We start from the raw sequence: 57,290 nt of genomic DNA, 5'->3' as shown, positions 1-57,290 counted from the left end.
CTTGCTGTGGAGTATCCGATCATGATGGCGGGTGGGCAAGTGACCATTCCGGTAGAAATTCAGATTCGCACATTGGGAATGAATTTTTGGGCGACAATTGAGCACTCGCTGAATTATAAATACGAGGGAATTATCCCATCCGATATACGGCAAAGATTGTTCGAGGCTGCCAAGGCGTCCTACAAGCTGGACAGCGAAATGAACAACATCCGGGATGAGATTAAAGACGCCCAAGCAGAATTTACGAAAAAAGAAGTGCCGATGGAATCATTATTATCGTTGGTGGAGCTGGATCTCGACGTCGATGCGGCAATGGACGAAGGAAGTATGAATGAGAGGACTGGAGAAGAGAATGACAAGCGTTAATTGGCTGGAAGAAACAAATAAACGCAAGGACGAACTGATTGCGACAACACAACAATTTTTGCAGATTAAAAGCGTTTTGGACCCTGAGACAGCCAGAGAAGGTGCCCCTTTTGGAGAAGGGATTCGGGAAGCGCTTGACTTTGCGCTAGACGTCTGTGAAAAAGCAGGCATGACAACCAAAGACGTCCGCGGCTATGCAGGGCACGCTGAATTCGGGCAGGGCGAGGAATTGATCGGCATTCTGAGCCATGTCGATGTCGTACCGGAAGGCGATGGCTGGAGTACGCCACCGTATGCAGCAGAGATCGTGGATGGACGCATGGTGGCCCGTGGTGCAATTGATGACAAGGGACCAACGATGGCTGCCATTTTCGCAGCGAAGATCGTGATGGAGCTGGGATTGCCGCTGTCGAAGCGCGTGCGCTTTATTTTCGGTACGGATGAAGAATCGAGTTGGCAGTGTGTGAACACGTATTTTGAAACGGAAGAAATGCCGACGATGGGCTTTACGCCAGATGCAGACTTCCCGCTGATCTATGCGGAAAAAGGCTTGACTGATCTGTCTTTACGTCAGACGCTTGCTTCCTTCCAAAGCCTTGGAATGCCTGCTGCGGAAAATGTGGAGGCAAAGCTCGTTTCTTTACAAGCTGGCTTGCGGATGAACATGGTTCCAGACAAGGCTGTAGCAACGCTTGCGCCAATCGGCTTGAATAGTGAGGCGATTGCACAAAGTTATCGCCAGCACTTGGAAGCGACTGGTTTGAAAGGCAAAGTGGAGGAGCAGGACGGTCTCGTAGTGCTGCACATGGAGGGCGTCTCGGTTCACGGAATGGACCCGAGCAAAGGCGTCAACGCGGGTACCGAGCTCATTCACTTTTTGCTCTCCTTGTCCTTGGATGAACGCGGAGCTGTATTTGTAGGCTTGGCTGATCGTTATTTGCACAAGCAGCATTACGGTGAAGCGCTCGGCATCTCCCATGATGATGAAGAAATGGGTGCGCTCACACTGAACACAGGTGTGATCGAGTATGACGAAAAGCAGGATGCGCTTTTCCGTCTGAATATCCGCTACCCACATTCTGTTGCCTTCGAAAAATGGTCGGCCGTTCTTGCTGAACGATTCAGTGAAGGGGCATTTACACTCGAAGTAGCTGAGCATCTGACACCACACCGCGTCGACCCGAATCATCCTTTGGTGACGACACTGCAACGCGTGTATACGGAACAAACAGGCGAAGAAGCTGGCATCATTGCAATTGGCGGCGCTACCTACGGCCGTTCGTTGGATGTTGGGGTAGCATTCGGACCGCTGTTCCCAGGGCGTCCTGACAGCGCCCACCAGCGAGATGAATATATTTTCGTGGATGATCTGATCAAAGCGACAGCGATTTACGCGCAAGCGATCTATGAATTGGCGAAATAGGAATAGCAAACGGCTGGGCATAAGTGCCAGCCGTTTTTATTTTGGCTGAATCAGAAAGAGACAAAAATCTTTGCAAATGCTGGAAGTCAGTACTATAATGCAAATTAACGATTGATCGATTAATCATTCATTAGCAAGGAGACTGTACACCATGCCACTTTCAGAAGAACAAGTGCTAAAAATGAAGCAAAAGCGGGAAACGATTCTCCAGCAGGCAGTTCTTTTGTTTGCCGAGCACGGCTATGACGATACCACCATTGCAAAAGTCGCGAAGGCATCCGGAGTGAGCTTTGGCAGTGTTTTCACGTACTTTGAAAACAAGGATCAGCTCTTTCATGCAGCCGTCACCGAGCCATTGCAGGAGCATTCGGTCAAACTGCTTGACTTTGATCCCCAAGCATCTGAGCCATTACTGGAATTGGAGAGAATGGTGACCAATCACATCAAGAGCTTCGCTACGTTCGATTCGTACTTGCGTCTGGTCGTACAAGTAGTCGGCTACTACAATCGTTTCGCGCATTCTTTTGCTGAGCTAGATGCGTTTCACAATACCTTTCGTACGAAAATTGCCGAGCTCTTGATCAATGGACAAGAGAAAGGACTCTTGCATGTCCAAGATCCCAAATACGTGGCGACAGCGTACATGAGTCTGTTAATTGGTCTTCGTGTGAATTTGACGGATGGGCCGCAAAGCAACATGTGGGAAAAATTCGTTCCGGTTGCCATCCAGCTTTTTGGACCGAAGAATCGCTAGTACTCTCCATCGGTCTTTTTTTGAATTACAAATGATTGATTAATCAATCGTTAAAGGAGAGAGGAGTGGTCACGATGAGTTTTTGGAAGTTCGACAGCAACATCCAGATTAGACTGATGTTACAATTTTTGACGACGATGGCGAGCATGACTGTGACACCGTACTTGATTGTTTTTTTCTCCAAGCAATTGGGGACGGTTGTAACGGGTTTTATGTTTTTAGGTGTGATGGCAGCGAGTGTCGCAGGCTCTTTTGCAGGGGGATATGTTGCGGACAGGATCGGGCGAAAAAAAGTGATCGTTGCATGTGAGGCGGTCATTTTCCTCAGCTTTCTTGGTGTGGCCTTCGTTAACTCGCCTTGGCTCCAGTTGCCCTATGTGACATTTATTTTGTTTCTGTTTCATAACTTTTGTTTGGGGGCGTCGGGGCCTGCTTACCAAGCACTCGTCATTGATGTGAGTCAGCCCGAGAATCGGAGAGCGATTTTTACGGCTTCCTATTGGTTGAATAATCTGGCGGTAGCGATAGGCGGATTGGTGGGTGCTTTTTTGTTCGATGAGCATTATTTTGCGCTATTTCTCGGTGTGGCTGTAAGCATCGCGATTTCGCTCGCCATGACGATCCTGTTTATCAAGGAAACGTATGTGCCAGAAAAACGTGCATGCTCGGCGTCTGGCAAGCAAAGACAAAAAGATTCGAGTTTTATGGCAGATGTCCTGGGAGCTTATCAATCAGTGCTCAAGCACCGGATTTTTCTGCTGTTTACCATAGCGAATTTGCTCATTATTGCTGTAGAGGAGCAATTGACCAATGTCATCGGCCTTCGTTTAGTGAAAGAAATCCCAGAGCCTGAGCAGTTATTTCCGTTTTTTGGCATCCAGGTGGATGGGATGAATTTGTTAGGTCTATTAAAAACAGAAAACACGTTGCTGGTTGTTTGCTTGACGGTTCTGATCTCCTACGTGGTGAAGAGCTTGAGAGATAGGGCGGTGCTCCTGTCAGGTCTTGTCCTGTATTTTTGCGGGTATGCGTGGATTAGCTTCAGCAGTTCTCCTGCTGTCCTGCTCATTGCCATGTTCTTCGCGACTCTGGGTGAAGTGATGCACATCCCGGTAAAACAAGCGTTACTCGCCAATATGGTGCCAGATCATGCGCGGAGTACGTATATGGCTGTACATTCTCTGTTTAGTATTGTGGGGGTGAGCAGTGCAGGTGTGTTTATTCTTGTCAGTGCGTGGGTTCCCAACGTTGCGATCACCGGAATGTTTGCAGGGATGGGACTGATTTGTCTTGTGCTCTTTCATCGGATTACGAAGGCCACCCAATCAAATGCGACAGCATGAAGAAGTACTCGAGCGCATTCAGGATATTTGTTGGGGAAACAATAACAAATAGAGGTAGGCAAACAAAACGGGAATACGTCAGTATCGCAAAGGAGATAAAGGATGGACGATCTCACGAAAATGGTCAAGGATTTGACGGAAACGGACGGAGTACCTGGGCACGAGCACGAAGTCAGGGTGAAGATGGAGGAGTACTTACAGCCTCTCAGCGACGAGTTGGTAAAGGATCGGCTGGGTGGGGTTCTCGGGAAGAAGACGGGTTCAGTAAACGGACCAAAAATTTTGCTCGCGGGACATTTGGATGAAGTAGGCTTCATGGTGACGAATATCACGCCAAAAGGGTACTTGCGTTTTATCCAGCTTGGCGGATGGTGGACGCACAATATGCTCTCACATCGTGTGAAGGTCAAGACACGCAAAGGTGAGTATCTCGGGCTCATTGGTTCGAAGGCACCGCATGCGCTGGAAAAAGAAGAGCGGGAAAAAGTCATGAAGCTCAAGGAGCTGTACATTGACATCGGGGCGAAAGATGAAGCAGATGCGAAGGAAATGGGTGTTCGCCCTGGTGATTGGATTGTCCCTGACAGTGATTTTACGACGATGCGCGACGGAGAGCTGTGGGTCGCAAAGGCGCTTGATAATCGGGCGGGGTGTGCGCTGGCAATCGAGGTGCTGAAACAATTGCAGACGGAAGAGCATCCTAATGTGGTATACGCCGGTGCAACCGTGCAGGAAGAAGTTGGGACCCGGGGTGCTGGCACAGTAGCGAGGCTGGTAGAACCGGATATTGCTTTTGCTGTCGATGTTGGACTCGCATATGACACGCCTGGAAATGAATCGTATCCGATGACCTGCAATGTGGGGGACGGTCCGCTCGTCATGTTATTTGATGCCACGATGATTCCTCATACCGGATTGCGCGATCTCGTATTCGACACAGCAGAGAAGCTCGGTATCAATGTACAGGTGGATGCCCTCGCAGGAGGCGGAACAGATGCAGCGAAATTCCATATAAGCGGCATTGGCTGCCCGTCGATTGTTGTCGGCTTTGCGACACGATATATTCACAGCCATAATGCGATTATGTCAAAACGTGATTTCGAGCAGGCTGCCCAGTTGCTTACATCTGTCATCAAGAAGCTCGATAAGGAAACGGTTCAACAACTGCTCGATAGATGAGCGAAACCCTCTCCATGCATGTATGATTGCGATGGAGAGGGTTATTCGTTTTGTTACTTGTTCTGCTCGGGGAGGTCTACCTTTATTTCCAGACCCTTAATAAACTGATCGTCTGTGACTGTTTCCGCAGAATGATCTTTTACGACGAAAGGCTTGATGATGAAATACTTCGGCTGTCCTTGTGCAGTAGCATAGCGGGCGTCAAATGTGAGCGTGTTATCCTTAACCTCTCCTTCTCCGTGGAGGGATGTCAGTTGACGACCTTGGTCGTCAAACAGGGCAGCTCTGATGAACTGATCTGATGTCTTGCCATCCAGTTTGAACGAATACAACAAGCGCGTCGTCACTGGTGTCACATTGACCTCGGATACTTCGAAAGAAATCCCATCGTTTGATTGAATAGCATTCGGTTTAAGCCGGAGGGTGTCGTTCGTCGCTTTTTGGAAGGGAATGTCCAGCTTGAAGGCTTGATCAATTCCAGCAAGCTTAACAACCACTTCCGCTTGGAAAGATTCTGGAATCATGCTCGTTGAATTGTGGTCAGGTGTCTTCAAAATTTCTTCGAAGATAAGATAGTTTGGGTGTGATTCGCCCGCTGTGTAGAAAAAACTACCGCCAGTTACCAAACTACTTGGGTCATCTTGACCTTTTCCATTGATGGTAAAAGTGACATTTTCGATAGCGTCACTGAGTTTGACAACCTCTTTTCCCGTATCAAACATACCGTCCTTCAGGTTTGGAGCCGTTACGCTGAGCAGATAGACAGCACGTGTTCCGTCGAAGACCGTCTCCGTTACCTCGAGCTTCATGTCCTGGTGAGAAATACTCCTGTTTACCTTGGAAGAAAGACCTTGTTCGCCTGCGGCACGTAAGCCGAGGTCCGCTTCGATGAAGCTAAAGAGACTGCCGACGAATGGGATCTCCTTAATGGATTGCGCCATGACCGGCGAGATAAATCCGGAGGTGAATACAGTTGCACCTAGAATGACTGCGGCGGCCGCAACATAGGGTGCTTTGCGTAATCGCTGGACTTTTCGTTCACGAGACATTTCTAGGAGAGAGGCGTATGTTTCATCCAGTCGAGCCCGTACCAATGGTGACATCGTCGCATCCTTTGTACGTTTGTACTCTTTTAGTTCGAAATCAAATTTAGATTGATCCATAATGTATCTTCCCTTCCCGAAAGGTGTTTAATTTTTCCATCAAGTTGTTCCGTGCTCGACTAAGCCGCATTTTTGCGGCACTCTCCGAAATTTCCAGTATCTCTGCTACTTGTCGTAAAGGCAGGTCTTCAAAATAGTGAAGCACAATAACAAGGCGCTGCTGCTCATCCAATCTTTCAACGGCGTCCCGCAGGTCAATAAGTTCGTCTTTATGTGAGAGTGATAGTTGGATAGGGAATTCATCCAGTAGAACGTTACGGGAGCGATTTGCTAGTATCTTATTGCATTCATTGATCAAAATTCGGAACATCCATGTTTTGAAAAAATGGGGCTCACGAAGTGAATGCAGAGATTTATAAGCCTTCAAAATGGTTTCCTGGAGAGCATCCGCAATATCTTCCTCTTTTTTCAGGATGGATTTAGCCGTATGGTACAAGGAGCTCTCAACGTGTTTGACAACAGCGATAAAAGCTTCACGATCTCCTTGCTTTGCCAGGAGAACCTGTTCTCTTAGATCCACCTTTTTCACTCCTTTCTGTGTTGGTTGTTCACATTGACAGTAATTAGATCAGCGAAATCGCTACATGGTCACATGATGTCAGCAAAAATTTCAGTTAGGCTTGCTTTGTTGTCGCAAGTCTCGAAGAAAAATACCCGGGAGTTGAACGGTTTAGTTGTTTTTTCGAAAGGACTCCTTTAGTATAGGTAGGATAGGATTTCGCAAGGGCAACAACCTGCCTAGGATGAATGTTGATTGATGAGAGCCGGATTTATCGCATCCACTGTCCATGCAGTCATGGTGTGGCGAATCGGATCGTTTGTGAAAGGAAGTGGAAGTTATGGCAAAATCGTTTGCGTCTTTTGGTTTTCGTCCGGAGCTGATGCAAGGGATTCAAGACCTGTATTATAAAGAACCAACACAAATTCAAGAGGAAGCCATTCCTCTCATTATGGAAGGCAAGGATCTAATCGGACAAGCTCAGACAGGTACGGGTAAAACAGCTGCATTCATGCTGCCGATCCTCAACGCATTGGAAGAGGGAAAACGCGACATTCAAGCGCTCATCCTCACTCCGACGCGTGAGCTTTCCATTCAGATTGCAAAAGAAGTAGAAAAGCTGGGCAAACACCTGAATGTGAATGTACTCTCTCTGCACGGTGGAACGGATATTGACAAACAACTGAGCAAGCTGAAAGAAACGGTTCATGTTGTTGTAGGTACACCAGGACGTGTACTGGATCATATGAAGCGCGGATCGCTTCACTTCGGACGAATCTCTACACTCGTGCTGGATGAAGCCGATAAAATGATGGAAATGGGCTTCTTGGAGGATGTGGAGCAAGTCATCGTCCACACGCCTTCTCAACGTCAGGTGCTGTTGTTCTCGGCTACGATGCCTGATCTGGTAAAAAGACTGGCGCACCGCTTCATGAAGCAGCCACCGCATATCAAAATCGAGGGCAAGCAAAAAACAGTTGAGCGCATTGAGCAATTTTACTATGTAGTCAACCAGAGCGATAAGACGGACGCTCTCGTCGATGTGCTGGAGCAAGAGCAGCCGTTCTTGACTATTGTGTTTGCCAATACCCAAGTACGTGTGCAACAGCTTACGGCTCGCTTGCAAGAAAATGGCCTCTCGGCGAAAGCCTTGTACGGTGATTTATCTCAAAACAAGCGGGAACAATTGATGAAGCAATTCCGTGAGATACGTTTCCAATACTTGATCGCAACAGATATCGCTGCGCGTGGACTCGATGTAGAAGGTGTAACACATGTCATCAACTACGATTTGCCGAATGACGTGGACAGCTACATTCACCGCGTCGGTCGTACTGGTCGTGCGGGACAAAAAGGAAAAGCGATCTCCCTCATTTCTCCTCGTCAGAAAAACTTGATGGCTCGTTTTGCCAAAGCGACGAAGGCTTCGATCGAAGAAAGAATTTTGCAGGCAGGACGCCATCTGGATGCCGGACGCCGTCAGCGCGCAGAAGAACGGGAAGCTCATTTCGTTGAGCTGCGAGCGCAACAGGTGAAGGAGCAGCAGAAGGAAAAAGACAAAGAGTTCTCTCCTGTACGTGAAGCCTTGAAGAAAAAGACGAAGGTAAAGCCAGGCTACAAAAAGAAAATGGCGCGTGAGCTGGGAGAACTGCAAACGCAGTACGAGAAAAACCGCAAGAAGGCTGAAGCGATTGCAGCACGCAAAGCGGGTAAATCTGCGAAGCCTGCCGATACGAAAAAAGCAGGAAAAGGTGGAGCCGCTCGCTCTGCGAAGGGTGGAAGGCCGTTTAGTCAATCTGCCGGGAAATCAAAAGGAAGATAAGAAATAAAGAGGCTGCCCAGATTCGAAAAGGATCTGGGCATTTTTTTGTAGAAACGCCTTTGTTTTATGAAAGGAAGTTATTGACTTTATACTCGACTAGAAGGTTTATACTCAGATCGAAGTAATGAGAGAGAAGGTGTGGAATTGTTCAAAATCAGCGAGTTTTCCCGACTGAGTCGAATTCCGTTGCAAACGTTGCGCTATTATGATCAGATTGGGATTCTAAAACCAGCAAAAATCGATGATGCGACCGGGTACCGATATTACTGTGCCGAACAGCTTTTGCAGATCAATCGAATTGTCATCTTCAAAGAATTGGGGTTCTCATTGCAGCAGATTGCGCAATTGCTTCATGAGAATATACCAGCCGAACAAATTCGGGGCATGCTGAGGCTCAAAGAAAATGAAATCCAATCTCTGTTGGAGACGGAAATGTCGAAGCTTGCCCGTATTAAAGAACGGGTGCAGCTTGTTGAACGGGAGGGAAGGATCGAAAAGGAGCATGAGGTCGTTCTGAAGCAGGTAGATGGCATGCACTTGATTTCCTATTCAGCATTGGGTGCTGCTGAAGATATTCCTTGGCTGTTTCAAATATTCGACAGTTTGCTTGATGCCAGCCTGAAATCATCCTTGACTGGTCCCCAAACAGTGCTATGGAAGGAAACCGGAACGAAGGACCAGCTTTTCGAATTTGGGGTGGGTTATGCCATTAAAACAGAATCTGTCAAACTGCCCGAGCAAATGGAACGAAGCGTCTTGCCTGCCGAGACAATGGCTACGCTACTATTCCGTTCGGATTCGATCTTTAAAGAATCAGCTTGCCTGGATCTGGCTACGTGGATTGAACAGCATGGTTACTGTATTCGAAGCGAGCAGCCCGGCAGAGAAATCTACGTTCCCTTATCAGAAGAACCTGGAGTTGAGCTCATAGAAATCCAGATTCCAATTGAACCAAGGGGGCAAAGTGAGCATGGGAAATAAATGGGTTGTCTATATTCTCGCTTTGGCAGTTTTCCTCATTGGGACGGTGGAGTATCTGATAAGCGGCATCATTCAAATGGTGGCCGCTGATCTGGGGGTCACGACGTCGTCTGCCGGATTGCTTGTTACTGCATTTGCCCTTTCTGCGGCAGTAGGGGCTCCCATTGTCATCGCTGTCACGATCCATCTTGACCGAAAAAAATTATTACTCATGATGCTTGGTATTTTTATTTTGAGCAACTGGTTGGTCTATGTGAGTCCTTCATTTGAGATGATGCTGGTTACACGCGTGATCCAAGGACTCAGTGGAGGCGTTGCTACAGTTGTTGCGATGGCGGTATCTACACGGCTAGTTGAAGAAGGCAATCGTGGAAGAGCAATCGGCATCATTTTGATGGGATTGAGCAGCTCGCTTGTACTTGGCCTCCCGGTTGGCACTTTTTTAAGTGAAGTGATTGGCTGGAGGCTGCTGTTTATTTTTATTGGACTACTGAGCTTGGTTCCGCTGCTTGTCATTTATAAAAAAGTCCCGCTTATAAAAGCGCAGGAGGCTGTAACACCGCGAGCACAACTGGCTGTTCTAAAAAATAAAAGGATTCTGGCAGCAGTTGTTATCACGCTGTTGTACATCGGTGCTTATTCCACATTGTTTACCTATATTGCGCCTTTCCTGCTAACCAAGGCAGAACTCTCGGCATCCGAGATTTCTGGGATTCTGTTTCTCGCAGGCATTTGCAGTTTTATGGGGTCAAAAATGGGGGGAGTTATCGCAGATCGCAAGGGGCCGAAATTTACGATTAATTTAGGACTCTCCTTTCAGGCAAGTATGCTGCTTTTGCTTTCGGTCATGGATGGAGTGATAACTGCTCATATCGTGATCATCATGCTATGGATGCTCGCCACATGGGCAACATCTCCGGCCCAACAGCTCTATCTGGTTACGCAGGTGCCCCGTTCGCCGGATATCGCGCTTAGCATCAATACATCCTTTATTCAATTTGGCTTCGCTTTGGGATCATGGGTTGGGGGACTGGTGATCAGCCACTCCTCTGTGGAGCATCTAGGCTGGTACGGATTTGTTATTGCGTTGCTGTCGTTGTTGCTCGCGATCCGTTTGTTTACTTTAAAGAAGGAGCAGCTATCAGCGTAGGAAGATGGCGTATGATGTCTTCTCGTCTCTCGCGGCAGCATGATTTTAGGAAAACGCCCCAGGATCAATCGTGTGACAGAAAAAATAAAAGATAAACTGCGTCAATTCTTTAAAAAATACGGTGTTGGTGCCAAACTCCTTTTTGTTCTAAAGAAATTGATATAATCATGATGAAAAGGAGGAGCACCACTATGGATCGGATTGACGAACAAATCCTCCACTTATTGCGGGAAAATGCCCGAATCACCAGCTCAGACATTCCATGAAAGAGGAGATGTGAGCCTCGTGGCGATCGGGGGACTGTCTCTGCTGTTACAAATCCATTGGGTCAAACAGTTGGTTTTGATTATGGGAGCCCTGATTTTGACCTGGTTCGGGATTCAAACCTTGCGTGCCATGAAAGGAAGAGGAGTACATGAACAAGCACCAGTCCAGCATGCTCCATCGGGTCGAAGCAGCTTTTGGTACGGCGTACTTCTGACACTCGCGAATCCTTTGACCGTTCTGTTTTGGGCGGGAGTATTTGGCTCACTATTGGCATCTGGCACTTTTGTTCATTCAAAAGAGTTGTTCTTGTTTGCGACAGGCTGTCTGCTATCGACTTTATTGTTCCTGGGGCTGGTAGCTTTGTTGGCCGCGTATTTGGCTCGATTTTTTCGCCCGGTTTGGCTCAACGTGTTTCATGGGCTCAGTGGAGTCTTTCTAATTGGGTTTGCGATTGTCCTTCTGCAAAAAGCGGTTTGAGGCTCTATACTGGCTTTTTTGAAGGAGTTCGGATTGACGGCATCGAATTTTAATAGAACACAGGAATTGCGATAGAAATAGTGTTTTCCTCCCATGTGATTTGGGTAATAGATAGGAAGATAGAACCCTTTCTTGTAAAAGTACCATAGTACAGGGTGTGAGGAGAACCAGTGATGACGACGGATACGTGCTTGAAATGCGGCAGTCCGATGGGCCGGGGAGAGTACAGTTGCCAGGTTTGCGGAGAAAACGAAATACAAGACTACCAGATGATTCGCAATTACGTGAGAACGTATCCGAATTCGAATGCGATGCAAATTGCCAACGCAACAGGGATATCTGTTTCAAAAATATTGCGTTATATTAGAAATGGCTCTTTGACCGTTGTAGACAATCCGTCCCGCAGAGGGAGATCATAAGAAAAAGAGAAAAGCCCACAAGCAGTCACGATGCATCTCGTGTAGCCTTGTGAGCTTTTTTTATTTTTGATGCAAAACTACAACCAGCGTAGACCCTTAGGATAATGATTTTTGAGTTGCCCCTCAGATTGCTTGCCCCAACCGATGGAGAATCCATCTACAGTAACCAGCGTCCAGCCGCTATCACCGTCACGCGTGAGCGCTTCTCCTTTTAAGTATCGCAACATTTCAGGATCGTCTGCGCCATAGGAAGCGACACGGGCTGCCTCCGCAGGAGAGAGGGCGAGTGCCAAGGCGTGAGCAGGTTCAAATCTGTTCTTTTTTACGGTTCCTAGGTGCAGACCGACGCGAGCGACCTTGAGCTTGTCCCAGTCGAGCTCGGGAGCAGGTGAGTAGTAGAGCTGCTCGCCGAACAAAAGAAAAGCTGATTCATCATCGAATGGTTGGGAGAGCGCCGGGAGCGCTTCGTCCGCGAACGTACGCCAGGCTGCCAGGGCTTCTTTTCGACCTGCCGGAGCCGATTTTGCCGCACGCTTTTCTTTACGCTTTCCGGAAGGTTCATGAACTTCAGCGGTCTCACTCTTTTGCAGCTTGGCGAGGTAATGCCCCTCTCCCTGGAGACGATGCGGCCACAATCTGGCTGTCTGGGTGAGCTGCTCGTTTTGCGGCGACGCCCACTCGGGTTGACCAGCAGAAAAGCAATCTGCATGTGGCAGCGGAACGATTTCAAATTCCGGGTGACTTCCCAGGAAGTTAACCAGTGACTGCTCATTTTCTAATGGAGCAAATGTGCAGGTGGAGTAGACCAACGTCCCGCCTGGCTTCAGCATAGCAGCGGCCGCCTCGAGAATATCGCCTTGCATGACATGGCATTCGGTTACTTTTGCAGGGCTCCAGTCTTCGATTGCTTCGGGTAGCTTGCGGAACATTCCTTCGCCAGAGCATGGAGCGTCTACTAGAATTCGGTCAAAAAACTGGGGGAATCGCTCCTGTAAGCGTTCAGGCGTTTCATTGGTCACGACGGCATTGGTCACGCCGCAGCGCTCCAGATTTTCTGACAAGGCTTTTGCCCGAACAGGATGGATTTCGTTTGCTACGAGCATTCCTTGTCCACGCAAAAACGCTGCAAGCTGCGTCGATTTCCCCCCTGGCGCTGCACACAGGTCGAGGATTCGCTCACCAGGTTGTGCGCCGAGTGCTTCGGCAGCGGACATCGCGCTTGGCTCCTGCAAATAGTACATGCCAGCGGAGTGAAAAGGATGCTTGCCGGGACGATCTGGTTCTTTGTAGCGAAAACCGTTTTCGCACCAAGGGACTGCTTCCAGAGAAAACGGCGAGATTTTCAAAAAATCATCACGACCGACCTTCAACGGATTGACCCGCAAGCCGTGTGTCACAGGCTGATCATACGAGGAAACGAATGCCTCATAATCGTGTCCAAGCATGGTTTGCATGCGCTCGGTAAATGTTGTTGGTAAATTTTTTGTCATAACAGCCTCCGATGTCAGATTTTGGCCCCATGTGAAAGGAAAAGATAGAATCATGGCGAATCATAGAGAATGAGGTGAGAGCATTATGGAAGGATCCCGTGCAAAACGCTACCGCTCCCGGCGGAGGAATGACTCGGAAGTAAGCCGGTTTTGGATCATGGGGTTGCTGTTCTCACTGCTGGTGCTCGCTTTTGAATTCTTTATCGAAATACCCGCCGACGCAGATTGGCTGATCGATATGGAGATGGCTTTGTTTTCTGCCAGCTTTACGTTGCTTGCCTTTTATCTGCTCGGACTTACCTTTGCCTTTTCACGCCACCAAAAGGCAGGGAAGATCAATCACCAAATCATCATCTATGTATGGTTGGGTGCGATCTTGTTTCACTTGTTCCTGCTCATCAGCAATTTGTCCAATCAGCATGTGTACAAAGCAGGGATCATTCTGTTTTTAGGACCATTGTTTTTAACTGTCTACCATTTTATCACGTACTTGGCCGCTTTGCGCGAGGAGCGTGAGGAGCAGGAGGCAGCTACGACAGCTACGCTCGAGCGTACGGCCTACCAGATGATTCTGGAGGGTGGGCGTGTATACAGCGAGCTGAATCGCCTGAAAACAGAATATCCAGAAGTGGAGCAAATGCTTCGTGCCAACGATTTTCACGATAAACTGGAGCGCTATGCTTTGGAAATGCAGCAGTATTTGCAGGCGAAGCAATTTGAGCGTAAAGACGTGGAGCTCTTGGAGGGTCACTATTATTTCTTGGAAAACTTGCTGAGCTTGGCGAAACAACATCCGGGAATAATCGAGTCCCGCGTATATAGCCGCCGAGGTGACAATTGATGGGTACAAAGGAGAGGGAAGCGGATGTTTTGGAAAAAAGACAAAGGCCTGGCAGAAAAAGAGACAGCAGCGACGACAGTGGCAACTCCCACGACCACAATGGCAGGACAGCAAGACGCTTGGAAACATGAGCTTCGCGGTATTTACGAACACTTGGGTGCGATCTTCACTTCGAACCAAGCGATGAACGCCGAATCCGAGCAAATGGTGCGCTTGGTGACGAGAATGAAGCGTGTCGTAGATAATATCCAGGTCATTAACGAGCGGGATGATGAATCTGCGAGCCAACTGTCGGATCGAGGAGAGCGCCTGACAGACATCTGCAAACAATCGGTAGCGCGTGCAGATGAAGGCAAAAAGGCTATGACGGACGTTGTGGAAGTCATGAGCCTGCTCGACAAAGAATCGGTCCATACGTCCAAATCCATGAGCCGCTTGGAAGAGCGCTCTTCGGAAATTACGAGTATCGTCAAGGTGATCAGCGACATTGCCAATCAGACCAACCTTCTCGCCCTGAATGCAGCGATAGAAGCGGCACGTGCGGGTGAACAAGGCCGAGGCTTTGCTGTTGTAGCGGATGAGGTACGGAAACTGGCCGAGATGACAGCGAATTCGACCAAGACGATTGCAGAATTGATCGGCAAGATTCAGGAAGAAACAAAAGAAGCGTTGTCCAACAGTGAAAAAAGCAGCAGTGCGATCAAAGACGGACTTTCTATCAGCAAGGATGCTGCGGAGAAGACGGATCAGATCGTGAATGCTTTCCAGGCCCTGAACGTCGAAGTGTCAGGTGTGATGGAAATCATCGCGCACCAAAAGCGATTTGCTGACGATGTGTCCCAGCAGGTAAGGGATGCAAAGGGCTTGCTGGACGAGCTGAATGAAGGCTTGACCAAACACGTGAGGGACGCCAACGCGGTAGAGCAAATACTCGCGACGAGCGTAAAGGATGTCAAAAAGTTATTGTGATCATAAGGAAAAAGAATCAGGAGTCCGTATCCAAGCGATGCGGACTTTTTGGTATTTGTTCCCTTTCTTTCACTAATTATTTACATGTTTTCGTTTGACTATTCGAAATGGAGTACTATAATCAAAGTAGGATTCTCCATATCTTTCCTTTTTTCGACAAAATCCTACCAGCATTCGCTATGAATGGGCAAACCCATTGAAAATTGGGGACGCAAAGCCACGGGCCTAATGTACACGTTACGATGGCAGCCGGGTTGCCGACTAGCAGTGTATTTTGCTGTTTTAGTTTTACGGCTCCTTTCATGCGAAAGGGGCCTATTACCTTTACAAAAGGGAGAGGTTAAAGCATGTCAATCCTTCAAACACTGGACAAGCAGTACATTAATGGGGAGTGGCGCGACGGACTGGGCGCGAAGACATTGCAAGATATCAACCCTTACAACGGGGAAGTCATCGCAGAATTCAAAATGGCAAATCTGGAGGATATCGACGCGGCTTACAAGGCGGCAGCCAACGCGAAAAAAGAGTGGGATGAAGTGAATGCCTATACCAAATCCCGAATGTTGGAGCGAGCTGTTCACTATATCGAAGAGAATGAAGAAGAAATCATTCAGATCATCATACGTGAATTGGGTGGAACCCGATTAAAGGCGTTTTTTGAGATCGGGCTTGTGAAGGATATTATTCGCGAAGCGGCTACGTTCCCGGTGCGCATGGAAGGAAAAATTCTTCCTTCTCCCGTAGACGGAAAAGAAAATCGCTTGTATCGGATTCCCGCAGGCGTTGTCGGTGTCATCAGTCCGTTCAACTTCCCGTTCTATCTGTCGATGAAGTCTGTAGCTCCAGCTCTTGGTGCGGGCAACGGTGTCGTCCTTAAACCGCATGAGCACACGCCAATCACGGGTGGGACGCTCATCGCGAAAATTTTTGAAGAAGTAGGTCTGCCAAAAGGCTTGATCAACGTTGTTGTGACGGATATTGCGGAAATTGGCGATGGTTTTGTCTCCCACCCGATTCCGCGCATCCTTTCGTTTACAGGCTCTAGCCAAGTAGGAAGCCATATCGCGCAAGTGGCAGCGAAGCATTTCAAAAAGGCGATTTTGGAGCTGGGCGGCAATAGTGCACTGATCGTTTTGGAGGATGCGGATCTCCAGTATGCCGTTAATGCAGCGGTATTCAGCCGCTTTACCCACCAAGGCCAGATTTGCATGTCGGCTAACAGGGTTCTGGTTCACCAAGATGTATACGATAAATTCCTCGATCTGTATGTGGAAAAAGTATCTGGACTCAAGGTAGGCGACCCAAATGATCCTGACACGGTAATCGGTCCACTCATCAATCAACGGCAAGTCGCCAACCTGATGGCAACGATTGATGAGGCGATACGGGAAGGAGCCGTTCCTGCATTGAAAGGGGAAGTAAAGGGCAACCTGGTCGAGCCGATCGTTTTGACAGGAGTGACCACAGACATGTCGATTGCTTCTAAAGAGCTGTTTGGTCCGGCTGTTTGCATTATGTCGTTTACTTCGGAGGAAGAAGCGATTCGCATGGCAAACGAGACACCATTTGGATTGTCCGGGGCGATTCATACACGCGATCTGGAGAGAGGTGCCCAGATGGCCAAACGAATTGAGACCGGCATGATTCACATCAACGATGGAACGATCAATGACGAGCCAATCGTGGCGTTTGGCGGTGAAAAGCACTCTGGGTTGGGACGTTTGAACGGTCAATGGAGCTTAGAAGAGTTTACTACGCTGAAATGGATATCGGTTCAGCACAAGCAACGCCAATTTCCGTATTAATGCCAGCAAAATATAGAGGTGAAGTGGGTCATGAACGGTTACGTAGAATGGAACGAAACAGAAGCTTCCGAAGAGGGGAAAAACGCAGAGCTGCTCGAGGCGTTCATCAAGGTTGCCCCCTATTTAAATGATTTGCTCTCCGATGACATTACCATTGGGGTCTATGACACGGAAAAGCTATTGTGCAATGTGCCTGCCCAAACATTTGCACTGCAAGTCAAGCCGGGTGATCCACTCCAGGAAGGAGATGTGATCACCAACGCGATTCGAAAAAACACCAAGCAGGCGATGATGGTCCCCAAGGAATTATTTGGTTTCCCTCTCGTCGCACGGGCAATCCCTCTGCATGATCACACGGGAAAAGTCATCGGTGGTGTCGGCATCGGTTCCAGCATGGAGCGAGCCAATGAGCTGTATGAAATTGCCGCAAATCTCTCGAGCGTCGTCGAGCAGGTCAGTGCCACCACACATGAGATGGCTGTGCAGATCGGGAATTTAAACGAGCAAATGAAGGCAATCTCAGAGCAAGCCAATGATGTGAGCCAAAGTACGACTGAGATCGAGCAAATCACGCTCGCCGTGAAAAAAATCGCTGATCAAAGTAACATTTTGGGACTGAATGCGAGCATTGAGGCTGCGCGAGTAGGAGATGCAGGGCGAGGGTTCGCTGTCGTTGCGAATGAAGTTCGCAATATGGCGACGGATTCACGGGCGAACGCGGACAAAATCAAGCAAACCACAGATTCCATCCGGGATTTGATAACCCTGCTGCAAAATTCGATTGAATTGATTAATCAAACCATGGAAAGTCAGGCAGCCGCTACGGAGGAAATTTCTGCGACGATGGTCGAAGTGAGCGACAATACGCAAAAGCTGGCAGGGCTTGCCCAAGAAGTGTTTGAAATAAAGTAAGCCTATACATGTAACAAAATTCCCCTCTCAGGAGTCTAACTTTAGAGAGGGGAATTTTTCCTTTAGTTCATTTGGATGGTAGGTAGCGATTGCTCCAGCATATAGCGGTACACCGGGACTTCATCGCCCTTTTCAACGGGCAAGAAGTTAAACGTGACGTAGCTGTCTACCGATTCCGGTTCCAAGGCCAATGCTATGAAGTTGGCATTTGGCTGGGCCATGCTGAACACGTAGCTACCCGCAGGAAAGGTTTTCGTTGTTTCTGTTACATTTGCAGTCACTTGGTTGGTGAAATGCCCATTCTCGTAAATCGTATTCACCTTGTTTTCCAAAATGGTGTAGCTTTCTACCACTATGGTCGTTTCTTTTGATAGCTTGCTTACTGAAACACCGAGCAGTTCCAGCTTGGCTGCGACTTCATGGTAGCCAGGAGGCATGAGATAAGCAGTGGGGCGCTCGCGTTCGAGTACGGGATAGGCATCCGTGGAGCTTACCCAGTCGATGGGGGTAGGCACTTTTTTTGCGGTGGCTAGATCGACCACATCGAGAGTTTGACCCGGTACTCGCTTATTCTCACTCAGGATGACGAGTCTGTCGTTGTCGTTTGCCTTTTTGCCTTTTTCCGTGATTTCTGCCCGTGCCTGCGTGACGGCGGACTTGATTGCTTTGGCGTTGGCCGCTGTTGATTGGATGACAGCAGCGTGAGTCATGGCCTGACTGTATACACGGCGCTCAAAATCGGCGCGTCCAATGCCGATTCCGCGTGTTTCCACCAAAAACGTCAACGTGTTTTTCAATCCCAAGGCATTGCGTCCGATTCTCGTCTCTGTGCTGCCTTCTGTTGCGGTCACTTTTCCGTCCTTGCCTTTTGCCAGCGTATAGTATGCGTGATGAGAAAGTTGCTCCTTGTCGAGAGCTTTTTGAACGTCAGCCAAGAGCAGGTTGTCTGACATTTTGCGCAGGTTGGCGGGGATATTTAAGTTTTTCGCAGAGGAGATCAGAACATCGTAGGAAGAGATCGCGCCTTTTTCCCCAACATCGCGAAGCTGGCTGGAAGAGACACCGTATTCGTGGGCGTCAAGCACCACATCAGGTTGATAGGCATTGAGGGCTTGGTGCACTGCTTGCACCTCTGGATATTCTACCTTCATGTAGTCGCGGTTAGCATCCAGCTCTGTCGCGATGTAGCGTTTGAACTGGTAGGAGCCATCCGGGTTAATACGAGGAACAATCGCGACGTTTACTTGATTCAGGAGGTCGGCGCCAAGTTTTCCTTCTGCCAGCCATTTGGCAATCACAAGAGCAGATTCACCAGAGGCGGGTTCATTTCCGTGGATTTGTGCCTGTAGCCAGATGAGTGGCTTTTCCTTGTTTTGTTTGAGCTTGCCGTGGTCTTTGCTGAATAGCAGCAGGGGGATATCGCGACCTTCCAATGAGGTACCGATGGATAGTAGCTTGATTTCCTTGTTGCCTGCTGCCAATTTGCTTATGTAAGCCATCATTTCTTCCTGGGACGTAAAAGCTTCTTTTCCTTCTTGGAAGCCGGGTGTCCCAAACTGGATAGTTGGCTTGGGAAACAAGCTCTCAATCTGTGCAGGCTGTACATAGGTTGGCCCTATTCCGTAATAAGGAATGTGGGGTTGTGGTTCAGCTTGAGTGGCATGGATGATTGAGGGGCTGGTGAACAGAGATATTACGAGTGCTGTAGAAACAACGTAGCGTACTTTCTTGTCCATAAATTCCCTCCTGCGAAATAGAATTAGACACCTATGATTAATTTATCAGATTATTATAAAAATAATAATCGCTACGAAATATTCATTTTAAAGTAGGACTTTCGGTTCTCCTTTAATAGAATAGGGGGATGACATGGTCAGAAAAATCAGCAGAATGCTCCTTTTGATGACGGCCATCGCCGTAAGTAGTTTCTTTCCGAGCAATCTTTCTGCAAACGAATGGAAAAAACCAACAGAAACAGAGAATGTTGACCACCTGAATGGTGCGATTCACCAAAAACAAGAATTTCGTTTCCCAGATGGTGTCACGTATTGGGCGCATAAACTGACAGGTCAGCGCAATATGATGCCATACGTTTTCACCATCCCGATTCAGGGCAACAGTCAGAACATGATGTTTCGCTATCGAGCCTATGATGAGTCGAAGAAACCGTATTGGAAGGTCGTCACGCTTGATCAGGTCCAGACCCTTCCGCTTGCCTCTGGTTTTGTAGAGACGGAGGGCAGGTATATTTGGTTAGGTAAGCCGATTACCTACGTGGATAAAGGCAGAGCCACGATTGAGGAAAAGCCGGCATTGGCGCTGCCAATCGAAGTAAAACAGACGACATCTGGTGTCGAGCTGGTGGTAAAGCTGCCGATGAAAGCAGGCTTTATCAGCGAAATGTGGGCACTCGATTCGAGAGATCCGCTCGTTCCTTGGGGAGAACAATCGATTGACAGCGTTTGGCTTAACTTGGACGTAACGGAAAAGGCAAAATGGCTGTACGATGGGTATTACTATCAAAGCCCTTCAACGTACGAGCCGACTTCGGAGTCCTCTTTTTGGCGGATTCCTGAAAATTATGTCCTTCGCTCCTTTTTATATACAGGTGGAAGCAAGGCTGCCCGGGATATGGGCTATGTGATGTTGAAAGCGAGCCTGAAACAGCAGGAGCCTGAGGGGTACTGGAAGACACAGCCGCGCTCCTTGTGGCTAAGCGACGATTACGGGATACCAGAGGGCTTTTACGATACGAGATTCAACACAGGAGCGGCTGATCTGATGCTGCGAGGCTGTGATCAGTATCAAGAAAATGACTTTTGCCAATCGGCGAAAAAATATGCTGCTTACTTTCACAATCACGCAGCCATGAACCGTTTTGTCATCGCTGGTGTACAGCAAGGGTGGCTGGTTTCTGACTACGCGACAGCAACGAATCCAATGATTCAGACACATGTTTCTTTGAATCATCAGTTGGCAGAAATCAATTTTCTCTACAAAAGCTACCTGCAATTCGGGGACCGGGTAGACAAAGACTTAGCTGACATCATGCTCTACGGTGTGGTAAACCTCGGATCGCAGTGGATTCTCGGAAATGGCGATTTGCATTACGCTTATTTTCCGGACGGGACATTCGGCAGACCGGACTATCCGTTCTTGACCTACAATGACTTGGTCGAAACCCAGCGCTTGTATCGTCAACTGCACGGGATGGATGAGATGACGCTTGCCTTGTTGATTGACAGTAAATTGATGTGGATGCAACTGAATAATGTTCAGTACCGCTAACATATGGAATTGTGAGCCGTGCGAAGGACACTGTATAAAGTGACCTTCGTACGGTTTTTTTATTTTTATCATCCTTCAGAAAAAGACGAAGAAACATGAAACCGTATGGCACACTCGCTGGTCTAACGAATGTACAAAGGAGGGGACACAGCATGAATCAATTTGAGCGAGTTCGGGAGGCTCAGGCGGGAAATCGCGCGGCTTTTCTTTCATTGATAGAAGAACAACAGGATCGCTTATACCGGATCGCCTATTATTATGTTCGACAAGAAATGGATGCAGAGGATGTTGTCCATGAGGCGATATATAGAGCGTTGGTCGGGTTGCCTAAGCTGAAGCAGCCACAATTTTTCACGACTTGGCTGATCCGTATTGTCATAAACTGCGCGATGACAGCGCTGAACAAGCGTCAACGACTTGTGGTAGATGAGCGTTACGTCGACGAGCTACAGCAGGTTTCTGTCACGGAGCATGACGATCGGATCGACCTGCTTGCTGCTGTCGATCAGCTAGAGTCAAGACAAAGACAAGTGATTGCATTCAAGTATTGGCAAGATATGACGATTGAGGAGATTGCAAACTTGCTGCGCATGCCCTCCGGTACAATCAAAACCATTTTGCATAGGGGGTTGAAAGCATTGCGCAAAAACTACTCGTTCACAGAAGAAGCCACTCGATCCGAATCTGCCACCGTATCTGAACAAGATCGATTGCAGCAAAGGCTTGTTACCTTAAAGGAGCTGGCAGAAGCAAGAATTGATATCCCACAAACGTATGAGCTTACCATTGCAGACTACCAGGAAGACAAACGGGAAGCAGGAAGAGCGACGTTCTTATGGACAAAACAAGGCGCTGATCCTGTATGGGGAGAATCAGGTAAAGATACAGGCATGTCTTTGGTATTTGGCAGTCAAGAGGAGTTGCTCGAATATACGATTGACGTGGCGGAAGCTGCCCGTGATTTACCCGTGCTCACACAAGAGGAATTGCGACTTCACGGCGAGGAGTTCGTCCTTATCCATTATCCGACCGCGCTGAAACAATTTTCCTTGACGCGTATGAAAACAATTGAATCCGGGACGATTTTCTTCTATGAGCAGATTGTGATGGATTTGCCACTGCCATCGTCAGGTTTTCGCGTAACAGTGCACCAGAGTGGTATGGTTAGTGGCTTCCATTATTTTGGTAAGCAGAAAAAGCCGAAGATCCCGGAGAAATTGATGGAGAAGGAGCAGATTTTGCAACACATAGAGAAAACCGTAAAGGTAGATCTGCAACTTACTTATGTACCAAAAGCAGTTTTGAATGGAGCGCAGGATGAGATACGGCTTGTGTATGAGCTGGACAATTGTTGGAGGAGCTATCCGGCGGACGAGAAGGAGGTTGCCAAGTTGAGCGAGGAAGCGGTGGAATGGGAAGAGCAAGCTGTATGGTTGCCAGTTCCACTACGTCCAAAGGCTGCGGCAGTTCGTACGTTGGAAGAGGTTCAAGCTTTACTTGGAATGGATTCAAAACTGTATCAGCTATTGAGGAACGCGGACATCGATGAGGAGATTTCCTCTTTTGTTTGGCGTCGGCGGGATTGGCAGTCTACTGATTCTGAAGACCGTTCGTTTCGCACTTTTTTCCGGACAAGATCCGCGGGTACCGTTAAAGTGATGATTCATAAAAGGACGGGTGCGTTGGTTTCGTTTTCCCGTTTCGAGGACTGTCCGCCAGGGGAAAAACGTTTATCCCGGAATGAGTGTCTGGACATTGCACTCCAATTCGTAGCGCGTACGCGACCTGAGTTGGAACCGTATTTATGGCTTCGACATCAGGAGGAAGAGGGGGAAACTGATCAGGAGCTGTTCGAGTTCCGCATCGGAGTACAGGGGGTGTGGCTCAGAAGAGAGTCCCTCCGAATTGTCGTCAATAAAACGACGGGGCTACTTGAAGGTATGGACAGCTCGTTCATCAATACGACTCAGTTGGAGACAGTCGAGACGACTCCACTTATAGACGAAAGAAAGGCGCTCCAAATTTATCGGGAAGTGCTCGATTTGAAGCTGGAATGGCAGACCGATTATTCCGGTCGGGGCAAAAATCATCGCTACCGTCTCGTGTATCGGCAAGTTCATCGATACAGTCAGAGAGAGATGCAGTGGATAGACGCCCGGACCGGAGAGTTGATTTGATAGAATATCCATCTATATCCGAACTAATCAAAATGACATTAGGCGCCTCGGGCTATGGCTGTAAAAGAACCCAGCCGTTTCCCTGTAAGCTTCAGGGAAGTGGCTTCTTAACTATAGTTGGTGGATCATTTCGCAATGGCACATGAACTTTGGAATCATATGTTGCGCTTTTCAAAGGAGAGTAGTATTCTCGTTTTTTTCAAATACGTTGATGCTCCCAATACAACGTCCCATTCTTTAGTACCACAAACAGTGCATCGATACCGTTGACGCTTTACCGGTATCTCAATGACTTCATTATTGATGAGATCTTTGTATATTTGGTGTTTATTATCCGTTTTGTGAAAGTTCCCATTCCCACAATGAAAGCAAATGATAGGGGCAACAATTGTAAAATTGCATTTGTCGATAATGATTCTCACCTTCCAAGATGTGTGTCGCACAAAGTTGTAGTAGAAATAATAAAAAAGAATGAAAAATAAATAATTTTTATTAGCACGACCATTTTAACAACGAAATATTGGTTAGTAAACTGCCCAGTTATGGAATAGCAAAGCCTAGACTAGCGGGACACTGTTCGATGTGATTGATCATAAAAAATTGCCGGTTTTCCCTCTCATAGGGTGTGACTGGCATACTTAACTAAAGTTGAAAGCATTCTGATCTATTTCCGCAAAGCAAACAAGGTCAAAAAACTGACAGCCTCCCGCAGCTCTACGCTTAGGCGGCCCGCGATATCTGGCGTAATTCCTTCTTTGTAGACGGGCTCTTCTCCCAGAAGTGTGAAGCCATTTTCGCTTGCCAACTGCTTGGCTTCCCAGGGCATCATCGTATTTTGGATCGTCGTCTCTTCGTATAGTCTGCGATAGCTATGTGCACGGGGGCCAGCTGTAGGACCGAGGATTCCCAAGACGAGAATTCCTTCGGGAGCGAGCACGCGGTGAAGCTCCAAGAGTGCCTTGAGCGGAGACGGCGTGAATTCCACAACATTAATGGAAAGCACTCCGGAGAATGAATCATCGGCAAAAGGAAGCTCGCTGATGTCTCCTGTCTGAAAATGAACAGAGCCTGGGAAGGAAATGACCCGGTCATGAGCGAGGCGGATCATTTCCCCGGCAATGTCGATGCCCTCCACCTGATAGCCGTGCTCTGCGAGCTTGCAACTGGCATAGCCGTCACCACAGCCTGCATCGAGAACAGGTCCCGATCCGACAGGTACATGCTTCATAAAATAGGGGAGGATGGTGCTGCGGCTGCCTTTTTCCCACATATGCTCACTTCGTTTTCGCCAGTCTTCTGCAAATTGATCCCATTGCTTGGCGGCTTGTTCCGTCCATTGGCTCATCCTTGTTCACGCCCTTCTCATCGATTGAGCAATACCGTTATGAAGAAAAACTCCGGTCGAGGTGGCCGGAGCTTTTCAAGGAAGTCGTTTTACGTCAAACGGTTGGGGATATGTGCGACCAAGTCAGCAATTTTTTTGTTCTTCAGCGTTTGCATCATTTGCTGCTCGGCGTCAGCCACAACCTGTTGAATCAGACACGCACTATCATGATGGAAGCTGCATTCAAACAAGGAGGTTGTCCCTTCAATGGCTTGGATAACATCCAGAAACGATATATCATCCTGGTTGCGTTTGAGTTTGTATCCGCCATTTGCGCCAGAGACAGAGTGGATCAACCCAGCCTTGACCAGTTTCGTCAGCATTTTGGACAGGTACGTTTGTGAAACGCCTAGCTTCTCTGCCAAAAGCTGAACACTAACGGGTTTATCAGGCGCTTCTGCCACCAGATAGAGCATCGCATGGAGGGCATAGTCTGTTGCCTGTGAATACTTCATAAGACACCTCAATCATGGACTTAATACATCCATCATAAAGTGAATGCGAAGCATGATCAAGGGGAAGAGTGATTCATGCTGGCATCTGCACTTTCGATGACCATTTTAGGATGGTGCAACTTGACACAAAAAATCTTTAAAGGATATTATAGATACAATAAGTCTATGAACAAGTTATTTGAAATGATCCAAGTACAGCGAGTTATTTTTTGTCCTCATTGAGGATATTAAAGGTCTGTAATGGTCGTTTTGATTAACTGTTCAACATAAAAAGGGGAGGAAAATACAAATGAGCATTTGCCACACGACAGATACTACGTTTCAACAAGATGTAAAAAGCGAAGGCTATACCCTCGTCAATTTTTGGGCGCCTTGGTGCGGGCCATGCCGCTTTTTTGGGCCGATACTCGAATCGTTTGATGGGGAGCATAGCAGCGAAGTGCGAGTCCTAAAGGTCAATGTCGATGAACAAACGGAGATTGCCAATCAGTATGGCATTATGAGTTTGCCAACGACCATTTTGCTCAAAAACGGGGAATTGATCGACAAAGTCGTAGGAGCGGCCCCTCTAGCGGAACTGAAACAATTTGTTTTCAAACATAAGTAGTAGGAAAACGCAGCGAAAGCCATCGGTCAACTTGATCGGTGGCTTTTTGGTATCCAGTTGTTACTCGCATGCGTACTTTAATAAATGAAAGCGTTTGAGCGTTTTCGCGTTGTTCCGTGTTCTTGCATGAGGAAGCGCTTCCAATGTACATTCAAGATAACGACAAAATAATCCCAATTCACAAAATAATGTCAATAATTGAACAGGAAAGCGGAGGGGTAGGCAATGAGCAATACCGATTTTTTCCCGATTCAGGACTGGGACTATCTGGAGTTTTATACAGGGAACGCCAAACAAGCTATGCACTATTTCACAAATGCGTTTGGATTTGAAGCAGTAGCCTATGCAGGTTTGGAGACAGGCTCTCGGGAAAAGGTTTCTTACGTTTTGAAGCAGAAGCATATGACGTTCGTGATCAGTGGGGCGCTTACGCCCGACAGCCCGATTGCGGATTTTGTGAAAAAGCATGGGGACGGAGTCAAAGACGTTGCCCTGCGTGTAGAGGATTGTGAGCAGGCTTACCGGGAGGCCGTTTCTCGCGGAGCCATTCCGATCATGGAACCGACTGAGTATACCGATGAATTCGGGACGGTCAAAAAAGCGATTATCGGTACGTACGGCGAAAACATTCATTCCTTTATTGAACGAAAAAATTACAACGGACCATTCTTCCCAGGCTTTAAAGCTTACCAATCTCCAGTCAAAAGTGAGAGTACAGGTATCATCGGCATCGACCACATCGTTGGTAACGTTGAGGTCATGGATGAGTGGGTAGAATACTATCAAAAGGTCATGGGCTTTACAGCCGTACAAAATTTCAGTGAGGACGATATCTCGACGGAGTATTCTGCGCTCATGTCCAAAGTGATGCAAAGTGGAACAGGACGCATCAAGTTCCCGATTAATGAGCCAGCAGAAGGACGCCGCAAGTCGCAGATTCAGGAGTTTTTGGAGTTCTACAAAGGGCCAGGTGTGCAGCATATTGCGATCCTGACCAACGACATCATCGACACTGTATCGAAGCTGCGTGATAACGGTGTAGATTTCCTCATGGTGCCAGATGCGTACTACGAAGATTTGAAAGAGCGTGTAGGAGAAATTGATGAAGACATTGAGGCGCTGAGAAAGCTGGGTGTCTTGGTTGACAGAGACGACGAAGGCTATCTCTTGCAACTGTTCAGCAAGCCGATTGTAGACCGTCCAACGCTGTTTATCGAGATTATCCAGCGCAAAGGAGCACGCGGCTTCGGGAATGGCAACTTCAAGGCACTGTTCGAGGCGCTGGAGCGCGAGCAGGAGCGCAGAGGTAATCTGTAATTCATTGATGTAACGAGCATGACAAGACCATCTCAGGCTGAAAACGCTGAAGGGATGGTCTTTTTCTATTTGCGAAGCAGAAAAATAAATTCTCATGAACCATTGACCTGCCTCTATCATCTATACTAATAGGAACCAAAAATTGGAGATAAAAGGAGGGTTATGCAATGTGAGCATCAAGTGGGAAGTTCAGCAGGACATTCAGCTAGCACAGGGCGGCAGCGTAGAAGCTTTTGCTAGAGTCATTCAATTGTACGAGCGTACCTTGTATGGTTTGGCACGAACCTATGTCGGGCGGGACGAGGATTGTGCCGATGTGGTGCAGGATACGGTAATGAAAGCATTCAGAGCCATCCGAACGCTGCGAGAGCCTGCTTATTTCAAAACATGGATGATCCAAATTCTGATAAACGAATGCAGACAATGGCAGCGAAAAAAGAAACGAAGTCCAACCGTAGAGCTGTCTCTGCTGCAAATCGAGGAAAAATCGGTACAAGCTCCCTACGAAGCCATTGAACTAACAGAGGCAGTATGGAAGCTGGAGCATGAGCTGCGCATCGTCGTGTGGCTTCACTATTACGAGGATTTGCCGATCAAGCAAGTCGCCTTGCGAGTAGGTGTCCCGGAAGGCACAGTGAAATCCCGGCTGCACCGGGCTCGCGTGCTGCTTGCAGAAGAGCTGGAATCCTCCCAGGAAAGGAACGTGGACGATGACCCGACTATTGTGCGGAAGCTGAGTCTGAATCTGGATGACTTCGCTCCGCTGTCAGCCGCATAAGTACACAGATGTCCAAAAGAGAGAGAAAGGGACGAAATTGCGATGATTCATCGATTGGAACCAAATGATTATGCAAAAATCAGGACGTTGCTGTCACCTGATAACGTGAACGATTTGACCATCCATGCAATTATCAATGGGACAAATCGAGGAGCGATTTACGTAGATGATGTGGAGCAGCCCCGGACAGCATTGGTCGATCAAACCGGCGTGATCAGTATTTTCGTAGGGGATGCTGCCAATGAAGCGTTCACAGCCGATCTGGGTGCCTTTATCGAGGGGGAATTACGCAGATATACGACCGAATCATGCGGGGGCACTCATTTTCTGGCAGTTGTGCCAGATGAAGCGTGGGAAAAGGCAGTGACCAAAGCTATCTCGCATCGAGAGATAGAAACGGATTGGGAGTATTACTATCAGTTCAATCCCGAGCAATTCCACGCGCGAAAGATCAGCTATCGCCCTCTGCCTGAAGGATACACGTTGAAAAGAATCGATGCAGGTGTCATTGAAGACGACCCTGACAACACCCTGATCGAGGTTGTAGAGGAATTCTATCATTCAGTGGATGATTTTTTGCAGTGGGGTGTAGGATTTTGCGTATGTAAAGGAAATACGATTGTGAGTGCTTGCCTGTCTTGCTGTGTCCATGAGCTTGATCATGAAATTAGCGTGGAAACGTACGATGAAGCCGACATGAACAAGGGCTTTGCTACGCTTGCTTGCGTGGCGTACCTGGAGCATTGCATGGAACATGGGCTGACACCGCACTGGACCACGCTGGAAACTAACGAGGAGTCGGTACGTCTGGGGACAAAGCTAGGGTTTGAGCCCAAGGAAAAGTGTAAAATACTGGAGTTCGAATACTAAAACGATACGGGTATCCATGGGTTGTCGAAATCACTTCGGCACCCTTTTTTACTAGGAAAGGAAGAGAAGCAAGAGGGAAATACGGTATGAAAAGTGAATATTTTGATTAGTTACAGAAACGAGATTGAACCATCGGGCAGCGATTGAGAGGGATAAACCAATGAACATGGCATTAATGGTTCCGTTGACGGAGCGGACGGCTGTTTTGATCGTGGTGGCCTTGCTGTTTACGCGTGTACGTGCATTCCGCAGCATATTGAACCAGCAAGCAACGTGGCGAGAAAAAGCACTGATGGTCGTCATTTTTTCTGCTATTTCCATCCTGGGTACATATAATGGCATCTGGTATCAGGATGCGATTGCGAATTCACGCGTGATTGGGACTGTCGTGGCAGGCTTGCTGGCTGGTCCATGGGTAGGGCTGATGACGGGACTGATTGCGGGGATTCATCGTTATTCATTGGGGGGCTTTACGGACGTGGCTTGTGCCATCTCGACGATAAGTGAGGGCTTGTTTGCGGGATTAATTTATCAGTTCCGCCGTAACCGCAGCAAAAAAATCGGGTGGACGACAGCACTCGTCGTCGGTTTCTTGGCGGAGTGGCTGCAAATGGGAATTGTTTTGCTCATCGCACGTCCTTACGCTGACGCTTTGGCATTGGTGCAGGCCATAAGTGTACCGATGTCTATCGTCAACTCGGTCGGAATTGCGATTTTGATCATTATTATTGATTTGGCCAAAAAGGAAGAGGATCGGATTGGTGCGCTCCAAGCCCAGCGAACGCTGCAAGTAGCGGACAAAACATTGTCTTACTTGCGTCAAGGACTGACGTATGACTCTGCCCATAAGGTAGCGGAGGAAATATTGCGGACGACGCGTGTAGCAGCGGTAGCGATTACCGATACGCGCTCTGTACTTGCACATGTTGGCGCAGGCTCGTCCCATCACGTAGTGGGAGAAGGCATAACGACCAAGGCGACCCGTGAAGTTTTATCAACAAAAGAAGTAAAGATTGCCCAGACGAAGGAAGAGATTGGATGCAGGGAGACGAATTGTTCCTTGCGCTATGCGATCCTTGTCCCCCTGATGCGAAGACGTGAAGTGGCGGGCGTGCTCAAGCTGTATCAGGATCGCTCACGCAAACTATCGGCGGTGGACTTGGAACTCGTACGCGGATTGGGGAACCTGATATCGAGTCAGCTCGAACTAGCTGAGCTAGAGAAGCAGTCCCGTCTGTTGGCAGATGCAGAAATCAGAGCCTTGCATGCGCAGATCAATCCTCATTTCTTGTTTAATGCGCTCAATACGATCGTCTCCTTTATTCGCTTCCGGCCCGAACAGGCGCGCGAACTGTTGATTCATTTGGGGGAGTACTTCCGGCGTAATTTGCATGACTCTGGCGGATATGTCAGTCTGGCGCGTGAGCTGGAGCATATCGAAGCGTATTTGGCTATCGAACGTGCGAGGTTCGGGGACAAGCTCCATGTAGAGTACGACATTGAGAATGGGGTAGAGCGGTTTACTGTGCCAGGACTGATTTTGCAGCCGCTGGTAGAAAATGCGGTCAAGCACGGGCTGTTGCCCAAGCGCGAAGGGGGAACCGTCGTGATTCGTGCGCGCCGCAAAGAAAAGCAAACCGTCGAACTGACAGTGGCAGATAATGGAGTGGGAATGAAAGTGGACCCATTCGAGCCAGCCCTAGATGAGAAGAGTGCAGGGCGGCAATTATCCGGAATCGGTCTTGCCAATGTAAAAAGCCGTCTCCAGTCGATCTACGGAGAACCGTATGGAATCGTGATCGAGAGCAAAAGCGGAAGCGGCACAACATGCACCATACAATTACCGATAGGGGTGAACGTCAGTGCTCAAAGTGTTCATCGTCGATGATGAGACGCCTGCCAGAGAAGAACTGCGGTATTTGCTGGAGCAGTTTTCGGAGGTGTCCGTAGTAGGAGAGGCGGGCAGCGGGGAAGAGGCGTTGGAAGCGGTGCTTCAAATAGAGCCGGATGCGGTCTTTTTGGACATCCATTTGCAGGACAGGGATGGCGTCGATGTGGGGCAGGAGCTTCTGGAATCCATGGTCAATCCACCTGTCATCATCTTCGCAAGTGCGTATGAATTTCATGCGGTTCGAGCATTTGAGGCCGAAGCCGTCGATTATATCGTCAAGCCGTTCAGTGAAATGCGTCTGGAAAAGACGATGAATCGGGTACGAAGAATGAGGAGGAAAAGTGAGCCTGCATTGGACACGTCACCTCTACTGGAGGAAAGGCTACAGTCCCTTCTGCAAAATGTGCTGGTCGATACTCAGCCGCGTCGTGTCCCGGTGGAGAAAAACGGCAAGATCATGCTGATTGATCCAAACGAAATCGTCTATGCTACCTTGGAAGGAAGGTATGCGAGCATTTATACAGCAGGTGAGCAATATGCGACCACCTTTACGTTGCAGGAGCTGGAGAGCAGACTGTCCCGTCAGCAGTTTTTTCGGACGCATCGCGCTTTTATTGTCAATTTATCCAAAACGGCAGAGCTGGTCCCTTGGTTCAAAGGCTCGATTCATCTCGTCATGCAGGATCATCGCAAAACAGAAGTGCCTGTCAGCCGCAATGTCGTGAAGGAATTGAAGAAACGACTGGGGTTTTAAAGGAAACAGACCAATCCTGCGTCCCGTTTGGGGGAGGATTGGTCTGTTTTTTTTGACTGCCTACACGGGATAGTCATCGTTTTTCTTACGTGTCACCATGATCCCGCCCAATACGATCAGGATCAAGCCGAGGATGCCGCCTACTTGGGTGGACGCCAGATTCGCGATCAAAAATACGATAGCGAGAACGGTGAGGATGCCAATGGGGATCAAGAGAGCGGGTTTGCGATTGCCGAATATGTACAGCTCAGTAAGCCCCACGGCAGGACCGATCAGGAAGAAGGGCCACGTCGTGCTCATATCCCCGTGAAAAAATAGCTGGCTGAAAAAGAAGAGTGGGGCATATACGAGCAAGATCCCGCCTGGCACGAGCAATCCAGCGCGATTCGGCTTTGGGTTCATAAAAAAGAAAATATGAAACCCGATTCCTGGGATGAGAAGGAAGACTGGCCATAGCAAGTCCATTGCGAGCGGTACGTTCAGGTAAGTAGCCAGAACAAAAATCGCTCCGATTCCGATAATGATGTAACCCCCGATTCGTCGCATAGTGCGTATTCTCCTTTTTGATTTCCATACCAATTTATGTATAACTTTAACATATTGTGGGGGAGTTTGTATCAGACTCGGGGCGGAGACTTTCTACGTCCCAAAATTGAACGCGCTTACACTCAAGCGAGGATGGTGCAGCTTGTGCCTGTTTTTGTACGGTTCAGCCATTTTTTATGTTGGCAAGCTGTCCGATGTGATACGTTTTTCTAAGGTTCATTGCCTGAATATTTGATAAATAGGAGGAGGCGACTCGGATGAAGAAATGGTTTCTTTCCCTCTTGATTTGGGGCGGGATAGCCGCATTGGGTGCTGTCGGGTTCGGGATGATAGCCCTCTGGCAAGGGGAATCAGTCAACTCGTTCTGGTTACTGACAGCCGCATTTTGCACTTATGCTGTAGCTTATCGTTTTTACAGCAAATTCATAGCCAAAAAACTAATGTCACTCGATGACAATCGCGCTACTCCGGCAGAAGTGAACAACGACGGCAAAGACTTCGTGCCCACGAACAAATGGGTGTTGTTTGGGCACCATTTCGCTGCGATTGCAGGAGCAGGCCCACTCGTAGGTCCTACGTTGGCTGCGCAAATGGGATATTTGCCGGGAACGATCTGGATTATCGTCGGGGTCGTGATCGGTGGGGCGGTGCAGGACTTCATTATTCTGTTCGGATCGATGCGTCGCAACGGAAAAAGCCTTGGTCAAATTGCCAAAGAAGAGATCGGTCCTGTTGGCGGAGCACTCGCTTTGATTGGTATTATTGCCATTATGATTATCCTGATTGCTGTTTTGGCGATGGTGGTTGTAAACGCTCTTGCTGAATCACCGTGGGCGACCTTCACGATATTCATGACCCTGCCTATCGCGATTTTGATGGGATTGTACATGCGGTATATACGACCCGGGCAGGTATTGGAAGGCTCGATTATCGGGCTTGCTCTCTTGTTCTTTTCCCTCTGGCTCGGTCAAATCGTTGCTGCATCGCCAACATGGGGGCCAGCCTTCACGTTTTCCAAAGTCCAGCTTGCCTGGATGATCATTGTGTACGGATTTATTGCCTCTGTTTTGCCTGTGTGGCTGCTATTGGCACCGCGCGATTATCTCAGCTCGTTCTTGAAAGTAGGGACGATTGCGGTATTAGCGGTGGGAATTGTGCTGACACTGCTGCCATTGCAAATGCCAGCACTGACGAAGTTCATTGATGGAACTGGCCCAGTTTTTGCAGGAAATCTGTTTCCCTTCTTGTTTATTACCATCGCGTGCGGAGCCGTATCAGGATTCCATTCACTCGTATCATCCGGAACGACGCCGAAGATGATCGCGAAGGAATCGCATGCGCCATTGATCGGTTATGGCGGGATGCTGATGGAGTCTGGCGTCGCGGTTATGGCGATGATTGCAGCGTGCGTGTTGACCCCCGGTGTCTATTTTGCGATCAACTCACCTGCCGCAGCAATTGGCGTGGATGCAGTCCAGGTTGCGACGACGATAACGGGCTGGGGCTATACCGTAACCCCTGACCAATTAACGACGCTCGCCAACGACATTCAGGAAAAGACAATCCTTTCCCGAACAGGCGGAGCGCCGTCACTGGCAATCGGGATGGCGACGATTTTCTCGGGTGTGCTCGGTGGCAAGGCATTAATGGCATTCTGGTATCACTTTGCGATCTTGTTTGAGGCTGTCTTTATTTTGACGACGATCGATGCGGGAACGCGTGTCGGACGATTTATGGTACAAGACATGCTCGGCAACGTCATTCCGAAAATGAAGGAAGTCAACTGGCTACCAGGTAATCTGATTGGTTCTGGGATCATTACCATCGGATGGGGATACTTCCTGCTCCAAGGTGTCATGGACCCGTTGGGAGGCATTTACACTCTGTGGCCACTCTTTGGTATCGCCAACCAGATGCTCGCCGCGATTGCGTTTACAGTGGGGACGACGATTATTTTCAAAATGGGCAAAGCTGCTTACTCCTGGATCACACTCGTACCGATGGCTTGGCTGACGACGGCTACGCTGACAGCGGGCTGGCAAAAGCTGTTCCATCCTGATCCAAAAATCGGGTTCCTCTCGCATGCAGAATCATTCCAAAAGGCACTGGATGCCGGTACGCTGCCAAAAGGAGTAAAAACAGTGGAAGCTGCTCAAAAAATGATCTTCAACGACCAGATCGATGCTGTGGTATGTGCAATCTTCATGGTCATTACGATTGGGATCATTCTCGACGGTGCGCGGGTATGGATCAATATTCTCCGCGGCAAGCATTATCCGTTGCAGGAGTCGCCGTACATCAAGTCCAAAGGAAATGTATTTGACGGGAAAGGACATCATGTAGCATGAGGCGCAAGCTGAGAGCCATGCGAAAGGCAATGCGCAAAGTGAGCTCTGCTATTAAAACGATTTTCGGAATGCCAGACTATGATCGCTATCTCGCTCATTGGTATGAGACACATGGGGCACCGGGTATCTTTCCGATGACAGAGCGTGAGTACTACATGTACGCATTGACCGAACGATTTGAAAAAGGCGGCGTAACGCGCTGCTGCTAAAGTGGTCATGTAAAAAAGGGTGTCTCCCCGGTCAGAAAATGCCGAGGGAGATACCCTTTTTCAATCATTCGGGAGCTGGGTGCAGCAACGATATTTCAGGCACACTCCCCATGGCTAACGTGTGGTGTAACAGCAGGTAAAGTATGGTACACTAAATCATATAGCATGACCGTTTTTTAGCACGAGCTGTCTCATCATTTTCAAATAAAACGTCGAAGCCTCTCTTTCTAGAAGAAAAGGGCGTGCTTTGCGAAAAAATAAGTCAAGTTTTAGGTGGCGATACGTGTGCAAGCATCAACACTGGCGGCTCTCAAGGAGCTCGCTTTGCAATGCGCCCGTTCAGCGGGTGAGCTGAGTCTGAAGCGAATGAAGGAGCCTTTTACCGTCGAGTATAAAACATCAGCCTCCGATCTTGTTACAGCCGTAGATAAAGAAGTAGAGAATCACGTCATTCAGATGATTCTTGCACGCTTCCCTGATCACGGCATTCTTGGAGAAGAGAGTGCACATGCGGAGGATTACAAGCAGTACGACACGCTCTGGGTCATTGACCCGATTGATGGCACGACCAATTTTGTGCATCAGCAAATCAATTTTTCCGTTTCCATTGCCGTTTACCATAAGGGAGAGGGAATGGTCGGAGCGGTTTACGATCCTTCCAGAGACGAGTTGTTTTATGCGGTAAAAGGAGAAGGGGCTTTTCTCAATGATCGTCCCTTGCAGGTGAATCGGGCAGTGAGCCTGGAGCAAGCTTTATTATGCACGAGCGTATTTTGGAACAAGCGTGCTGAGCAAATCGGCATCGACTTGATCGTGAAAAAGCTGGCTGGGAAGGTTCGCGGAATGCGCCTTTTAGGAAGCGCTGCTCTGGAGATGGCGTATGTGGCTGCGGGAAGACTGGATGGCTACGTCAGTATGCAGCTCAATGCGTGGGATTTCGGGGCAGCTCGCATTATTGTAGAGGAAGCGGGCGGCCGGGTGACGACCATGACGGGGACACCACTACCGTACGACCAAAAAAGCAGCGTGATGGCTTGCAACCCGACTTTTTATGAGGAACTGCAACATTACCTGAAATCCGAACATACGGATATACCTTCACAAAATTAAGTGTCACAAGAACCCGCTGGACATACGTATCCAGTGGGTTTTCTTTTGCTAGGCAGATTGGTTTCCATTAGGACGGCGGTTGCATATGTTATAAAAGCATAGTCGGAAGACGAGCAGCGACTGTATTTATTACGAAGTCGGCTTGTCCGAATAAAGGGGGATAACCATGACCCTGATCGAGGAAAGTATAAAGCTGATCCTTCAGCATCAAGCGAGTACGGGGGCGTATCTCGCTTCACCCGTATTTGTCCACTATCAGTATGCGTGGCTCCGCGATGGAACATTTACGGCCTACGCGATGAACCGTACGGGTAATCATGAGAGCGCCCGCAAGTTTTACCAATGGTGCGATAATGTGATCCGAAAGCATGAGGCAAAGGCAAGAGCAGCCATTTCGGCAGTAAAAAAAGGATTCGATAAAAATGATGCGGGGATCGACCGCTTTTTGCATACGCGCTATACAGCGGACGGAGAAGAAGTAGCAGGAGAATGGGGCAGCTTTCAGCTCGATGGCTACGGGACATGGCTGTGGGGGCTGGCTGAGCATGTGCGGATGAGTGGGGAGCATGACTTGATTCACAAGCTGAAGCCATCTATTGAACTGACGATTGACTATGTAATGGCGTGCTGGCAGCTCCCGAACTTTGATTGCTGGGAAGAGGGAGGAGACCGAATCCACCCGGTGACACTAGGAGCCATTTATGCCGGGATCAAGGCGATGGAGCCTTATTTGTCCGACCGAGCTTTCGAACTCGCTCAAGAAGGAGAGACCATTCGCCAGTTCATACACGAGCATGGCATAGCCAACGGGCGATTGATAAAATCCATCGGGGACCATTCTGTAGATGCAAGTATGCTCTGGCTGGCACTGCCCTATGGGATCTTCGACGTCGATGATCCACTGATGATCCGAACCGTGCAGGCCATAGAAGAGGAGCTGCGTGCAGGAAACGGGGTGCATCGCTATCCAGCCGATACGTATTACGGCGGAGGGCAGTGGCTGCTGCTATCCGCGTGGTTGGGCTGGTATTACGTGAAAACGGGCAAGCGTGAAGAAGCTGAAAAGATAGCAGTGTGGATTGTGTCCCAGCGCCAAGCGAGCGGACTGCCTGAACAAGTGCAGGAGCATTTGCTTTCTTTCGCTCATTATGAGATGTGGGTGGAGAGGGCAGGCCATCCTGCTGTGCCGCTCCTTTGGTCGCATGCGATGTTTCTCGTGTTGGCGGCAGAGCTCGGCATTTGGCACTAGCCAGGAAGAGGGTCTTCCTGGCTTTTCTTATTACTGACATCTATTGACACCATTTGTTGCTATGCTCATCCCAGGACCGAACAGAGTGGTGTTCAACCGGGATAAAAGTGACACAGAGCATGAAGCTCTTCATGCAGCCAGTCGATTAGCTCGGCAGGCTCCTCTACTGTCGCTTCCCTTCCTATACCAAGTACAAACCGGGCTACCCAATCTATGTCGGAGGGAACGATGGTATCAGTAATGAAGCCAGAGCCATCTGCCAGAAGCGTAATCTGATTGCCGAATTGATGGTGGCTTTCGGCTAGCTTGCAGCCTTTTCTCGTCAAACGAATTCGCAGGGGAAGCTGCTCTGGTTCTTCATGCTGCGAGACATGCGGATCAGGCACGACAGATGGGGCATCTACAATCGTCATGGCTTGGATGCGGTCAACGCGCAGCTTGATCGTGCATTGCCTGAGAAAGCAAAAGCATTTGCAGTACCAGTAGCCATCGAAGGCGTACAAATAATCGGGTTGAATGGTACGGGTGCTTCGTCGGTTCAGGGAGTCGTACGTAATCTCCACAGCTTGTTGAGATAGAGCAGCATCCAGGAGCGGTCGCAAAAACGGAGCCTCCACACTTCTGCTCGGGTTCGTCACCCGCAGTTTTTTGCGCAACTGCTCTACCCTAGCCAAAGCGTCTGTTGGAAGACTCGCAAGCAGCTTGGCGATCACAGACAAGGTTTCTTTTGCAAATGGCTTGTCCGTGTAGGAGAGAAGGGCTTCATACGACAAAATCAGAGCAACGGCTTCCTCTGTCGTGAGGGCCAGGGGCGTTAGCTGATGGGATCGAATTAGTCTGTAACCACCGCCAGGACCGGGGGAAGCTTGCAAGGGCGCACCAGCCTCGCTGAGCAAGTGCAAGTCACGCAGCATCGTTCGTTTGGACACAGACAACGTATTGGCTAAATCACCTACGGTAAAGGTTTTTCCAGTGTGGAAAAGCGCAAGCAGTTCTAGTAAACGACCTGTTCGGTTCATACGTATTCCTCGCTTTAGCTAAAACGAATGAAGGGATGAGTCAAAGTGAAGTCAATGACAGTTTATCAGCAGGGGACAAGGTTACATGTATGGGAAGGTGCACGAAAGGGTGAAACGATTTTGTTTTTGCACCCCCAAGGCGGGACCTCATCTATCTGGAACGACATGTTACCTTATTTTTCAGAGGATTTCCACATCATTTGTATGGATCTGCGTGGGCATGGCCAATCAGAGCATGCTGCTACTGGCTACGATATCAGTACGCAATGTGAGGATATACGGGCAGTTCTCGATCATGCTGGGGTAGATAGAGCGCATTTGATTGGCAATTCTCTCGGCGGAGATTTCGCCACCTTTTTTGCAGCAATATACCCTGACCGTGTGCGATCACTGATCAATCTGGATTCAGGCATGATTGATTTTGTGGGCCCAAATGGCGAGAGGGAAGGATCAAAAGCTGAAATTTTGGAGCAGTATCGCAAGCGTGCAGTACCAAGTTTTCAGCATCGAGAAGAGTTTGCGCCATACGCGAGGCAGCATTGGCAGCCATGGGACCCGTATTACGAAAAATGGTTTCAGCATGTGACGATCTACCCTCTGTCTGATGGTCTGATCACGTATCAGATACCCACTGCCATTAACCTTCAAATCATGGAGACAGTCTGTGATCTGCACTATGAAGATGCCTACGCACAAATGAGATGCCCGGTCCTGTTTCTCCCGGCGGAGACTGAGCCCAAGCTCGATGTAAAGCTCTCGCTCATTCAAAAGGTTACGAGGCATCCGCAAAGCAAGACGGTAGTCATTCCAGGCTCCAAGCACTTGATGCCGATCGATGCTCCGCTAGCGACAAGCATGGAAATACTGGCGTTTCTAAAAGCCTTGGTGCCTGACGGTCCTTCTGGATAACCGAGGCTTCATCGTTGCAAGCAGGACACCGACAAGCGTCACAACGCCACCAGCCATCGTCACAAGCGTAGGACCTTCACCCAGCCACACCCAGGCAATCAAAAAAGCGAGCACTGGCGTCATATAAAGGGAGGTAGTAGCCTCCGAGGTGCCCACGACAGAAGTCACATAGGCGAGGGACAAATAAGCAACAACGCTAGGGAAAATCCCCAAATACACAACACTGAGTGTCACATCCCATGGCGCTTGGGCTATCGCTGTGCCAAGCCCGGGCAAAAAGAAGAGCATACATAAGGTACCTGCCCATAAGGTGTAGGCGGTAAATGCGAAAACGCCGTATTTTTCTACGAATGGCTTCTGAAACGCAAAGTAAATGCTTTCGCTAATGGCTGCTAATAAAATCAAGAATATTCCGTCTGATATAGACAGGGTCTCTCCTGTACCAATCGTGCAGATGGTGACTCCGAGAAAACTGATCAGTGCACCTAACCAGCCTCTCACACCGAAATGCTCCCGGAAAAATAGGAGAGCGAGGAGAGCGGAAAAGATCGGCGTCGTCGTGACCAAAAGGCTGGCTACACCTGCACTTACAGTCATCTCCCCGTAGTTGAGCGCTGTATGGTAAACGGCAAAACCCAAGCCTCCAAGCATAAGGATCGCTGGGACGTCCTTTAACTCCGGCAGACGGGTGCGGAAAAAGAGTGCGAGTATCCCGAGAAAAAGAGAGCCAATCAGAAAGCGAAGCAGCGAGAGATGCTCCGGCGAGTAGGCTTGCAGCCCAACGCGAATACCGGCAAAGGCCGAGGCCCATAACAAAATGCTGATAGCATGGGCAGCGAAAATACGACTCCTGACATGATGAAACAAGATAACTTCCCTCCTTTGAATGAAAAACCAACCAGCTATTCATTACTTCTTCTGTCTTTTCCATGGTAATCAGGAAATGGTAAAATATCTGCAACCACTCGGCTATCAAAAAAACCAACCACTTTTACCTAGAAAGATGAGGAAGACGAAGGGGATCGATCAGGTTGTACAGAGAGAAACGGTTGCCGAAATATCGGAAAATTATTGATTTTATCAAAGGAAAAATTTCGAGCGGAGAATGGCCGATTGGCAGCAAAATCCCCAGCCAACGCGAATTGGCACAATCGTTCGAAGTCAATCGGAGCACGGTCATTGCGGCATTGGAGGAGTTGACCGCAGACGGATTGATTGAGGGAAAGCTGGGGATGGGCACTGTCGTCGTCAATAACACCTGGACGCTGCTGGCTACGACAGCACCTCCGGATTGGAGTGAGTACGTCAGATCCGGATTGCACAAGCCAAGCATGACGGCGGTTCAAGAAATCAACAAGCGTGAATTCCAGACCGAACTGATACAGTTGAGCAAGGGAGAGCTCTCCCCAGACATGTTTCCAGTCGAAGCGATGAAGCAAGTCATGGAGCGGGTGACGAGGAACCTAAGCGGATTTGGATATGAAGAGCCGAGAGGATACCTCCCTCTGCGCCAAGCGGTAAGTGATTATGTCGGACGACACGGAATTACAACCTCGCCATCTTCTGTCTTAATCGTGTCTGGTGCATTGCAGGCACTCCAATTAATTTCGGTTGGGCTATTGCATCGAGGTTCAACCGTGTTTTTGGAACAGCCTTCGTATCTCAATTCTTTGCATGTGTTCCAGTCGGCGGGGATGGAGCTTGCGGGATTGCCGATGGATCGTCAGGGAATGATTGCACAGGCGATCTATGAGAGGCGAAAAGAGGAGCATGGGGCGATTCTGTACACCAATCCTTGCTTTCATAATCCAACAGGCATCCTGATGACAGAAAAACGTCGGCTGGAGCTGCTACGGGTATGTGAAGAAGAGCGCCTGCCGGTTATCGAGGATGACATTTACCGGGAGCTGTGGACGAAAGAGCCTCCACCGCTGCCGCTCAAGGCAAGAGATAAACACGGACATGTTCTGTACATCGGGAGCCTGTCCAAGACACTGACCCCCGGTTTACGGATTGGATGGGTAGTGGGGCCTGAGCCAGTAATCGAACGCCTGGCGGATATCAAGATGCAGACGGATTACGGGGTTAGCTCGTTATCACAACGTGTGGCGGAGGAGTGGCTGTCGAGTGGCTTGTATGAGAGTCATATGGACAAGGTCAGAGAGCAGTTGGTTACGAGACGATCGGCTGCGATCCGGGCACTTACGAAGCACATGAGTGAACTCGCGACGTGGGAAGTGCCTGCCGGAGGATTTTTCATTTGGCTGAAAATGAAAGGAGATCTCTCGATGATGGAGCTCTTTACAGCAGCCAAACGCCAGGGTATTCTGCTGAATCCGGGCAAGATTTACGGGGAGACGCAAGAAGGATATGTGCGGCTGTCATATGGGTACTCGTCGATCGCCGATTTTGAATCTGGCATCGAAAGACTGGGTCAAATCGTCCGCGATCGTAGATAAAAGCAGAGGAAAGGTGGGGATGGAGGAAAATGGGGTATTTAGAAATAACGAAAAAGAATATAGAAACGGAGCACATATGCTGTGCATTAGGTGCAAAACAATACGAACATGCAGTAGCCGAGAAGAAGAAGTGGCTGACAGAGCGAATGGATGAAGGATTGGTTTTTTATCGCTTGGATGAGCGGGCAAAAGTGTTTATTGAGTACTTGCCTGCGGAAATGGCATGGGTTCCAATTGAAGCACCCAATTATATGTATATCAACTGCTTGTGGGTGTCTGGCAGATATAAAGAGAGCGGGTATGCGAAACAATTGTTGCATCATTGCAAGGAAGATGCGATCAAACGTGGTATGGACGGAATCGTTCATATCGTTGGGAAAAACAAGTACCCGTATTTGAGTGAGAGGCGTTTTTTTGAACATATGGGGTTTGAGTTGGCAGACCAGGCAGAACCGTATTTTCAATTAGTGGCATGGAAATGGAATGAGCAAGCTGCTATGCCGTCCTTTAAGAAAACAGGGACGACTTCTCCAATGGAGAAAGGCGTCACCATTTATTACACAGCGCAGTGTCCATTTGCTGTTGGTGTTTTGGAAGAGCTGAGAAAAGTAGCGGAAGCGAAAAGTGTCCCCTTTCATGCGTATAGGCTGACAACGAGGGAAGCAGCACGGAACGCGCCTGTCATATGGACGACCTTTGGCTTGTTTTATCAGGGTGAATTTATTACCCATGAAATCATGAGTGCCAACAAATTTGAAAAATGGCTAACAGAGCTTCTCGCACATCAAAAGCCCCGCCAATCCTAATAGGCGAGGGCTTTGTTCGTGTGGCTACTTGCTCGTTGGCGTGAAGTCTATACCTTTTACATATTGCTGGCTGTGAACGGCGAACTCTGCCGTGAGTGGGGAGATCGACTGCCAATTGCGCACTGCGAGCACCACTTCCCTTGTAATCGGGGGCGACAGAGGGATCGCTACGACTTTGGGGATGACAGGCGGCATGTACAGTTCAGGCATGATGGTGACGCCGATATACTCCTGCACCATGGTCAGAATCGTATACACCTCACGCACTTCAAACGTAACCGTTGGGGTGATGTGATTCTCTTGCAGCATTTTTCGGATACAGCCATCCTTTGGCATGATAAAACAACGCTCCGCGATTTCGGAAAAACGAAGGGTCTGACTGTCCTTCAATGGATGGGTATCTGGCAAAATGACCATCATTTCGTCTTGCAAGAGCGGTAACGTTTGCATTTCCTTATCAGGCATAACGGTAAAAGCAATGTCGACAACCGAGCTGTGCAGCCAGTTGCTAATTTCATCGCTATCACCTTCCAAAAGCAGGATGTCCACGGCCGGAAACCGCTTGCGAAAGCTGCCCAAAAGTCCGGGTAAAAAGCGGGAGGCGACTCAGCAAGGAGAGACCATTCGCCAATTCATATGCGAGCATGGTACAGCCAACGGGCGATTGATAAAATCCGTCGGGATCATTCTGTGGATGCAAGTCTGCTCTGGCTGGCACTGCCGTATGGGATCGTCGAGGTAAATGATCCGCTTATGCTCCGAACCGTGCAGGTCATAGAAGAGGAACTGTGCGCAGGACACGGCGTGCATCGCTACCCGGCTGATACGTATTACGGCGGGGGGCAGTGGCTGTTGTTATCTGCGTGGTTGGGCTGGTATTACGTGAAAACGGGCAGGCGTGAAGAAGCCGAAAAGATAGCGGCGTGGATTGTGTCCCAGCGGCAAGCGAACGGACTGCCTAAGCAAGTGCAGGAGCATTTGCTTTCTCCGACTCATTATGAGATGTGGGTGGAGAGGGCAGGACATCCCGCTGTGCCGCTCCTTTGGTCGCATGCATGTTTCTCGTGTTGGCGGCAAGCTCTGCATTCGGTACTAGCCAGGAAGATGGTCTTCCTGGTCTTTCTTATTGCTGACAACGATTGATACCATTAGTTTAATATTTCTTAAGGCACTCCTTAGCTCTTTATAGACACATCTTTTTCCAATGTTCATTCATGAAACGATTTCATGCGTAGTTGTAAAAATGGGGTGAACAATAATTACAAGCCGAAGCTAACAATCCAATGCCACCCGCAAATAAAGCGAATCGTAAACCCATTGTGCCCCCTATCATCCTTCCCATTAACGAACCAAGCGGTAAAGAACCCCACGAGATAAATCGAAACGTAGCATTCACGCGACCTTGCAGGGCATCGGGTACAATTACTTGACGTAAACTGATGGTACTAATGCTAAACATGGAGACACCCATTCCGAAAAGAAGCTGTCCCGTCATCATAATCAACGCCATACTTAATTCTGATCCTACTGCTAATGGAGCAAGCAAACCGCCACTTGCTGCGACCGTAGCGGAACCCACAATTGTTGGACCTACTCCAAAACGACGTACAGCCCTTTGGGCAAGCAGAGAGCCAAATAGGTACCCTACTCCTAGCGTTCCATAAATGATGCCAAGAATGCTCGCACTGATTTTGAGTTCTTGCGATGCATATAGCACATAAACACTAAAAATAACATTCCAGGAAAGGTTAAAGATTGTTGAGCAGCGCACCACTCCCCACAGCAACGGTTTTGTGTAAACCGTAAGCAGCCCTTCTTTCATTTCCAGCCACATGTTTTTTTGTTTGTTGGCATCTGTCACGACTGTCTCCAATTTGCGAATCCGGGCTATGTACACAGCGGATACAAAAAAGGATACCGACGTAAGAACAATATTGCAAAAGGAGCGGTTATTAACTGTTCCAGTCCACCTGATAAACCCGGCCCAGTAATTTGTGCGGTAGATTTACTTGTCTCTAGCTTGCTATTCCCATCAACAAGCTGCTCCTTGCTCACAATGGAAGGCACAAAGGATGTATAAGCAACATCAAAAAAGACAGTACAGATCCCCACTATGAAGGCAACCAAATATAGAACTGTCATATTCAGGAATCAAGTTAAGGATGTCAACGGCATAATGAGCAGTAATGCACCCCTGAAAAAGTTAGCGGCGACAAGAATTGGTCGCGCTCAAGCTGTAGTTTTCTAGCTGATTCGGTTATTGAATTTTTATTACACCTACGTTATATTTCACATATGAAATATTAAAGGTAAGGAGTCTCTCTATGCATACATTATCGAATGTCGAATTCATGCTCCTGCAAATGATCGCGGAACATCGTCAAGCTTCCGGATACGATATTATGAAGTTAGTCGAACAGCGAGGTTATAAAGAATGGGCGAATATCGGTACAACCTCGATATATACAGGATTGAAGAAACTTAGCGATAAAGGATGGATCTCACCCGAGACATCCGACGAGAAATCCGGCAAGGGGCCAGCGCCGACCCGGTTTGCCCTCACCGAAGTGGGTATACGTAAGCTGAGAAATGAAATTCTTGACAGTCTGTCGTCTACACGGGAGCGTGACAACCGCTTCGATCTCGGTTTGGCCGCTTTGCCCCATATCGGGAAGGAAGAGGCCGTCATTGCTTTACGGAAACGACTGGATTTTCTTGAACAAGCCTCGATAAAAATAAGACAGAAGTACGAATCACAAGGCGGAGCTAGCTTGCCGCTGAACGTAAGGGCGTTGTTCTTGCATCCATTCAGCTTAATCGAGAGCGAGCAAGCGTTTGTTAGACGTTTCATACATGAATTATTGGAGGAGGCAAGTAGCCATGGTCAAATTTATTGAAGGTTTCATCCCTTATCAAGGCGAACATTGCGAAACAACCGCCATGGGCAATTTAATGCAATATGCGGGAGTCCACCTGTCTGAGCCGATGTTGTTCGGACTCGGGCAAGGGCTTGGATTCATATACTGGGATTCGAAGGGAATGGACTTCCCCTTCATCGGAGGAAGGATAAAACCCGATAAACTGACCGCTTATCTCGCCGAACGACTCGGCTTGAACGTCAGATATCAAGAAACCTCGTCCGTCAATAAGGCGTGGCAGAACGTCCGAAGCAGCATCGAACACGGCATTCCGGTTGGGCTTAAATTAGATGCCTATTACTTGGATTATTTTACGAACAAAGTGCACTTCGCCGGTCACTATGCGGTACTTTACGGTATAGATGACGAATACGCCTACTTGGCGGACACCAGACAACAGGGTGGACTAGTGAAGACGAGTTTGACAAGCTTGGCCGCTGCCAGAAATGCAAAGGGACCCATGAGCTCCCGGAATCGTTCCTTTACGATCGAGCCAAACGACGCATTGCTTCCGCTTGTTTCTGCTATGCGCAAATCCTTGACCATGAATGCGCATGACTATCTGAACCCGCCCATTCAGAATATTGGCAATAGAGGCGTTGTTAAAATGAGCAATGAAATCTTGAAGTGGCCTTCTCGCAGCAACAATTTCGAACATGATTTATGTCTTACCACGATGCTAATGGAGCGGGCGGGAACCGGCGGCGCTTTATTTCGGAATCTGTATAGGGATTATTTGAGAGAATGTGCTGATCGGCTGGAGGACCCGAGGATCGAACAAGCCCACTCTATGTTTACAGAGATCGCACCAATGTGGGTTAGCGTCTCTGCTTCAATCGACCATGCAGGAAGAACAGGTGAGCACCAAGAGCTCGTGCACGCGTCTAAGCTGTTGCTCGAGATTGCGGATAAAGAACGCGAAGCCATGGAGCTATTGTTGTGATAGCCTTATTTCATATCAGTAGAAAATGACCGTCCGACCCGTTACGGTGAACCGTATCACCAATTAAAGCTGTAATTTAACTAACGGACGATAGCTTAATAACACAGTGGGGTCTAAGACTTCGGGATGGATCCTTCCGAAAATACCTATATGCTTATGATCGCGTATAATAGCTCGATTTCAAAAAAGGAGGAATCAGAAAGTTGAAGTTCTATCGCTATGTGTTAAGTATCCCACCTTTGGATTGGGAGTGTTGCTTTCTTAGCATTGAGGAGTATAAGCAGAGCTTTGCGAATAAGTATAATCAGAATATAGAGTATTACAGGCAAGTTATCGGGGATTGTCAACAGCATCTCGCTGATGTCGACAACCTTGCTGTTGTGACTTATAAAGATCTGTGTGCAAGCGTTCATTCTGCTGAGCTGCGCTGTCCAGCCATGATTTTCTCCATACCTAGTGGCGATCATAGAGGTTCAGCTTTATTTTGTATCATGTACAAGCTTGAAAACGACGGGGATACGTTTATCTACTCTCCTGTTCCACTTGTTCATCTGGAGCAAGATCGAGCAGGTGAAATAGAGCTTTAAATTCGCACGCAATTGCCTTCGATGGCTACTGGTACTACAAATGCTTCTGCTTTCTTTTCCATGGGAGTCAGGAAGTGGTAAAATATACACAACTATTCGGCTACTAAAAAAACAACCATTTTTATCCAGAATCGCCAATTTTAATCTGAAAGCAGAGGAAAGGTGGAGGCGATAAAAAATGGGGTATATAGAAATCAAAAGCCCCGCCAATCCCAATAGGCGAGGGCTTTGTTCGTGTGGCTACTTGCTCGTTGGCGTGAAGTCTATACCTTTTACATATTGCTGGCTGTGAACGGCGAACTCTGCCGTGAGTGGGGAGATCGACTGCCAATTGCGCACTGCGAGCACCACTTCCCTTGTAATCGGGGGCGACAGAGGGATCGCTACGACTTTGGGGATGACAGGTGGCATGTACAGTTCAGGCATAATGGTGACGCCGATATACTCCTGCACCATGGTCAAAATCGTATACACCTCACGCACTTCAAACGTAACCGTTGGGGTGATGTGATTTTCTTGCAGCATTTTTCGGATACAGCCATCCTTTGGCATGATAAAACAACGCTCCGCGATTTCGGAAAAACGAAGGGTCTGACTGTCCTTCAATGGATGGGTATCTGGCAAAATGACCATCATTTCGTCTTGCAAGAGCGGCAACGTTTGCATTTCCTTATCAGGCATAACGGTAAAAGCAATGTCGACAACCGAGCTGTGCAGCCAGTTGCTAATTTCATCGCTATCATCTTCCAAAAGCAGGATGTCCACAGCCGGAAACCGCTTGCGAAAGCTGCCCAAAAGTCCGGGTAAAAAGCGGGAGGCGACGCTGGGGATCGAGGCAATACGCAGGGTACCGGACGAAATCCCGCGGGCCACGTTTGCTTCCTCCGTCATGCAGGATGTGATGTTCAAAATGTCGCGAGCGTGCGCAAGCATTCGCTCCCCGATGCTCGTCGGAGTGATTCCGCTGCGACTTCGCTGAAAAAGGCTGACGCCTAGCTCTTTTTCCAGGGTCTGAATCATTTGCGAGACGGCGGATTGCGTAAAGCCGATTTCTTCTGCTGCTCGCGTGAAGCTACCAGCTTTTGCTGCGGCGACAAACACTTGCAGTTGGGTAAGCGTCATCTCTCCTCGTTCCTTTTCATTAGTTTTATCTTATGAAAAATATTATAAATCATTGTTTTACTAATGGAAAAGAGCTTCGTATAGTAAAAGACATCACCACCAAGAACATACGAGGAGGAACATAGATGCATCCCGAATGGCAGCGAATTGCAAATGAATTTATCGAGGCAACCTCTTACCGAGTAGGCGAGCTGGAAAAAGGCTGGGCCTCTCGTTACGATTTTTCGAAAAGACCGGCGACGTATTTGCGATATGAAGAGGTATTTGTTCGCATTGATTTGGGCAAGCCGCAGTTTCCAGCGTCCGTCGATTTGTGGGAGGTCCTTGCCAACAGAAGATCCAAGCGTAATTTCTTAAAGCAGCCCATGACGCTTAACGAATTGAATCTCCTACTGTGGGGTACACAGGGCATCACAGATGATATGGGAGACTATCAATTACGCACAACGCCGTCTGCTGGCGCCCTGTATCCGATTGAGACGTACCTGATGATCAACAACGTGGAGGGGCTGGAGAAAGGCCTGTATCACCTGGATGTACAGAATTGGTGCTTGGAGGGACTGAAGAGAGAAGACACGTCCGAGATCGCCTATCTGTTCACGGAAGAACAAGAAGTGACAAGACGGGCTGCTGTCAATTTTGTTTGGACAGCCATGGTGGATCGCACGAAAGACAAATACAAAGAGCGTGCGTACCGCTATATTTGGTGGGATTCCGGGCACGTGTCGCAGAACCTGCATTTGGTAGCAAACGGACTGGGGCTTGGGGTAACGACGATTGGTCACTGGATGGATCATGACATGAACGAATATTTAGGCATTGATGGCACGTCCCATTTGTCTGTTTTGATGGCATCAGTAGGCAAAATCGCAGGCGGGCATTGGCTGACGGACCGTCGACCGGAATAAGCAGCAAAAAAGGATGGGCATAAGAAGCCGCATCCTTTTTTTCATTCATGATGGTGTGCCAAGTGCGATGTCACGTGTAGAGAGTGTATCGCGCAGAACGGTCGCCATGAGCTGGTAGCCGAGGACATGCGGATGAAGTCCGTCGTCAGCCAATTCCTTGCGCAGTGTAATGCCATCTGCGTCCGTCATGCGGGAGTGATAATCGACATAGAGACAGTCTGCTTGTTCAGCAATCACTTGAAAACGTTTATTGATAGTGATGACGAGCTTATTTCGCTCATAGTTGCGTGCGTATCGATCCATGCATGTAGGCAAAAGGGAACAAAGAATGGGCTGAATGCCTTGCTCGAGAGCCGCATGCACCATTGCTTCTACATCAGTGGTCACCTGCTGGCAAATCTCTTGGGGTGTCAGTCGGTCAGAAGGCAAGAATGTATCCAACGCCCACGTATTGTTAATCCCGATCATGATCACCACGTAACGTGGCTTCAATTGAAGGACATCCGCGGCAAAACGTCTGCGGGCCTGTTCGGTTGTGTCACCGCCGATTCCACGATTGACGATCGTTTGACCCGACCGGCCAAAAAAAGTAGCGAGATTCCACCAATGCGTGATGGAATCGCCGAAAAAAACAAAATTGACTGGCTGCTGATGGAAGAGCAGCGCTTCATTATGAAAGTCAAATTCGTTGCGTCGCCTGTCTGCTGGCGCATCGATACTGAAAAATCCGGGCTTTATGAGAGCTGGGCGCTGTCCGTCCAAGCTACATCCCTCCTCGACCAAAAGTTTACCATATCCCTGTAAGCGTGGTGTGCAGTTTCGTTTACTTCTTACTTGATTTTGCCGAGTGTACGCGATAACATATGTTCTGAATAAGAGTGATAACCATTATCAAAGTGTGGAAGTCGAAGAGAAGAGGTGACCGTTGTGTCCATTGCCAAAATCATTCGAGAGCGCCGCTCTATTAAAAAAGACTATAAACCAGACACTGTGTCCGAAGAGCTTGTTCTGGAGCTGTTGAATGACGCAGTGTACGCGCCGAACCATGGTATTCGTGAGCCATGGAGATTTATGTTTGTATCGTCAGAGAAAAAAGAAGCGTTTGTAGAGAAGCTGATCACCTGCTATCCTCCAGAAGCCCATCAGGCGCGCAGAGACATGTACAACCAACCAGCCGCTTATTTAGTTGTCATCATGAAAGAAGATCCGCGCCAAAAACAATGGGAAGAAGATTTCAGTGCGACGGCAGCTCTCATTCAAAACTTCCAGTTGCTCGCATGGGAGCGTGGATTAGGCGTCGTCTGGAAAACAAACGCGCACAACTGGGACCCGAAGGCACACGCCATCTTGGGTGTTGCACCAGGAGAGAAAGTCGTTGGTTTCCTGCACCTCGGTTTTTTCGATCAGGAAAATGTACCAGCAGCACGCACTCGCACACCTGCCGAAGAAAAGTTCACTCGGTTCGAATAAATGTAAAAACGAGACCATTCGAGGGTCTCGTTTTTTTGCCATTACTTTGCTGCGGCTTCCTGCGCTACGACTTTTACCATACTAGAAATGATCCCCAGATGAATGGACTCGTGCATGACGGCAAAGTTAAAGACTTCACCTACCGTCGTAAACTGGAAGGGTCCCATTATAATAGGAGCCGGCAAAGCTGTCTCTAGCTCGTCAGGGGTCACGGAGGCCAACCGTTCAAGCTGTACAGACAAGTAGTGAATCAGCTCATCTTTCGAGGGTGGTGCAGTCGTCCAGTCAGAAGGCTTCGTTCCTGTCTGAAAAAGAGTAGCGTAAGAAGCGGGCAGGTCAGATTGGTAAGGCAAGCCGATGGACAGGAAATGCTGAAAACAAAAGACGATATGCCCGATATTCCAGCGAAGTGTATTTGAAAAAGCGGGGGATTGAACATCCAATAGCTCCTCGGGAATCATGGGAATCTGTTGCAGGCCAATTTGACGAACGGATGTGGCAGTAGTGATCATGCTTTGAGACATGAGACAAAACCTCCCTATCATTTTCCTATGATTGACAGCAATCTTACCGTCAACTAAAGTGTACGTCGTAGGGGAAATCGCAACAATCATGCTTTTCCGATTAGAATGATTAGTAAAAATGATAATGGGCGCAAGAGGTGAAGCAATGGAGCTCAGGCAATTGGAGTATTTTATGGCAATATGTGAGGAAATGCATTTTTCCCGGGCCTCAGAAAAGCTGTGTACCTCGCAGTCTAATCTCAGCCAGCAAATCAAGTTTTTAGAGAGTGAGCTGGGTGTCCCGCTGTTTGACCGCTTAGGCAAGCGAATCAAGCTGACGGAAGCAGGAAAGGTATTGCTGGAACAGAGTCGGCATGTTTTTTCCCATATCGACTACGCACGCGAAGCGATTGCAGCCATGAAAAATAACGAAGGGGGCACGCTCACGATCGGTGTCCTGCCTGGCGATGCTGATTTGTTGTTTGATGCTCTTCTTGTAGAATTCCACCGCTTGTATCCCAAAACATCCTTATCCGTCATGGAGTCTACAAGAATAGTGGAGCAAATCATATCCGGTGAGATTGATTTGGGCGTGACTGTGTTACCTGAGCCGGATGAGAGAATCACTGTCATTCCGCTTTTTCACGAAGAGTTTGCATTGGCGGTTCATCCCGCACATCCACTTGCCAAGGAAAAGGCAATCAAGTTTGATCAGCTTCAAGATGTAAAAATGGTGATGTTTCCGCCGGATCACCAAGCGAGACAGCTCATCAATCGCTATTGCATACAGGAAGGCTTTCGCTTGCAGCCTCATATCGAAACGACCACACTCCTGTCTCTATTGACTCTTGTAAAAAAGGGGATCGGGGGCTGTATCCTGCCTAGCTTATTGTTGCAAAACGTAAACGACGACGAGATTGCGATCATCAACCTCTTGCATCCGACACCCAGCCAAGATATCTGTCTGGTTTATCGCAGGGACAAATATATGGGGTTCGCCGCTCGTACCTTCATCGATACGCTACAAGCATATATTCAATCGGCCATCGACAACGCCCATGCTCCCACCACGAATAAAAATCACTCGTAAGATTTTTCTTTCCTTGGTAAAATGCTTATCATTACGAGCCTTACGATCTGCTCGATGGGAGGAAGTTCACATGCATCCAAAAAAAGTCCCCCGTTAATCCCGAGGTCCTCCATTCATGTATTTGTGTCAGCTCACCCCACAATATATCAAGGGAGATGTACGTAAATGAACATGAATGGACCTGTACAAATATCTCGAAGTGAACGATTGCAAACCTGCCAAGAAATTGCTGAAAGATTACAGGAAGTGTACAAAGAAAAGGTTCTGGCCATTGGGGTGTATGGTTCCGTTTCTCGAGGGACAGACGGCCCTTACTCGGATATCGAGATGTTTTGTGTACTAGAAGAATCAGGGGAAGAAATAGAATTTAGCTACGAATGGTCAGCGGGACCTTGGAAGGCTGAAGTGAATGTGTGCAGTGCAGATGTTTTGCTGAACACTGCTGCTACTGTCGAGGATGATTGGCCGCTGACACATGGCCCATTCTTTTCTCCGCTCAGTCTGTACGATCCGAAGGGCTTTTTTGAAACGCTCAAAAAAGCAGCAGAATCACCGTCGCAGGAAGCGTTCACAGAGAATATCAACGGTATTCTCGTAGGGGAAATGTATGAGTTTATTGGCAAGCTGCGAAACGTAAATCTAAACGGCCCCCACACCTATCTGCCCTATTTGGCTATGGAGTTTGCCCAATACGGTGCGATGTTGATCGGGCTGCATAACCGACAGCTTTACTCAACAGGGGCCAAGGTTTTGCCAGAAGCGCTGGAATTACCGCATCGTCCGGCTGGATTCGATCAGGTAGCCAGCTTGGTAATGACGGGGGATTTGACTGATCCAGCAAAAATCGTTACCGCTTGCGAAGCATTCTGGGATGGTCTCCAAGAGTGGGCTGCACAGCATCAGTATGTGATTCATTCAGAACGAATTCCTTTTTAATGGATAAAAAAAGAAATGAGACCCCTACCAAAAGGGGTCTCGACTTACCAAGAAAGCCTTGTTTCCTAGCGAGGCTTTTATTTTTTCTTACTCAACTTTGCCACTCAAATGCTCATGAATGAGCTTCCATTCATCTGTCTCTGTTTTCGTAAAAATATTCGTGGCTCTACCACTTCCCTTGACGAATTCCCCGTTGTAATAGCCTTGATATTGATACGTATATACACAGCTAGCGGATCTTTGATCGACAGCAATCCACTGGACATCCGTAGCTGCATAGACTTCATCCTTGATCAGATGCCATGCATTTTCAAAGTAAGCGCGGATCTCACTCATGGATGTACACGTCTTGTCGGAAAACCAGTAAATGGCATTCGGATGAAGCACTTTTTCTACATTGGCAAAGTCATGTGTATTGGTAGCGTCAATATATTGCGCTAACGCCCGTTTATACTCTTCCATGAAGTAAATCCCTCTCTCCGCTAAAAAATGGTCTATTTATCCATATTTTATAGGTTTGCGGCAAAGAAAAAAAGCCCGCCCGATGTAGAAGGGGGCTATTCGGGCGGAAATGGAGGACGTAATGTCCATCGTAGGGTCTGACACATTCATGATAGTTGTCTGATGTTAAGGAAGAGTAGAGAGAACATGAAGCATTTGTTAATTTTAGGCTTTCTATATATGCGGAGGGCAAGCACCCGTTTTTTTCTTTTTAATCGCTGGGATAGACAGGCATCCATACAGGAGAGATGCGGCTGTCATAAGCTGAATGTGTACTGATCCTTGCCAGCAGATCGGTGCGTCCATCTGATTTCTATGAGAGGTGAGGAAGATCATGGGTTGCGATCGCGGAGGCTTCGGCTTTTTTGGTGGCGGGTTCATTTGGATTCTCATTATTATTTTCCTAGTGATTTGCTTTATTGATGATTAAGGTACTTGCAAAGAAAAGACTCTGTGCTCTTATACAAGAGACAGAGTCTTTTTTCTAGTCACTACTTCAAATGCTGCAAAAACTGACGTGTGCGTTCCTCACGCGGTTTTGCGAACAAATTGGAAGGTGTATCTCGCTCCACGATGACGCCTTGGTCCATGAAAATAACTTCGTCGGCCACTTCCCGGGCGAACCCCATCTCGTGCGTGACAACGATCATTGTCATTCCTTCCTGGGCAAGCTCCTTCATCACCTTCAACACTTCGCCAACGAGCTCAGGGTCGAGAGCGGAGGTAGGCTCGTCAAATAGCATGACTTGCGGGTCCATCGCCAATGCCCGCGCAATCCCTACGCGCTGCTGCTGTCCGCCAGACAACTGTGCCGGAAAATGGTCCAGCTTGTCGCCGAGACCGACCTTTTTCAGGAGAGCAACGGCTTTCGTGCGTGCTTTTTCTTTGTCTTCCTTTTTGACAGTGACAGGCCCCTCCATGACATTTTCAACGGCTGTCATGTGAGGGAACAGATTGTAGTTTTGGAACACCATCCCTGTCTGCTTACGCAGCTTCGGAATACTTGTTCTCTCTACTTTTTTGGAAAAGTCCAGCTTGACGTCGCCAATTTGGACGCTGCCGCTGGTCGGAACCTCAAGTGCATTCAGGCAGCGAAGCAAGGTTGTCTTCCCGGAGCCAGAAGGACCGATGATAACGACTACCTTTCCTTTTTCCACCGAGAGGGAAATGCCTTTGAGCACATGTAAGGTGTTGAATTGTTTATGCACATCCGTGATCGTAATCATTCGTTTTCACCTGCTTTTTAGACGTAACGGTCCAGCTTGTTTTCAATGCGATCCTGGATAATGGAGAGTACGAAACAAATCACCCAGTAGATAAGGGCCGCTTCCACATAGACGAGCAGCGGCTCATATGTCGCAGCAACGACTTCCTGGGCTTTGCGAAACATCTCCGGAACCAGAACGACCGAAGCCAGCGAAGTATCCTTGACCAAACTAATAAACGAATTGGATAAAGGAGGAATGGAGACGCGAGCTGCCTGAGGGAGCACGACTCTGCGCAGTGCTTGCCAGTAGGTCATCCCCAGGGAGTAGGCTGCTTCCCATTGCCCTTTGTGAATGGACAAGATCGCGGCACGTACTACCTCGGAGGAGTAGGCACCTACGCTGAGAGAGAAGCCGATGATTGCCGACGGTATCGGATCGATCATCAAGCCGATGCTCGGCAATCCGTAAAAAATGATGAACAATTGGACCAATAAAGGAGTACCGCGAATGATCGATACATAAAAGCGGGCGATGGCAATCAGCGGCTTTATGCCGGATAGACGTGCAAGCGCAGTGAGAACCGCTAAGATTAGACCAATGAAAAAGGCAGCGATGGCGATTGTTAAAGAATAGAGCAAGGCTCCTTTCAACAGGGGAAGAAAGGAGCTTTGCGCGATATCGATCCATCGGTTCAGGCGTTCTGGGTTTTCAAAGAAGCTACTTAGAGACATCTGCACCAAACCATTTCTCTGATATTTTTGCGAGGGTACCATCTTTCGTCATGTCATCCAGTGCTTTGTTGAATGCATCAACCAGCTCTGTGCTGCCCTTGCGGAAGAGGAAGCCGTTTTTCGCTACGTTCGGATCTTTTGCGATTATTTTGATAGGAACATCAGGCTTTTGCTTCATGAAGTCCAACAGGGAAATCCCATCGTTGATCGTAATGTCTACACGCTTGGAAACAAGCAGGTCAATCGCTTGGTTAAAGCCTTCCACACCGACGATTTCCGCTCCGTTTTTCTTCGCGATATCGGTGAGGTTGCTCGTCAATGTTTGTGCTGCTTTCAGACCTTTAATATCCTCGAAGCCTTTTACGGTCGTGTTGTCTTTATGGGTGACAAGGACCGCTGTGGATACGGTATATGGATTGGAGAAGTCGTACTTTTCCTGGCGATCAGGGCGAATGCCTACTTGATTGGCTACGACATCAAAGCGCTTGGAGTCGAGACCCGCGAACATCGCATCCCATTGTGTTTCTTGAAACACAGGCGTGACACCGATGCGCTTCGCTACCTCTGTCACGACCTCCACATCATAGCCCGTCAGCTTGCCAGACTGATCGTGGAACGTAAACGGCGCGTATGTGCCCTCCGTTCCAATCAGAATTTTACCGTCAGCTTTTACTTTTTCCAACAAGTTTTGTTCTGTTTTCTCTTCTGTTGGGGCAGGAGCGGCACTATTTTGCGGTGGTTGTCCCGTTGAAGACGACCCGCAACCTGCCAATGCGACTAACAGAGTGGAAGCGAGAAGGGAAAATAATAGTTTTTTCATAAAGTAACCCCCACTAAACCGATGTGAATTTGAATAGGAACATACTAAAAGGGACAGACAATTTTGTCAATCAGTAAGAATTACTTCGTGATGTCCTCGCCGAACCATTTAGTGGAAATTTTGGAAAGGGTGCCGTCCTGATGCATCTCATCGAGCACTTTGTTAATCGCGTCAGTGAGTTCTGTGCTTCCTTTTCGGAACATGAAAGCGGTTGGTTGGCCATCTGCATTTTTTGCCACGACTTTGATTGGCGTATCCGGCTTTTGTTTCAGAAAATCAAGCACCGACAAATTATCGTTGAGCACAACGTCCACTCGTTTTTGTGCGATCAGGTCAATCGCCTGATTGAAGTTGTCTACACCGACGATTTCCGCCTCATTGGCGCGTGCGAGGTCAGCGTAGTTACTGGTCATGGATTGTCCGGCTTTTAACCCTTTGATATCCTTGAAGTCTTTGACGGTGTTATTGTCCTTGTGCGTGACCAAAACCGCACGGGAAATCGTATATGGCTTGGAGAAATCGTACTTTTCCTGACGGTCAGGACGGATTCCTACCTGATTGGCAATGACATCAAAGCGCTTGGAGTCGAGTCCCGCAAACATGGCGTCCCACTGGGTTTCCTGGAACACAGGCTCTACACCGAGTCGCTTGGCAACTTCTGTGACAACCTCCACATCATACCCGGTCAATTTGCCCGACTGATCATGGTAGGTAAACGGAGAGTATGTACCTTCCGTACCAATAACGAGCTTCTTCTCGGCTTTCACTTTTTCCAGCAAATTTTGCGAAGCTGCTTGATCAGCAGGCGGGGTTGTATGATTGGGCTGAGAAGGAGAACCGGAAGTGCTGCATCCAACCATTCCCAGTAGCAGACAAGATAGTAAGGTAGACAGAATGACTTTTTTCATGTTGTAATCCCCTTTATGTTAATCGGATTTCATGGATTCATAGTAGTGGTCGTTCATGCCTTTGTCAATCTTTAAATTGTTAAAACCTATTTGATTACTTTGAATTGAGATCTGTGCAGCTGCGGTGAAGAGAAGAATATTTCCAGACTAGGCTCCAGGCTTCGTCCTGCTGGGGGTAAAGACTGTCCGCTCCGAAGGGATTCACGAGGAAACGCAAAAGTGGTAGCCGCTACGACGCGTGGGCACGGTTGCGTTTCTTTTGCCCGCGAATCCCTTCTCCGCTCGGTAGGACTCCACAAGTCGCTACGTCTGGAAATATTCTTCTCTGTCGTAACAGATTACGATCTTCCATCTATTAAGGCATTAAAAAATCGAATCAAACTGACAGCTTGTAGAGGAAACAGGAGAAATAAGCGAAGATCTTAGGGACACCGACCGAGGCGCAATGAAAAAAAGAGAAACAAGCTCTTAGCGTCCACCTCTGAGACGCCTCCTGAATGGACGACTTTGGACGCGGGTTTCGCTTTTTTTCATGGAGCCGGGCAGTCAATCCCACAGCGGGTGAACCTAGAATCTGAGCGTTTTCTCCTGTTTCCTCCCCACCCCTAC

At 48.4% G+C, this 57,290-nt stretch carries 57 protein-coding genes and 1 riboswitch (1 of these 58 cut by a window edge); of the genes, 38 read left to right on the top strand and 19 right to left on the bottom strand.

Translation table 11 applies throughout. From position 1 onward, the window contains the following. The 5 genes from ASG16_RS17640 to ASG16_RS17620 form a co-directional block, all read left to right on the top strand. Nucleotides 1-366, top strand: partial view of a GTP pyrophosphokinase gene (locus tag ASG16_RS17640; protein ID WP_017250656.1) — the final stretch only. The gene continues 366 nt to the left of window position 1, outside the view; only the last 366 of its 732 coding nucleotides appear in the window; the start codon falls outside the window, past its left edge; its stop codon occupies nt 364-366. Continuing rightward, the gene (gene pepV, locus ASG16_RS17635) at nt 353-1,789 is read left to right on the top strand and encodes a dipeptidase PepV (protein WP_056489706.1); all 1,437 of its coding nucleotides are present in this window, start codon (nt 353-355) and stop codon (nt 1,787-1,789) included. The genes ASG16_RS17640 and pepV overlap by 14 nt, the downstream gene beginning before the upstream one ends. Before the next feature lie 151 nt (nt 1,790-1,940). Next, on the top strand, nt 1,941-2,543 hold the full coding sequence (locus tag ASG16_RS17630) for a TetR/AcrR family transcriptional regulator (protein ID WP_056489704.1): 603 nt from the start codon (nt 1,941-1,943) through the stop codon (nt 2,541-2,543). 74 nt (nt 2,544-2,617) lie between these two features. Next, nucleotides 2,618-3,886, top strand: a complete 1,269-nt coding sequence (locus ASG16_RS17625) for an MFS transporter (RefSeq protein WP_056489702.1) — start codon at nt 2,618-2,620, stop codon at nt 3,884-3,886. A gap of 102 nt (nt 3,887-3,988) precedes the next feature. Next, a complete protein-coding gene (locus tag ASG16_RS17620) occupies nt 3,989-5,065 on the top strand; it encodes a M42 family metallopeptidase (protein WP_056489700.1) in 1,077 nt (358 codons plus the stop codon). Nucleotides 5,066-5,118: 53 nt separating this feature from the next. Here the strand turns inward: ASG16_RS17620 and ASG16_RS17615 are convergent, their stop codons facing one another. Next, nucleotides 5,119-6,228 (bottom strand): DUF4179 domain-containing protein, encoded by a 1,110-nt coding sequence (locus tag ASG16_RS17615; protein WP_056489698.1) that lies wholly within the window; start codon nt 6,226-6,228, stop codon nt 5,119-5,121. Then, the gene (locus tag ASG16_RS17610; protein WP_056489696.1) at nt 6,215-6,748 is read right to left on the bottom strand and encodes an RNA polymerase sigma factor; all 534 of its coding nucleotides are present in this window, start codon (nt 6,746-6,748) and stop codon (nt 6,215-6,217) included. The genes ASG16_RS17615 and ASG16_RS17610 overlap by 14 nt, the downstream gene beginning before the upstream one ends. A 319-nt stretch (nt 6,749-7,067) precedes the next feature. Between ASG16_RS17610 and ASG16_RS17605 the strand changes: the two genes are divergently transcribed. The 6 genes from ASG16_RS17605 to ASG16_RS17580 all read left to right on the top strand — a co-directional run bounded on the left by ASG16_RS17605 (nt 7,068) and on the right by ASG16_RS17580 (nt 11,843). Beyond that, on the top strand, nt 7,068-8,549 hold the full coding sequence (locus ASG16_RS17605) for a DEAD/DEAH box helicase (RefSeq protein WP_056489694.1): 1,482 nt from the start codon (nt 7,068-7,070) through the stop codon (nt 8,547-8,549). Nucleotides 8,550-8,693: 144 nt separating this feature from the next. After that, on the top strand, nt 8,694-9,530 hold the full coding sequence (locus tag ASG16_RS17600; RefSeq protein ID WP_056489864.1) for a MerR family transcriptional regulator: 837 nt from the start codon (nt 8,694-8,696) through the stop codon (nt 9,528-9,530). After that, on the top strand, nt 9,520-10,680 hold the full coding sequence (locus ASG16_RS17595; protein ID WP_056489692.1) for an MFS transporter: 1,161 nt from the start codon (nt 9,520-9,522) through the stop codon (nt 10,678-10,680). Before ASG16_RS17600 ends, ASG16_RS17595 begins: the two co-directional genes overlap by 11 nt. 167 nt (nt 10,681-10,847) lie before the next feature. Continuing rightward, the gene (locus tag ASG16_RS31635) at nt 10,848-10,946 is read left to right on the top strand and encodes an AsnC family transcriptional regulator (RefSeq protein ID WP_370444400.1); all 99 of its coding nucleotides are present in this window, start codon (nt 10,848-10,850) and stop codon (nt 10,944-10,946) included. Between the two features lie 19 nt (nt 10,947-10,965). After that, on the top strand, nt 10,966-11,424 hold the full coding sequence (locus ASG16_RS17585) for a LysE family translocator (protein WP_241970780.1): 459 nt from the start codon (nt 10,966-10,968) through the stop codon (nt 11,422-11,424). Between the two features lie 173 nt (nt 11,425-11,597). Further along, entirely contained in the window at nt 11,598-11,843 is a 246-nt protein-coding gene (locus ASG16_RS17580; RefSeq protein ID WP_048034168.1) for a hypothetical protein, read from the top strand. Nucleotides 11,844-11,920: 77 nt separating this feature from the next. On the opposite strand, the gene ASG16_RS17575 is transcribed toward ASG16_RS17580, so the two are convergent. Further along, entirely contained in the window at nt 11,921-13,333 is a 1,413-nt protein-coding gene (locus ASG16_RS17575; RefSeq protein WP_056489690.1) for an RsmF rRNA methyltransferase first C-terminal domain-containing protein, read from the bottom strand. Nucleotides 13,334-13,418: 85 nt separating this feature from the next. Between ASG16_RS17575 and ASG16_RS17570 the strand changes: the two genes are divergently transcribed. The 4 genes from ASG16_RS17570 to ASG16_RS17555 all read left to right on the top strand — a co-directional run bounded on the left by ASG16_RS17570 (nt 13,419) and on the right by ASG16_RS17555 (nt 17,860). Beyond that, nucleotides 13,419-14,174, top strand: a complete 756-nt coding sequence (locus ASG16_RS17570; RefSeq protein WP_048034166.1) for a hypothetical protein — start codon at nt 13,419-13,421, stop codon at nt 14,172-14,174. Nucleotides 14,175-14,198: 24 nt separating this feature from the next. Next, nucleotides 14,199-15,143, top strand: coding sequence for a methyl-accepting chemotaxis protein (locus ASG16_RS31250; protein WP_056489688.1), 945 nt, complete (start codon nt 14,199-14,201; stop codon nt 15,141-15,143). Between the two features lie 176 nt (nt 15,144-15,319). Further along, nucleotides 15,320-15,405, top strand: a riboswitch (cyclic di-GMP riboswitch). An 85-nt stretch (nt 15,406-15,490) separates the two neighbouring features. Then, complete coding sequence (gene yfmT / locus ASG16_RS17560; protein WP_056489686.1) at nt 15,491-16,948, top strand: benzaldehyde dehydrogenase; 1,458 nt, start codon at nt 15,491-15,493, stop codon at nt 16,946-16,948. A gap of 30 nt (nt 16,949-16,978) precedes the next feature. After that, a complete protein-coding gene (locus ASG16_RS17555) occupies nt 16,979-17,860 on the top strand; it encodes a methyl-accepting chemotaxis protein (RefSeq protein ID WP_056489684.1) in 882 nt (293 codons plus the stop codon). A gap of 62 nt (nt 17,861-17,922) precedes the next feature. Here the strand turns inward: ASG16_RS17555 and ASG16_RS17550 are convergent, their stop codons facing one another. Then, complete coding sequence (locus tag ASG16_RS17550) at nt 17,923-19,596, bottom strand: M14 family metallopeptidase (RefSeq protein ID WP_056489682.1); 1,674 nt, start codon at nt 19,594-19,596, stop codon at nt 17,923-17,925. 133 nt (nt 19,597-19,729) lie between these two features. Here ASG16_RS17550 and ASG16_RS17545 point away from each other — a divergent pair, with 133 nt between their 5' ends. Both ASG16_RS17545 and ASG16_RS17540 read left to right on the top strand, forming a co-directional pair. Then, nucleotides 19,730-21,148: a hypothetical protein gene (locus ASG16_RS17545; protein WP_056489681.1), complete on the top strand. Its 1,419-nt coding sequence runs from the start codon at nt 19,730-19,732 to the stop codon at nt 21,146-21,148. A 152-nt stretch (nt 21,149-21,300) separates the two neighbouring features. Continuing rightward, on the top strand, nt 21,301-23,325 hold the full coding sequence (locus ASG16_RS17540) for a sigma-70 family RNA polymerase sigma factor (protein WP_056489679.1): 2,025 nt from the start codon (nt 21,301-21,303) through the stop codon (nt 23,323-23,325). A gap of 664 nt (nt 23,326-23,989) precedes the next feature. On the opposite strand, the gene ASG16_RS17530 is transcribed toward ASG16_RS17540, so the two are convergent. Together ASG16_RS17530 and ASG16_RS17525 are read right to left on the bottom strand one after the other, a co-directional pair. Further along, complete coding sequence (locus ASG16_RS17530; RefSeq protein WP_056489677.1) at nt 23,990-24,670, bottom strand: class I SAM-dependent methyltransferase; 681 nt, start codon at nt 24,668-24,670, stop codon at nt 23,990-23,992. Nucleotides 24,671-24,759: 89 nt separating this feature from the next. Next, entirely contained in the window at nt 24,760-25,164 is a 405-nt protein-coding gene (locus tag ASG16_RS17525) for an RrF2 family transcriptional regulator (RefSeq protein ID WP_056489675.1), read from the bottom strand. Nucleotides 25,165-25,453: 289 nt separating this feature from the next. On the opposite strand from ASG16_RS17525, the gene trxA reads away from it, so the two are divergent. From trxA to ASG16_RS17495, 6 genes are all read left to right on the top strand, one after another. After that, a complete protein-coding gene (gene trxA, locus ASG16_RS17520) occupies nt 25,454-25,771 on the top strand; it encodes a thioredoxin (RefSeq protein WP_048034157.1) in 318 nt (105 codons plus the stop codon). A 225-nt stretch (nt 25,772-25,996) separates the two neighbouring features. Further along, on the top strand, nt 25,997-27,088 hold the full coding sequence (gene hppD, locus ASG16_RS17515) for a 4-hydroxyphenylpyruvate dioxygenase (protein ID WP_056489673.1): 1,092 nt from the start codon (nt 25,997-25,999) through the stop codon (nt 27,086-27,088). 169 nt (nt 27,089-27,257) lie between these two features. Then, nucleotides 27,258-27,866 carry an RNA polymerase sigma factor gene (locus tag ASG16_RS17510; RefSeq protein ID WP_056489671.1) on the top strand — a complete coding sequence of 203 codons (609 nt, stop codon included), beginning with the start codon at nt 27,258-27,260 and terminating at the stop codon, nt 27,864-27,866. A 42-nt stretch (nt 27,867-27,908) separates the two neighbouring features. Next, nucleotides 27,909-28,736, top strand: coding sequence for a GNAT family N-acetyltransferase (locus tag ASG16_RS17505; protein WP_056489669.1), 828 nt, complete (start codon nt 27,909-27,911; stop codon nt 28,734-28,736). Nucleotides 28,737-28,896: 160 nt separating this feature from the next. Then, complete coding sequence (locus tag ASG16_RS17500) at nt 28,897-30,624, top strand: sensor histidine kinase (RefSeq protein ID WP_056489667.1); 1,728 nt, start codon at nt 28,897-28,899, stop codon at nt 30,622-30,624. Then, nucleotides 30,599-31,381, top strand: a complete 783-nt coding sequence (locus tag ASG16_RS17495) for a LytR/AlgR family response regulator transcription factor (RefSeq protein WP_056489664.1) — start codon at nt 30,599-30,601, stop codon at nt 31,379-31,381. The genes ASG16_RS17500 and ASG16_RS17495 overlap by 26 nt, the downstream gene beginning before the upstream one ends. A 60-nt stretch (nt 31,382-31,441) precedes the next feature. Here ASG16_RS17495 and ASG16_RS17490 read toward each other — a convergent pair whose 3' ends face one another. Next, the gene (locus ASG16_RS17490; RefSeq protein WP_048034151.1) at nt 31,442-31,927 is read right to left on the bottom strand and encodes a hypothetical protein; all 486 of its coding nucleotides are present in this window, start codon (nt 31,925-31,927) and stop codon (nt 31,442-31,444) included. 257 nt (nt 31,928-32,184) lie between these two features. Here ASG16_RS17490 and ASG16_RS17485 point away from each other — a divergent pair, with 257 nt between their 5' ends. The 4 genes from ASG16_RS17485 to ASG16_RS17470 all read left to right on the top strand — a co-directional run bounded on the left by ASG16_RS17485 (nt 32,185) and on the right by ASG16_RS17470 (nt 36,843). After that, nucleotides 32,185-34,275 carry a carbon starvation CstA family protein gene (locus ASG16_RS17485; protein ID WP_056489662.1) on the top strand — a complete coding sequence of 697 codons (2,091 nt, stop codon included), beginning with the start codon at nt 32,185-32,187 and terminating at the stop codon, nt 34,273-34,275. Further along, complete coding sequence (locus ASG16_RS17480) at nt 34,272-34,484, top strand: CstA-like transporter-associated (seleno)protein (protein ID WP_017250626.1); 213 nt, start codon at nt 34,272-34,274, stop codon at nt 34,482-34,484. The genes ASG16_RS17485 and ASG16_RS17480 overlap by 4 nt, the downstream gene beginning before the upstream one ends. 285 nt (nt 34,485-34,769) lie before the next feature. Beyond that, nucleotides 34,770-35,594, top strand: a complete 825-nt coding sequence (locus ASG16_RS17475; RefSeq protein WP_056489660.1) for an inositol monophosphatase family protein — start codon at nt 34,770-34,772, stop codon at nt 35,592-35,594. 166 nt (nt 35,595-35,760) lie between these two features. Then, a complete protein-coding gene (locus ASG16_RS17470) occupies nt 35,761-36,843 on the top strand; it encodes a glycoside hydrolase family 15 protein (RefSeq protein WP_056489659.1) in 1,083 nt (360 codons plus the stop codon). 92 nt (nt 36,844-36,935) lie between these two features. Here ASG16_RS17470 and ASG16_RS17465 read toward each other — a convergent pair whose 3' ends face one another. Continuing rightward, nucleotides 36,936-37,862 carry a helix-turn-helix transcriptional regulator gene (locus ASG16_RS17465; protein WP_056489656.1) on the bottom strand — a complete coding sequence of 309 codons (927 nt, stop codon included), beginning with the start codon at nt 37,860-37,862 and terminating at the stop codon, nt 36,936-36,938. A gap of 54 nt (nt 37,863-37,916) precedes the next feature. On the opposite strand from ASG16_RS17465, the gene ASG16_RS17460 reads away from it, so the two are divergent. After that, nucleotides 37,917-38,771 (top strand): alpha/beta fold hydrolase, encoded by an 855-nt coding sequence (locus tag ASG16_RS17460; RefSeq protein ID WP_056489654.1) that lies wholly within the window; start codon nt 37,917-37,919, stop codon nt 38,769-38,771. Here ASG16_RS17460 and ASG16_RS17455 read toward each other — a convergent pair. After that, nucleotides 38,736-39,638, bottom strand: coding sequence for a DMT family transporter (locus ASG16_RS17455; RefSeq protein ID WP_056489652.1), 903 nt, complete (start codon nt 39,636-39,638; stop codon nt 38,736-38,738). The two genes, ASG16_RS17460 and ASG16_RS17455, sit on opposite strands and share 36 nt — an antisense overlap. Nucleotides 39,639-39,802: 164 nt before the next feature. Here ASG16_RS17455 and ASG16_RS17450 point away from each other — a divergent pair, with 164 nt between their 5' ends. Both ASG16_RS17450 and ASG16_RS17445 read left to right on the top strand, forming a co-directional pair. Next, complete coding sequence (locus tag ASG16_RS17450; protein WP_056489651.1) at nt 39,803-41,230, top strand: aminotransferase-like domain-containing protein; 1,428 nt, start codon at nt 39,803-39,805, stop codon at nt 41,228-41,230. Nucleotides 41,231-41,259: 29 nt separating this feature from the next. Beyond that, nucleotides 41,260-42,036, top strand: coding sequence for a GNAT family N-acetyltransferase (locus ASG16_RS17445; RefSeq protein WP_056489649.1), 777 nt, complete (start codon nt 41,260-41,262; stop codon nt 42,034-42,036). 24 nt (nt 42,037-42,060) lie between these two features. On the opposite strand, the gene ASG16_RS17440 is transcribed toward ASG16_RS17445, so the two are convergent. Next, nucleotides 42,061-42,585 carry a LysR family transcriptional regulator substrate-binding protein gene (locus ASG16_RS17440; protein WP_241970779.1) on the bottom strand — a complete coding sequence of 175 codons (525 nt, stop codon included), beginning with the start codon at nt 42,583-42,585 and terminating at the stop codon, nt 42,061-42,063. Between the two features lie 87 nt (nt 42,586-42,672). Here ASG16_RS17440 and ASG16_RS17435 point away from each other — a divergent pair, with 87 nt between their 5' ends. Continuing rightward, entirely contained in the window at nt 42,673-43,179 is a 507-nt protein-coding gene (locus tag ASG16_RS17435) for a hypothetical protein (protein WP_241970778.1), read from the top strand. An 82-nt stretch (nt 43,180-43,261) separates the two neighbouring features. On the opposite strand, the gene ASG16_RS17430 is transcribed toward ASG16_RS17435, so the two are convergent. After that, nucleotides 43,262-43,933 (bottom strand): MFS transporter, encoded by a 672-nt coding sequence (locus ASG16_RS17430; RefSeq protein WP_241970777.1) that lies wholly within the window; start codon nt 43,931-43,933, stop codon nt 43,262-43,264. 427 nt (nt 43,934-44,360) lie between these two features. On the opposite strand from ASG16_RS17430, the gene ASG16_RS17425 reads away from it, so the two are divergent. The 3 genes from ASG16_RS17425 to ASG16_RS17415 all read left to right on the top strand — a co-directional run bounded on the left by ASG16_RS17425 (nt 44,361) and on the right by ASG16_RS17415 (nt 46,484). Beyond that, entirely contained in the window at nt 44,361-44,933 is a 573-nt protein-coding gene (locus ASG16_RS17425; RefSeq protein WP_048034144.1) for a PadR family transcriptional regulator, read from the top strand. Beyond that, nucleotides 44,917-45,897 carry a BtrH N-terminal domain-containing protein gene (locus tag ASG16_RS17420; RefSeq protein WP_056489647.1) on the top strand — a complete coding sequence of 327 codons (981 nt, stop codon included), beginning with the start codon at nt 44,917-44,919 and terminating at the stop codon, nt 45,895-45,897. Before ASG16_RS17425 ends, ASG16_RS17420 begins: the two co-directional genes overlap by 17 nt. 203 nt (nt 45,898-46,100) lie before the next feature. Continuing rightward, entirely contained in the window at nt 46,101-46,484 is a 384-nt protein-coding gene (locus tag ASG16_RS17415) for a hypothetical protein (protein ID WP_048034142.1), read from the top strand. A gap of 240 nt (nt 46,485-46,724) precedes the next feature. Here the strand turns inward: ASG16_RS17415 and ASG16_RS17410 are convergent, their stop codons facing one another. Continuing rightward, a complete protein-coding gene (locus ASG16_RS17410; RefSeq protein ID WP_111914442.1) occupies nt 46,725-47,606 on the bottom strand; it encodes a LysR family transcriptional regulator in 882 nt (293 codons plus the stop codon). Between the two features lie 125 nt (nt 47,607-47,731). Between ASG16_RS17410 and ASG16_RS17405 the strand changes: the two genes are divergently transcribed. After that, nucleotides 47,732-48,514 (top strand): SagB/ThcOx family dehydrogenase, encoded by a 783-nt coding sequence (locus ASG16_RS17405; RefSeq protein ID WP_056489645.1) that lies wholly within the window; start codon nt 47,732-47,734, stop codon nt 48,512-48,514. Nucleotides 48,515-48,559: 45 nt separating this feature from the next. On the opposite strand, the gene ASG16_RS17400 is transcribed toward ASG16_RS17405, so the two are convergent. Continuing rightward, entirely contained in the window at nt 48,560-49,276 is a 717-nt protein-coding gene (locus ASG16_RS17400; protein WP_056489643.1) for a GDSL-type esterase/lipase family protein, read from the bottom strand. A 156-nt stretch (nt 49,277-49,432) separates the two neighbouring features. On the opposite strand from ASG16_RS17400, the gene ASG16_RS17395 reads away from it, so the two are divergent. Continuing rightward, the gene (locus ASG16_RS17395; protein WP_173629349.1) at nt 49,433-49,984 is read left to right on the top strand and encodes a nitroreductase family protein; all 552 of its coding nucleotides are present in this window, start codon (nt 49,433-49,435) and stop codon (nt 49,982-49,984) included. Nucleotides 49,985-50,025: 41 nt separating this feature from the next. Here ASG16_RS17395 and ASG16_RS17390 read toward each other — a convergent pair whose 3' ends face one another. After that, nucleotides 50,026-50,508 carry a DinB family protein gene (locus ASG16_RS17390; protein ID WP_056489640.1) on the bottom strand — a complete coding sequence of 161 codons (483 nt, stop codon included), beginning with the start codon at nt 50,506-50,508 and terminating at the stop codon, nt 50,026-50,028. 145 nt (nt 50,509-50,653) lie between these two features. On the opposite strand from ASG16_RS17390, the gene ASG16_RS17385 reads away from it, so the two are divergent. Then, nucleotides 50,654-51,577 carry a LysR family transcriptional regulator gene (locus tag ASG16_RS17385; protein WP_056489638.1) on the top strand — a complete coding sequence of 308 codons (924 nt, stop codon included), beginning with the start codon at nt 50,654-50,656 and terminating at the stop codon, nt 51,575-51,577. A gap of 165 nt (nt 51,578-51,742) precedes the next feature. After that, nucleotides 51,743-52,513 carry an ANT(4')-I family aminoglycoside nucleotidyltransferase gene (locus tag ASG16_RS17380; RefSeq protein ID WP_056489636.1) on the top strand — a complete coding sequence of 257 codons (771 nt, stop codon included), beginning with the start codon at nt 51,743-51,745 and terminating at the stop codon, nt 52,511-52,513. Nucleotides 52,514-52,600: 87 nt separating this feature from the next. On the opposite strand, the gene ASG16_RS17375 is transcribed toward ASG16_RS17380, so the two are convergent. From ASG16_RS17375 to ASG16_RS17355, 5 genes are all read right to left on the bottom strand, one after another. Further along, entirely contained in the window at nt 52,601-52,975 is a 375-nt protein-coding gene (locus ASG16_RS17375) for a YybH family protein (protein WP_056489635.1), read from the bottom strand. 530 nt (nt 52,976-53,505) lie between these two features. Then, a complete protein-coding gene (locus ASG16_RS17370) occupies nt 53,506-54,240 on the bottom strand; it encodes an amino acid ABC transporter ATP-binding protein (protein WP_056489633.1) in 735 nt (244 codons plus the stop codon). A 17-nt stretch (nt 54,241-54,257) separates the two neighbouring features. Then, nucleotides 54,258-54,953: an amino acid ABC transporter permease gene (locus ASG16_RS17365; RefSeq protein ID WP_056489631.1), complete on the bottom strand. Its 696-nt coding sequence runs from the start codon at nt 54,951-54,953 to the stop codon at nt 54,258-54,260. After that, nucleotides 54,940-55,773, bottom strand: a complete 834-nt coding sequence (locus ASG16_RS17360; protein ID WP_056489629.1) for an amino acid ABC transporter substrate-binding protein — start codon at nt 55,771-55,773, stop codon at nt 54,940-54,942. Before ASG16_RS17360 ends, ASG16_RS17365 begins: the two co-directional genes overlap by 14 nt. Before the next feature lie 80 nt (nt 55,774-55,853). After that, nucleotides 55,854-56,681, bottom strand: coding sequence for an amino acid ABC transporter substrate-binding protein (locus ASG16_RS17355; protein ID WP_056489626.1), 828 nt, complete (start codon nt 56,679-56,681; stop codon nt 55,854-55,856). Nucleotides 56,682-57,290 lie beyond the last annotated feature (609 nt).

The organism is Brevibacillus sp. Leaf182 (assembly GCF_001423865.2).
GTDB classification, from domain to species: Bacteria; Bacillota; Bacilli; order Brevibacillales; family Brevibacillaceae; genus Brevibacillus; species Brevibacillus brevis_C.
This window is presented reverse-complemented; position numbering and strand designations above follow the sequence as displayed.

What these genes read in the sequence shown, in the direction of transcription:
- pepV (WP_056489706.1), top strand. Translation starts at nt 353, where the DNA reads ATGACAAGCGTTAATTGGCTGGAAGAAACAAATAAACGCAAGGACGAA.
- ASG16_RS17630 (WP_056489704.1), top strand. Translation starts at nt 1,941, where the DNA reads ATGCCACTTTCAGAAGAACAAGTGCTAAAAATGAAGCAAAAGCGGGAA.
- ASG16_RS17625 (WP_056489702.1), top strand. Translation starts at nt 2,618, where the DNA reads ATGAGTTTTTGGAAGTTCGACAGCAACATCCAGATTAGACTGATGTTA.
- ASG16_RS17620 (WP_056489700.1), top strand. Translation starts at nt 3,989, where the DNA reads ATGGACGATCTCACGAAAATGGTCAAGGATTTGACGGAAACGGACGGA.
- ASG16_RS17615 (WP_056489698.1), bottom strand. Translation starts at nt 6,228, where the DNA reads ATGGATCAATCTAAATTTGATTTCGAACTAAAAGAGTACAAACGTACA.
- ASG16_RS17605 (WP_056489694.1), top strand. Translation starts at nt 7,068, where the DNA reads ATGGCAAAATCGTTTGCGTCTTTTGGTTTTCGTCCGGAGCTGATGCAA.
- ASG16_RS17595 (WP_056489692.1), top strand. Translation starts at nt 9,520, where the DNA reads ATGGGAAATAAATGGGTTGTCTATATTCTCGCTTTGGCAGTTTTCCTC.
- ASG16_RS31635 (WP_370444400.1), top strand. Translation starts at nt 10,848, where the DNA reads ATGATGAAAAGGAGGAGCACCACTATGGATCGGATTGACGAACAAATC.
- ASG16_RS17580 (WP_048034168.1), top strand. Translation starts at nt 11,598, where the DNA reads ATGACGACGGATACGTGCTTGAAATGCGGCAGTCCGATGGGCCGGGGA.
- ASG16_RS17575 (WP_056489690.1), bottom strand. Translation starts at nt 13,333, where the DNA reads ATGACAAAAAATTTACCAACAACATTTACCGAGCGCATGCAAACCATG.
- ASG16_RS17570 (WP_048034166.1), top strand. Translation starts at nt 13,419, where the DNA reads ATGGAAGGATCCCGTGCAAAACGCTACCGCTCCCGGCGGAGGAATGAC.
- ASG16_RS31250 (WP_056489688.1), top strand. Translation starts at nt 14,199, where the DNA reads ATGTTTTGGAAAAAAGACAAAGGCCTGGCAGAAAAAGAGACAGCAGCG.
- yfmT (WP_056489686.1), top strand. Translation starts at nt 15,491, where the DNA reads ATGTCAATCCTTCAAACACTGGACAAGCAGTACATTAATGGGGAGTGG.
- ASG16_RS17555 (WP_056489684.1), top strand. Translation starts at nt 16,979, where the DNA reads ATGAACGGTTACGTAGAATGGAACGAAACAGAAGCTTCCGAAGAGGGG.
- ASG16_RS17550 (WP_056489682.1), bottom strand. Translation starts at nt 19,596, where the DNA reads ATGGACAAGAAAGTACGCTACGTTGTTTCTACAGCACTCGTAATATCT.
- ASG16_RS17545 (WP_056489681.1), top strand. Translation starts at nt 19,730, where the DNA reads ATGGTCAGAAAAATCAGCAGAATGCTCCTTTTGATGACGGCCATCGCC.
- ASG16_RS17540 (WP_056489679.1), top strand. Translation starts at nt 21,301, where the DNA reads ATGAATCAATTTGAGCGAGTTCGGGAGGCTCAGGCGGGAAATCGCGCG.
- ASG16_RS17530 (WP_056489677.1), bottom strand. Translation starts at nt 24,670, where the DNA reads ATGAGCCAATGGACGGAACAAGCCGCCAAGCAATGGGATCAATTTGCA.
- ASG16_RS17525 (WP_056489675.1), bottom strand. Translation starts at nt 25,164, where the DNA reads ATGAAGTATTCACAGGCAACAGACTATGCCCTCCATGCGATGCTCTAT.
- trxA (WP_048034157.1), top strand. Translation starts at nt 25,454, where the DNA reads ATGAGCATTTGCCACACGACAGATACTACGTTTCAACAAGATGTAAAA.
- hppD (WP_056489673.1), top strand. Translation starts at nt 25,997, where the DNA reads ATGAGCAATACCGATTTTTTCCCGATTCAGGACTGGGACTATCTGGAG.
- ASG16_RS17505 (WP_056489669.1), top strand. Translation starts at nt 27,909, where the DNA reads ATGATTCATCGATTGGAACCAAATGATTATGCAAAAATCAGGACGTTG.
- ASG16_RS17500 (WP_056489667.1), top strand. Translation starts at nt 28,897, where the DNA reads ATGAACATGGCATTAATGGTTCCGTTGACGGAGCGGACGGCTGTTTTG.
- ASG16_RS17490 (WP_048034151.1), bottom strand. Translation starts at nt 31,927, where the DNA reads ATGCGACGAATCGGGGGTTACATCATTATCGGAATCGGAGCGATTTTT.
- ASG16_RS17485 (WP_056489662.1), top strand. Translation starts at nt 32,185, where the DNA reads ATGAAGAAATGGTTTCTTTCCCTCTTGATTTGGGGCGGGATAGCCGCA.
- ASG16_RS17480 (WP_017250626.1), top strand. Translation starts at nt 34,272, where the DNA reads ATGAGGCGCAAGCTGAGAGCCATGCGAAAGGCAATGCGCAAAGTGAGC.
- ASG16_RS17470 (WP_056489659.1), top strand. Translation starts at nt 35,761, where the DNA reads ATGACCCTGATCGAGGAAAGTATAAAGCTGATCCTTCAGCATCAAGCG.
- ASG16_RS17465 (WP_056489656.1), bottom strand. Translation starts at nt 37,862, where the DNA reads ATGAACCGAACAGGTCGTTTACTAGAACTGCTTGCGCTTTTCCACACT.
- ASG16_RS17460 (WP_056489654.1), top strand. Translation starts at nt 37,917, where the DNA reads ATGACAGTTTATCAGCAGGGGACAAGGTTACATGTATGGGAAGGTGCA.
- ASG16_RS17445 (WP_056489649.1), top strand. Translation starts at nt 41,260, where the DNA reads ATGGGGTATTTAGAAATAACGAAAAAGAATATAGAAACGGAGCACATA.
- ASG16_RS17435 (WP_241970778.1), top strand. Translation starts at nt 42,673, where the DNA reads ATGCGAGCATGGTACAGCCAACGGGCGATTGATAAAATCCGTCGGGAT.
- ASG16_RS17425 (WP_048034144.1), top strand. Translation starts at nt 44,361, where the DNA reads ATGCATACATTATCGAATGTCGAATTCATGCTCCTGCAAATGATCGCG.
- ASG16_RS17420 (WP_056489647.1), top strand. Translation starts at nt 44,917, where the DNA reads ATGGTCAAATTTATTGAAGGTTTCATCCCTTATCAAGGCGAACATTGC.
- ASG16_RS17410 (WP_111914442.1), bottom strand. Translation starts at nt 47,606, where the DNA reads ATGACGCTTACCCAACTGCAAGTGTTTGTCGCCGCAGCAAAAGCTGGT.
- ASG16_RS17405 (WP_056489645.1), top strand. Translation starts at nt 47,732, where the DNA reads ATGCATCCCGAATGGCAGCGAATTGCAAATGAATTTATCGAGGCAACC.
- ASG16_RS17390 (WP_056489640.1), bottom strand. Translation starts at nt 50,508, where the DNA reads ATGTCTCAAAGCATGATCACTACTGCCACATCCGTTCGTCAAATTGGC.
- ASG16_RS17385 (WP_056489638.1), top strand. Translation starts at nt 50,654, where the DNA reads ATGGAGCTCAGGCAATTGGAGTATTTTATGGCAATATGTGAGGAAATG.
- ASG16_RS17380 (WP_056489636.1), top strand. Translation starts at nt 51,743, where the DNA reads ATGAACATGAATGGACCTGTACAAATATCTCGAAGTGAACGATTGCAA.
- ASG16_RS17375 (WP_056489635.1), bottom strand. Translation starts at nt 52,975, where the DNA reads ATGGAAGAGTATAAACGGGCGTTAGCGCAATATATTGACGCTACCAAT.
- ASG16_RS17370 (WP_056489633.1), bottom strand. Translation starts at nt 54,240, where the DNA reads ATGATTACGATCACGGATGTGCATAAACAATTCAACACCTTACATGTG.
- ASG16_RS17365 (WP_056489631.1), bottom strand. Translation starts at nt 54,953, where the DNA reads ATGTCTCTAAGTAGCTTCTTTGAAAACCCAGAACGCCTGAACCGATGG.
- ASG16_RS17360 (WP_056489629.1), bottom strand. Translation starts at nt 55,773, where the DNA reads ATGAAAAAACTATTATTTTCCCTTCTCGCTTCCACTCTGTTAGTCGCA.
- ASG16_RS17355 (WP_056489626.1), bottom strand. Translation starts at nt 56,681, where the DNA reads ATGAAAAAAGTCATTCTGTCTACCTTACTATCTTGTCTGCTACTGGGA.